General features: G+C 58.7%; 51 protein-coding genes and 1 pseudogene (2 of these 52 only partly in view). 21 read left to right on the top strand and 31 right to left on the bottom strand.

Annotated features, from left to right (window positions below):
• Together purE and HMPREF2526_RS01245 are read left to right on the top strand one after the other, a co-directional pair.
• Nucleotides 1–161 carry the final stretch of a 5-(carboxyamino)imidazole ribonucleotide mutase gene (gene purE / locus HMPREF2526_RS01250; protein WP_046647007.1) on the top strand. The gene continues 340 nt to the left of window position 1, outside the view, so 161 of the gene's 501 nt are visible here — the last part of the coding sequence; its start codon lies off the left edge, out of view; the stop codon is at nt 159–161.
• Nucleotides 162–247: 86 nt separating this feature from the next.
• Nucleotides 248–703: a YdcF family protein gene (locus HMPREF2526_RS01245; protein WP_070545378.1), complete on the top strand. Its 456-nt coding sequence runs from the start codon at nt 248–250 to the stop codon at nt 701–703.
• Here the strand turns inward: HMPREF2526_RS01245 and HMPREF2526_RS01240 are convergent.
• Together HMPREF2526_RS01240 and HMPREF2526_RS01235 are read right to left on the bottom strand one after the other, a co-directional pair.
• The gene (locus tag HMPREF2526_RS01240) at nt 700–1161 is read right to left on the bottom strand and encodes a hypothetical protein (protein ID WP_049156335.1); all 462 of its coding nucleotides are present in this window, start codon (nt 1159–1161) and stop codon (nt 700–702) included. The two genes, HMPREF2526_RS01245 and HMPREF2526_RS01240, sit on opposite strands and share 4 nt — an antisense overlap.
• Nucleotides 1162–1199: 38 nt before the next feature.
• The gene (locus HMPREF2526_RS01235; RefSeq protein WP_070545337.1) at nt 1200–2240 is read right to left on the bottom strand and encodes a ribonuclease HI; all 1041 of its coding nucleotides are present in this window, start codon (nt 2238–2240) and stop codon (nt 1200–1202) included.
• 93 nt (nt 2241–2333) lie between these two features.
• On the opposite strand from HMPREF2526_RS01235, the gene HMPREF2526_RS01230 reads away from it, so the two are divergent.
• Together HMPREF2526_RS01230 and HMPREF2526_RS01225 are read left to right on the top strand one after the other, a co-directional pair.
• Entirely contained in the window at nt 2334–2828 is a 495-nt protein-coding gene (locus HMPREF2526_RS01230; protein ID WP_046647003.1) for an RNA polymerase sigma factor, read from the top strand.
• Nucleotides 2821–3870, top strand: a complete 1050-nt coding sequence (locus HMPREF2526_RS01225; RefSeq protein ID WP_070545335.1) for a hypothetical protein — start codon at nt 2821–2823, stop codon at nt 3868–3870. Before HMPREF2526_RS01230 ends, HMPREF2526_RS01225 begins: the two co-directional genes overlap by 8 nt.
• Here HMPREF2526_RS01225 and HMPREF2526_RS01220 read toward each other — a convergent pair.
• Nucleotides 3867–4424, bottom strand: a complete 558-nt coding sequence (locus HMPREF2526_RS01220) for a TetR/AcrR family transcriptional regulator (protein WP_046647001.1) — start codon at nt 4422–4424, stop codon at nt 3867–3869. The two genes, HMPREF2526_RS01225 and HMPREF2526_RS01220, sit on opposite strands and share 4 nt — an antisense overlap.
• A 244-nt stretch (nt 4425–4668) precedes the next feature.
• Here HMPREF2526_RS01220 and HMPREF2526_RS01215 point away from each other — a divergent pair, with 244 nt between their 5' ends.
• A complete protein-coding gene (locus HMPREF2526_RS01215; RefSeq protein ID WP_070509510.1) occupies nt 4669–5844 on the top strand; it encodes an acyl-CoA dehydrogenase family protein in 1176 nt (391 codons plus the stop codon).
• 363 nt (nt 5845–6207) lie between these two features.
• Complete coding sequence (locus tag HMPREF2526_RS12825; protein ID WP_083295492.1) at nt 6208–7119, top strand: DUF559 domain-containing protein; 912 nt, start codon at nt 6208–6210, stop codon at nt 7117–7119.
• A gap of 311 nt (nt 7120–7430) precedes the next feature.
• On the opposite strand, the gene HMPREF2526_RS13745 is transcribed toward HMPREF2526_RS12825, so the two are convergent.
• Nucleotides 7431–9677, bottom strand: a complete 2247-nt coding sequence (locus tag HMPREF2526_RS13745; protein WP_070545333.1) for a 3-hydroxyacyl-CoA dehydrogenase/enoyl-CoA hydratase family protein — start codon at nt 9675–9677, stop codon at nt 7431–7433.
• Entirely contained in the window at nt 9678–10838 is a 1161-nt protein-coding gene (locus HMPREF2526_RS01200; protein WP_070545331.1) for an acetyl-CoA C-acyltransferase, read from the bottom strand. It lies immediately after the preceding gene.
• A 308-nt stretch (nt 10839–11146) separates the two neighbouring features.
• On the opposite strand from HMPREF2526_RS01200, the gene HMPREF2526_RS01195 reads away from it, so the two are divergent.
• Nucleotides 11147–12310, top strand: a complete 1164-nt coding sequence (locus tag HMPREF2526_RS01195) for an NRAMP family divalent metal transporter (RefSeq protein ID WP_180963917.1) — start codon at nt 11147–11149, stop codon at nt 12308–12310.
• On the top strand, nt 12301–13080 hold the full coding sequence (locus HMPREF2526_RS01190; RefSeq protein ID WP_371326137.1) for a putative hydro-lyase: 780 nt from the start codon (nt 12301–12303) through the stop codon (nt 13078–13080). The genes HMPREF2526_RS01195 and HMPREF2526_RS01190 overlap by 10 nt, the downstream gene beginning before the upstream one ends.
• Before the next feature lie 226 nt (nt 13081–13306).
• On the opposite strand, the gene HMPREF2526_RS01185 is transcribed toward HMPREF2526_RS01190, so the two are convergent.
• From HMPREF2526_RS01185 to HMPREF2526_RS01155, 7 genes are all read right to left on the bottom strand, one after another.
• The gene (locus HMPREF2526_RS01185) at nt 13307–13906 is read right to left on the bottom strand and encodes a GntR family transcriptional regulator (RefSeq protein WP_070545327.1); all 600 of its coding nucleotides are present in this window, start codon (nt 13904–13906) and stop codon (nt 13307–13309) included.
• Nucleotides 13907–13928: 22 nt separating this feature from the next.
• Complete coding sequence (locus tag HMPREF2526_RS01180; protein ID WP_070545325.1) at nt 13929–15725, bottom strand: acetyl/propionyl/methylcrotonyl-CoA carboxylase subunit alpha; 1797 nt, start codon at nt 15723–15725, stop codon at nt 13929–13931.
• A 24-nt stretch (nt 15726–15749) separates the two neighbouring features.
• Nucleotides 15750–17297, bottom strand: a complete 1548-nt coding sequence (locus HMPREF2526_RS01175) for a 5-oxoprolinase subunit B/C family protein (protein WP_070545323.1) — start codon at nt 17295–17297, stop codon at nt 15750–15752.
• Nucleotides 17297–18058: a 5-oxoprolinase subunit PxpA gene (locus tag HMPREF2526_RS01170; protein ID WP_070545321.1), complete on the bottom strand. Its 762-nt coding sequence runs from the start codon at nt 18056–18058 to the stop codon at nt 17297–17299. Before HMPREF2526_RS01170 ends, HMPREF2526_RS01175 begins: the two co-directional genes overlap by 1 nt.
• Nucleotides 18059–18251: 193 nt before the next feature.
• Nucleotides 18252–18896: a hypothetical protein gene (locus HMPREF2526_RS01165; RefSeq protein WP_070545320.1), complete on the bottom strand. Its 645-nt coding sequence runs from the start codon at nt 18894–18896 to the stop codon at nt 18252–18254.
• Between the two features lie 264 nt (nt 18897–19160).
• Complete coding sequence (locus HMPREF2526_RS13560) at nt 19161–19778, bottom strand: hypothetical protein (RefSeq protein WP_246819838.1); 618 nt, start codon at nt 19776–19778, stop codon at nt 19161–19163.
• Between the two features lie 246 nt (nt 19779–20024).
• Nucleotides 20025–20492 (bottom strand): hypothetical protein, encoded by a 468-nt coding sequence (locus tag HMPREF2526_RS01155; RefSeq protein ID WP_070545318.1) that lies wholly within the window; start codon nt 20490–20492, stop codon nt 20025–20027.
• Nucleotides 20493–20906: 414 nt separating this feature from the next.
• Here HMPREF2526_RS01155 and HMPREF2526_RS01150 point away from each other — a divergent pair, with 414 nt between their 5' ends.
• On the top strand, nt 20907–22487 hold the full coding sequence (locus HMPREF2526_RS01150; RefSeq protein ID WP_070545316.1) for a peptide ABC transporter substrate-binding protein: 1581 nt from the start codon (nt 20907–20909) through the stop codon (nt 22485–22487).
• A gap of 81 nt (nt 22488–22568) precedes the next feature.
• Here HMPREF2526_RS01150 and HMPREF2526_RS01145 read toward each other — a convergent pair whose 3' ends face one another.
• The 4 genes from HMPREF2526_RS01145 to HMPREF2526_RS01130 form a co-directional block, all read right to left on the bottom strand.
• Entirely contained in the window at nt 22569–23171 is a 603-nt protein-coding gene (locus tag HMPREF2526_RS01145; RefSeq protein ID WP_046649189.1) for a hypothetical protein, read from the bottom strand.
• Nucleotides 23172–23350: 179 nt separating this feature from the next.
• A complete protein-coding gene (locus tag HMPREF2526_RS01140; protein WP_070545314.1) occupies nt 23351–24247 on the bottom strand; it encodes a hypothetical protein in 897 nt (298 codons plus the stop codon).
• Nucleotides 24248–24537: 290 nt separating this feature from the next.
• Nucleotides 24538–25395: a sortase family protein gene (locus tag HMPREF2526_RS01135; RefSeq protein ID WP_070545312.1), complete on the bottom strand. Its 858-nt coding sequence runs from the start codon at nt 25393–25395 to the stop codon at nt 24538–24540.
• A 42-nt stretch (nt 25396–25437) separates the two neighbouring features.
• Complete coding sequence (locus HMPREF2526_RS01130) at nt 25438–26391, bottom strand: DUF2891 family protein (protein ID WP_070545310.1); 954 nt, start codon at nt 26389–26391, stop codon at nt 25438–25440.
• A gap of 314 nt (nt 26392–26705) precedes the next feature.
• Between HMPREF2526_RS01130 and HMPREF2526_RS01125 the strand changes: the two genes are divergently transcribed.
• The gene (locus tag HMPREF2526_RS01125; protein WP_246819837.1) at nt 26706–27479 is read left to right on the top strand and encodes a nucleotidyltransferase family protein; all 774 of its coding nucleotides are present in this window, start codon (nt 26706–26708) and stop codon (nt 27477–27479) included.
• A gap of 366 nt (nt 27480–27845) precedes the next feature.
• On the opposite strand, the gene HMPREF2526_RS01115 is transcribed toward HMPREF2526_RS01125, so the two are convergent.
• The 9 genes from HMPREF2526_RS01115 to HMPREF2526_RS01075 all read right to left on the bottom strand — a co-directional run bounded on the left by HMPREF2526_RS01115 (nt 27846) and on the right by HMPREF2526_RS01075 (nt 38822).
• The gene (locus HMPREF2526_RS01115) at nt 27846–29870 is read right to left on the bottom strand and encodes a TRAP transporter permease (protein WP_083295491.1); all 2025 of its coding nucleotides are present in this window, start codon (nt 29868–29870) and stop codon (nt 27846–27848) included.
• A 15-nt stretch (nt 29871–29885) separates the two neighbouring features.
• Nucleotides 29886–30410: a DUF1850 domain-containing protein gene (locus HMPREF2526_RS01110; protein ID WP_070545308.1), complete on the bottom strand. Its 525-nt coding sequence runs from the start codon at nt 30408–30410 to the stop codon at nt 29886–29888.
• 31 nt (nt 30411–30441) lie between these two features.
• A complete protein-coding gene (locus tag HMPREF2526_RS01105) occupies nt 30442–31416 on the bottom strand; it encodes a TAXI family TRAP transporter solute-binding subunit (protein ID WP_046649193.1) in 975 nt (324 codons plus the stop codon).
• 546 nt (nt 31417–31962) lie between these two features.
• Nucleotides 31963–32544 carry a hypothetical protein gene (locus HMPREF2526_RS01100; RefSeq protein WP_070545306.1) on the bottom strand — a complete coding sequence of 194 codons (582 nt, stop codon included), beginning with the start codon at nt 32542–32544 and terminating at the stop codon, nt 31963–31965.
• 3 nt (nt 32545–32547) lie between these two features.
• On the bottom strand, nt 32548–33120 hold the full coding sequence (locus tag HMPREF2526_RS01095; protein WP_070545304.1) for a hypothetical protein: 573 nt from the start codon (nt 33118–33120) through the stop codon (nt 32548–32550).
• A 30-nt stretch (nt 33121–33150) separates the two neighbouring features.
• Entirely contained in the window at nt 33151–34425 is a 1275-nt protein-coding gene (locus HMPREF2526_RS01090) for a hypothetical protein (RefSeq protein ID WP_070545301.1), read from the bottom strand.
• Nucleotides 34426–34643: 218 nt separating this feature from the next.
• Nucleotides 34644–35960 (bottom strand): amino acid permease, encoded by a 1317-nt coding sequence (locus tag HMPREF2526_RS01085; protein WP_046649197.1) that lies wholly within the window; start codon nt 35958–35960, stop codon nt 34644–34646.
• Between the two features lie 10 nt (nt 35961–35970).
• Nucleotides 35971–37218, bottom strand: coding sequence for an arginine deiminase (locus HMPREF2526_RS01080; protein WP_070545299.1), 1248 nt, complete (start codon nt 37216–37218; stop codon nt 35971–35973).
• A 410-nt stretch (nt 37219–37628) separates the two neighbouring features.
• Nucleotides 37629–38822: an ATP-binding protein gene (locus HMPREF2526_RS01075; protein WP_080975097.1), complete on the bottom strand. Its 1194-nt coding sequence runs from the start codon at nt 38820–38822 to the stop codon at nt 37629–37631.
• A 320-nt stretch (nt 38823–39142) separates the two neighbouring features.
• Here HMPREF2526_RS01075 and HMPREF2526_RS01070 point away from each other — a divergent pair, with 320 nt between their 5' ends.
• On the top strand, nt 39143–39604 hold the full coding sequence (locus tag HMPREF2526_RS01070; RefSeq protein WP_070545297.1) for an ASCH domain-containing protein: 462 nt from the start codon (nt 39143–39145) through the stop codon (nt 39602–39604).
• A gap of 128 nt (nt 39605–39732) precedes the next feature.
• Nucleotides 39733–41445: a bifunctional metallophosphatase/5'-nucleotidase gene (locus HMPREF2526_RS01065; protein WP_070545295.1), complete on the top strand. Its 1713-nt coding sequence runs from the start codon at nt 39733–39735 to the stop codon at nt 41443–41445.
• 119 nt (nt 41446–41564) lie between these two features.
• On the opposite strand, the gene HMPREF2526_RS01060 is transcribed toward HMPREF2526_RS01065, so the two are convergent.
• From HMPREF2526_RS01060 to HMPREF2526_RS13760, 3 genes and pseudogenes are all read right to left on the bottom strand, one after another.
• On the bottom strand, nt 41565–42071 hold the full coding sequence (locus tag HMPREF2526_RS01060; RefSeq protein WP_046649201.1) for a GNAT family N-acetyltransferase: 507 nt from the start codon (nt 42069–42071) through the stop codon (nt 41565–41567).
• Nucleotides 42072–42189: 118 nt separating this feature from the next.
• Entirely contained in the window at nt 42190–43017 is an 828-nt protein-coding gene (locus HMPREF2526_RS01055; RefSeq protein WP_230308963.1) for an Lrp/AsnC ligand binding domain-containing protein, read from the bottom strand.
• Nucleotides 43018–43071: 54 nt separating this feature from the next.
• Nucleotides 43072–43194 (bottom strand): annotated as a pseudogene (locus tag HMPREF2526_RS13760) (AsnC family protein); the annotation flags it as partial.
• 182 nt (nt 43195–43376) lie between these two features.
• Between HMPREF2526_RS13760 and HMPREF2526_RS01050 the strand changes: the two are divergent.
• Together HMPREF2526_RS01050 and HMPREF2526_RS01045 are read left to right on the top strand one after the other, a co-directional pair.
• Nucleotides 43377–44585, top strand: coding sequence for a M20 family metallopeptidase (locus HMPREF2526_RS01050; RefSeq protein ID WP_046649203.1), 1209 nt, complete (start codon nt 43377–43379; stop codon nt 44583–44585).
• A gap of 29 nt (nt 44586–44614) precedes the next feature.
• A complete protein-coding gene (locus HMPREF2526_RS01045) occupies nt 44615–46186 on the top strand; it encodes an AbgT family transporter (RefSeq protein WP_049155923.1) in 1572 nt (523 codons plus the stop codon).
• Nucleotides 46187–46452: 266 nt separating this feature from the next.
• Here the strand turns inward: HMPREF2526_RS01045 and HMPREF2526_RS01040 are convergent, their stop codons facing one another.
• Nucleotides 46453–47439 (bottom strand): thermonuclease family protein, encoded by a 987-nt coding sequence (locus tag HMPREF2526_RS01040; protein ID WP_246819836.1) that lies wholly within the window; start codon nt 47437–47439, stop codon nt 46453–46455.
• Nucleotides 47440–47960: 521 nt separating this feature from the next.
• Between HMPREF2526_RS01040 and HMPREF2526_RS01035 the strand changes: the two genes are divergently transcribed.
• Genes HMPREF2526_RS01035 through HMPREF2526_RS01025 form a run of 3 tightly spaced genes read left to right on the top strand, consistent with a single transcriptional unit; the run spans nt 47961 to nt 50630 of the window.
• Entirely contained in the window at nt 47961–48905 is a 945-nt protein-coding gene (locus HMPREF2526_RS01035; protein ID WP_070545289.1) for a dihydrodipicolinate synthase family protein, read from the top strand.
• Between the two features lie 31 nt (nt 48906–48936).
• Nucleotides 48937–49878: an ROK family protein gene (locus HMPREF2526_RS01030; protein ID WP_049155929.1), complete on the top strand. Its 942-nt coding sequence runs from the start codon at nt 48937–48939 to the stop codon at nt 49876–49878.
• 41 nt (nt 49879–49919) lie between these two features.
• On the top strand, nt 49920–50630 hold the full coding sequence (locus HMPREF2526_RS01025) for an N-acetylmannosamine-6-phosphate 2-epimerase (RefSeq protein ID WP_070545287.1): 711 nt from the start codon (nt 49920–49922) through the stop codon (nt 50628–50630).
• Between the two features lie 9 nt (nt 50631–50639).
• On the opposite strand, the gene HMPREF2526_RS01020 is transcribed toward HMPREF2526_RS01025, so the two are convergent.
• Nucleotides 50640–51356 carry a FadR/GntR family transcriptional regulator gene (locus HMPREF2526_RS01020; RefSeq protein WP_070545285.1) on the bottom strand — a complete coding sequence of 239 codons (717 nt, stop codon included), beginning with the start codon at nt 51354–51356 and terminating at the stop codon, nt 50640–50642.
• A 241-nt stretch (nt 51357–51597) separates the two neighbouring features.
• On the opposite strand from HMPREF2526_RS01020, the gene HMPREF2526_RS01015 reads away from it, so the two are divergent.
• The 3 genes from HMPREF2526_RS01015 (at nt 51598) to HMPREF2526_RS01005 (ending at nt 54078) form a co-directional block, all read left to right on the top strand.
• A complete protein-coding gene (locus HMPREF2526_RS01015; protein WP_049155937.1) occupies nt 51598–53121 on the top strand; it encodes a sodium:solute symporter family protein in 1524 nt (507 codons plus the stop codon).
• A gap of 66 nt (nt 53122–53187) precedes the next feature.
• Nucleotides 53188–53619, top strand: coding sequence for a hypothetical protein (locus tag HMPREF2526_RS01010; RefSeq protein ID WP_070545283.1), 432 nt, complete (start codon nt 53188–53190; stop codon nt 53617–53619).
• 27 nt (nt 53620–53646) lie between these two features.
• Nucleotides 53647–54078: a hypothetical protein gene (locus HMPREF2526_RS01005; protein ID WP_070545281.1), complete on the top strand. Its 432-nt coding sequence runs from the start codon at nt 53647–53649 to the stop codon at nt 54076–54078.
• Nucleotides 54079–54493: 415 nt separating this feature from the next.
• On the opposite strand, the gene HMPREF2526_RS01000 is transcribed toward HMPREF2526_RS01005, so the two are convergent.
• The gene (locus tag HMPREF2526_RS01000; protein WP_070545278.1) at nt 54494–55048 is read right to left on the bottom strand and encodes a CAP domain-containing protein; all 555 of its coding nucleotides are present in this window, start codon (nt 55046–55048) and stop codon (nt 54494–54496) included.
• A gap of 508 nt (nt 55049–55556) precedes the next feature.
• Here HMPREF2526_RS01000 and mmuM point away from each other — a divergent pair.
• On the top strand, nt 55557–56169 hold the 5' portion of the coding sequence (gene mmuM, locus HMPREF2526_RS00995; protein WP_239663616.1) for a homocysteine S-methyltransferase. Its footprint extends 326 nt past the window's final position; 613 of the gene's 939 nt are visible here — the first part of the coding sequence; it begins with the start codon at nt 55557–55559; its stop codon lies beyond the right edge, outside the window.

Here is a 56169-nt window from a genome sequence, read left to right as displayed (position 1 = left end):
TATCCATCGGTGGTGCCAAGAACGCCGGCTTGCTCGCCGTGCGCATCCTCTCCGCGGGCGACCCAGCCCTCGTGGAGAAGATGGCGGCCTACCAGGAGAACATGGCCGCCGAGGTAGAGAAGAAGGACGAGAACCTGCGTTCCCAGCTCCTCGGCGAATAAAGCGGGAAGTCGACCGGGGAGATTGATCTTAAGAGCCGACTACGCACATACTCATGCTGACCAGTATGCACGCTAAGCTAGCGGGCATGCAGTTTCCGCTTCTGGTGTTGGGCGCGCGCGTGGAGGGCAGCGAGCCCGGCTCGCTGCTGCGCAGCCGCTTGGACCGCGCGGTGGTGATGGCTCGCATGCTGCCGGAGGAGCCGATCATCGTATCCGGTTACGGGGAAGCGGAGCCGATGGCGCGCTACCTCATCGAGCGGGGCGTTAATCCGGAGCGGATTCGCCTCGAACCACTCGCTACGAGCACCAACGAGAATCTTGAGCGCGCACATGCGCTGTGCCCGGACTATAGCTACTTCCGCGTTGTGACCAATGACTTCCACGTGCTGCGCACCCGCATGTGGGCCTGGCACCTAGGGATTCGGGTCCGCACGCATGGTGTTGGCACCCCGCGAAGAGACCGCCCGTGGAACTACCTGCGCGAGGTAGTGGCGACCCCGCATTCGCTGCTGCGCATCGTGTGGCGGCGGCTTGTGGCCTAGGCACCGAAGAACATGAGCACGATGGCGATGAGCCAAATGACAAACCAGTGGCGCTTCTGCGGCGTGGTCGGGTTGGCTTTCTGCTGCAGCGTCTTGATGAAGTACCACGCGCCGGGCAAAGCGAAGCCGAGGCCGAAGGCTACGTCGCCATCGGTAATCGCGGTGAAGCCGACCAAGAATGAGAACAGGCTGAGCAGGCCCTTGAAGACGGAAAAGCGGTGAACCTTGCCGCCCGTTGAGTGCTGCTCGAGGGAATAGTCCTGCAGCGGGGCCGGGGCGTATGCGTGCTCAGACTCGGCAAAAGGCTCAGCAAAAGGATCCGCGAAAGGCGTCACAGGCGGAGTCGCAGAAGGCGCCGCATACGCCTCACGCGCGGGCTCCGCGAAGGGGTTCGCTCCACGGCCGCTGAAAGGCTTGGCCGGCTCCTCAAAAGGATTGGAGTCAAAGGGATTGCTCATGCGATTTACCCTAGGCCACCAGTGCGCCGAACCCCGAATTAGAGCTTAGCCAGCGTCTTCGCGATGCCCTCTTTCAGCGTCGCCCGCGATTGCTTCATCGGATGCGCAATTGCGCGCAGGCCCATGTACGCAATCTGGTCCGCCGCCCGGTTCAGCGGGTCACCCGCATGCCCCATCACCCGACGGATGGTTACCTCGCAGATCCCCTCCACGTCGTGCCATGCCTGCTGGAAGCGCGAGCGCGAGCCCGAGGATAGCCCCCGCCACATGCCGCGGGAGCGCACCGCCTTTGAGCCCTTCGTCCGAATCTGCTCCACCGCCTCCAAGGCGGCGACGGAGTCCGACTCGATGATCGCCTTGGTTGCGCCAACCTTGAGCAGGTACTTCAGTGCGAGCGTCAAGGATTCGAGCTCAAGCTCATCGGTGCTCGCCGTCGTCTTGCGCGTGCGCAACCGGTAGTCGCCATTGCTGGCCACGAAGCACATGGAGCCCTTGAATACCGTGTCCGAGGAGGCATCCGTGGCGATGCGCACGGTAGCGCCCTCCGGCCAGGAGGAGGCCGTCGAGAAGTTCGGCCACCAGTGCGCTTTCGGCGTTTCTACCTTTACTACCTGCTTCTTGCGCGGCGCCTCGCCCTCCTTCTTCGCGCGGCGCGAGGTGATGCCGGCCTGCTTGCGCCGGACGGAGCTGGCACTTTTCGATGCCCTATTCTCCTCCGCAAAACTCCCCGTCACGGTGTAACCGCGCTCCTCCAACGCAGCCCGCAGCGCTGCCTGCCGGCGGCCGGTGACGATCCACTTGCGCCCCCGAATATTCTTCGTGGCCTTCTCCAATTCGCGGACGGCCACCTCAACGATGTCGCCCTTCATGATCTGGCCCTTGCGCACAAAGCGCGTCTTCGTGGTGTTGACGGCGATGACCCAGCCGTCGATAGTCCCGTCCTCCGCAGAATCCCAGCGCTCGTCCCACAGTGCAATGGCCACGTGCACAGGTGCTGAGATCATGTGTTTAGTGATCTTGCGCGTGCCGTAGGTGCGCGACTGCGTGCCCGTCAGGGCGGAGAGCTCGAGAGGTTCCATCCCCTTTAGTAAACCATTTGATCAGTCCGCTGTAACGCTTGGGCGTCTGGTGCAACATACTCAGTGAGCCCAATAGGAATCTGGAGTTAATTAGTGTCTGTCCTTACCTTGCCTGGTTCGCGCAAGCGGGAGTTCTCCCGCCTGTTCCGCGAGCATTATCCGGCGGTGCTGGCCTACCTGCGCCGCCGCGTCCCACCGAGCCATGCCGAAGAGCTGGCGGCCGACGTTTTCGAGCGGGCGTGGGCCGGCTTCGACTCGTTGCGCGGCACGCCGCTGCCGTGGCTGTATGGCATCGCCCGCAACGTGATGCGCGAGTTCTACCGCACCCGCCGGGAGACGGAGAACCTCGATGATCACGAGCTGGAGTCCTACGCCGGCTATGACGCTGTCGATGCCAACCTCGACATCACGCGCGCGCTGATGCAGCTCTCGCACGCCGAGCGCGAAATTCTCACTCTCCACGCCTGGGAGGGGCTCGACCATCCCGATATCGCCGAGGTCCTCGGCATTTCCCGCAACAACGTGCGCGTTCGCCTGCACCGCGCACGCACCCACCTTTCCGAACTCACAGGAGAAACCGATGTCTAACTCTCTCGACAAACTCCGCGCCGCCAACCCCGTTCCCGACACCGCGCTTGACGACGCCTCCCTCACCCGCTCCGAAGACACCCTCGTAAAGATCACGAAGGGCTGCCCCACGTGGACCATTGCGGCGGCGTCCGTCGCGGTGCTCGCGCTCATCGGCGGTGCCTTCCCGCTGCTCAATAACTCGGAACCCGTCGCCTCGGCTGCGGAGATTCTGACCCAGGCCGGCGAAGCTGCAGCTACCCAGCCCGATGCCGTGGATAAAGGCGTGACCGCGAAGGAATACATGAAGCGCGTCGATACGCTTGGTGATGCCACGGCAATCACCGAATATGCGGTGGATGCTGGCGGTGCCGTGGAGGTGTCCTCGCAGGGCGAGGTGCCGGGCTTCGATCCGCAGCCTTCCATCAACCCGGAGGACCTCGTCGTTGCGACGGATCGTGCTGGGCTGGAAAAGCTGGCGGATTCCGCCCCGAATCGCGCGCTAGGCGCGTTGGAGCTGCTGCTCCAGCCGGGACTGAGTAGCGAGCAGCAGAAGATCGCCTATGACATGCTGGCGGACGCGGACGGCAATGAGGTCGGCACCGTTGAGGGCGAAGGCGAGGACCAGCTGGTCACCGTGATTCGCGATTCCGACCGCGTCTCCTTCTCCGTCCTGCCCGCCACCGGCCAGTTGGTGCGCGTGGTTGGACTCGTAGGCCCAGACGTGGAAACCACCATCGATGCCACCGCCATTTTGGACTGCGTATCCGTCACGGGCCTGGAGGGGCCGGACCGCATCTCGCTGGCCTGTGCGGATAACAACTACTTGGTCAACCAACTTGAATGGCAGCACTGGGGTGCCGATTCCGCGGAGGCAGACGGCGTGGCCATCGAGAACAACTGTGATCCCAACTGCGCGGAGGGCGAGTTTAGCGAGGATCGGGTGAAGGTGGTCGTCGACAAGCGCGTGGCCTGCGGCTACCACGCCGAGGTCTACTCCCGCGTGCGCGTGCAGTACCCGGATGGGCGTGAGGAAGAGCAGCAGATTGGTTGTGCGCCCTAGGTAAGTTGGCGCAGGGCGAACTGGCCGTACATGTCACCTAAAGCCTCGGCGGTGTAATCACCGTCGGGGCTGAACCATTGGGCCACGCCGATGCCCATATCGATGAGCGCCCAGCAGGCGATTTTGAGGTTCTCCGCGTGGAAGTCGCCCTCGTTGACCACGGCCATCCAGCGGGCGACATAATCGCGGCGCAGCTGCAGGACGACGGACTTGTGGGGCTCTTCGAGGTTGGTGAGCTCGTTGTTGACCACGCGGACGCGCCGGGCGTGGGTGGCGTGGTAGATGACGTGGGCTTTCATGGTGGCGACGAGCTTGTCGCGGGGATCGCTCAGCCCGGCGAGGCAGGCGGCGTTGGCGCGCAGGAGGTCCTCCATGGCGGTGATGGTGACTTCGGCGAGAAGCTCTTGTTTGGAGGAGTAGTGGTTGTACAGGCTGGAGGCGCGCATGCCGACGGCTTTGGCGATGTCCTCCATGCCGGTGGCGTGGTAGCCGCGCTGGTCAAAGAGGTCGAGTGCGGCGGCGGCGATTTGGTCGCGGCGTCTCTGGTTGGCCATGGTGGGCGTCCTCCTCAATGAGCTAATGGTGGTTAGTGTACCTGCGATGCGGGCTGCGGGGGACGGTGGGGTACTGGATTGTCTGGTGGCTGTGCGTGCGTGGTCGTGCTGCATTGCGTGTGGTCGGGCCGCGTTATGTGCGGGGCAATCGCATTATGTGTGGAGCACTTGACAGCCCGGGGAGAGTCAGGTCACAATTGGGGCTAATCGCCATTCGTATTGCCTGTTTGTTGGAGAATTTACTATGTCCCACAACCTTTTCGAGCCCACCACTGATTTCTTGGGTGTTTTTGACGACCTCTCTGCATCAGATGCTGCTGGGTGGAAGCGTGCGGCGCAGTTTCGCGAGTACTCCGCCCCGGTGATCAACCAGCACTGGCAGGCTGCGGAGTACCCGCTGGACTTGGTTCAGCGCTTGGGCGACTTGGACGTGATGACGGATGGTTTGGCGGTGGAAGGCCACGAGCAGATGTCGACGCTTGGTGCTGGCTTGGCACTCATGGAGGTCACGCGTGCGGATGCCTCGATGGGCACGGTGATTGCGGTGCAGGCTGGGCTGGCCATGCGCTCAATTTCGATGCTGGGCTCTCCGGAACAGCAGGCTGAGTACCTGCCGCAGATGGCTTCGTGTTCGCTGCTCGGCGCTTTCGGGCTGACGGAGCCAGCTCACGGTTCGGACTCGATTGCTTTGGAGACGACCGCGGTGCGCGATGGCGATGAGTGGGTGCTCAACGGTGAGAAGAAGTGGATTGGTAATGGCGCTTCCGGCGGCATCACGATCATCTATGCGCGCATGGAGGATGGCAATGTTGGCGGTTTCATCGTGCCGCAGGAGGCTCCTGGTTATTCGGCTTCCGTTATTGAGGGCAAGCTTTCTCTTCGCGCTATCCACCAGGCGCACATCACGTTGACTGATTGCCGAATCCCCGCCGCCAACCAGCTACCGGGCTGCCGCAGCTTCAAGGATGTGTCTCGCGTGCTGACTGCTACACGCATTGGTGTGTCCTGGATGGCGCTGGGGTCGGCGGTGGCCTGCTATGAGATTGCCCGCTCCTATGTGCTCGAGCGCGTGCAGTTTGGTCGCGAGCTGGCGAAGGCACAGATCATTCAGCAACGCTTGGCCAACATGGTGCTTGACTTGAGCCAGATGATGCTGACCTGCCGTGAGGTCTCATTACGCGAAACCGCAGGGACTTTGGCTCCGGAGCAAGCCTCGGCGGCGAAGCTCCACAACACGCGGGCCGCGCGCCGCATCGCCGCCGATGCCCGCGACATGCTCGGCGGGGTGGGCATCCTGCTGGAAAACGACATCGCGCGCCACTTCGCTGACATCGAGGCCATGCACACCTACGAAGGAACCGATACCGTGCAGTCCCTGATTATGGGCAAGAAGATTACGGGCTTCTCGGCCTACAAGTAGCGATTCGAAGTGGCCCCTATTTCACCGTGCCCATCTTTTCCCCACTATCGCGGCCCCTCTAGGTTCGAGTCCTGGTGGGGAGGCCTCTGTTGGAACCGCCGTGAGCGGTCGAAGATGGTTCTGCTCAGAAGGCATTAGTGAGAAGGTTTGTTTGGGGGCAAACGAACCTTCTTTTTGCTGTTAGAAGGTTTACTTGGGTGCAAACGAGCCTTTTGACTAGAGACTTCTGAGTGAAGCCTTGTGGGGGGAACCTTGTGGATTACTTTGTTGAAGGATCAGCCAATTATGTCGCTGGGGCGAAGTTATCCACAGGCGGGGAATCGACCGTAGCTTTTGAGGGCTGGAAGCCATGATGATGGAGACATGATTGACGATTCACACCTCATTTACCTACGACCCCTTCCGAACGACCATCCCGTGTGGAAACAGCTTGCTTCAGGTGAACTTATTCGCCTCACCTCGCGTTACGCAATAAACAGCGAGTACTATTCAACTCTTCCTTACTACCAACGCCATCTCTTTGACATCGTTGCCTTCGGGCGTAGCGCTCATCGTTCAGTTCTCGTGGAAAGATCTGCGGCCAAACTGTTGGGCTTGTGGATGCTGCCGTCTCGGAACGCTCAGGTTGTTCTAGCACGGCAATCCAAAACAGTCCCACCGAGGCGGCAATGGGATAGCAAAGTGATGTACCGGAAGATGTGGCTGCCAGCCTCAGATATTATTGAGCGCTTCGGGCTTCGGTGCACGTCGGTTGCACGCACCTGCATCGACGTCGCACGGCTTGCGACGTTTGAGGAAGGGCTGATGGCTGTCGACTCCGCTTTGCGCAAACGACTCCTTAGCATTGACGAATTACGGTCAATGATCACGGCAATGGGCCGTGTAAAAGGTGCTGCTCAGGCTAGGAGAGTGATTACGCATGCCACAGCCCTCGCCGAATCTCCCTATGAGTCCTATGCGCGCGGCATGTTGATTGTGGAAGGCCTGGGAAAGAAACTCGTGGTTCAGCCAGAGCTTCAGGGTGGGTATCGGCCGGACTTGCTTATCAACGGCAAAATCATCATGGAAATAGACGGCGCTGTGAAGTACGAGGGAGCGACCTACGGAAAGTCTACCGAAGCGGTGATACGGGCTGAGCGGCAAAGAGAGAAATACCTTCAGAATCTCGGATACATCGTGTTGCGTTACTCACCACGGGATCTTCTCCAGAACCGAGAACAAGTTCTCAATGAGGTGCGCGGTGCGTTAAACACAGTGCAACCTCGTTCAGCCTAGCGAGCCTCCTTGGCAGCACGAGAACGTTGCCAGAGGGTTTCAGTCAGAAGGCATTAGTGAGAAGGTTTGTTTGGGGGCAAACGAACCGTTTGTAAACACCTAGATGGTTTACTTGGGGGCAAGTAAACCATGTGACTAATGCCTTTTGAGTGGAACCATGTGCAAGGCTAAAAGTTGTAAAGAGGATGCCCAGCTCAAACTTGCAAGTGACTAGCATAAACTTGCGTGACAATTGCCGCTCCAAGTCGCAATGAACAAGGAGAAACCCCGCTCCGAAAGGGAACGGGGTTGGGAAGTGGAAGCGGCCGAGGCTAGTTGTTGAGGGGCTTGCGGGTGGCTGCCATGTGCTTGGCGCGCTCCACGTTGGCCGGCAGGAGGACCAGCGGCACGTCGAACTCCACTTCGCGCTCGCAGAACTCGGTGAAGCTCAGTGAAACCGGGTCCGAGCTGGATTCAGGAGCAGGGGCGTCAGTTGAGGAGGCAGCGGAGGTGGAGCTAGGAGCGGTGTACATCTCGGTGAGTTTGGCCACGATAACGTGGTCGTTCTCGGTGGTGCCGTCGATGGGCCAGTCACGGTCCAAGGCGGGGGAGCCGGAGTACATCTCAATCTGCTCATCGGCGGGCGGGGTGTAGGAGGCCGCCAAGTGGGCGGCCTCGAGCAGAGCATGGGCGAGGACGTGGTCGAAAGACATGAGCACGACGTCATCCGAGGACAAGAAGCCAGCCTTCTGGGCTTCGAAAGCAGAGGAGAAGTTGCGGGCCGAGGCAATGAAGTCGAAGGCCTTCTGGTGGTAGTCCTCGACACCGGCCGCCTTGAGGCGTTCCAGCGAGGAGATTGTGCCCGTCCAGCCTGGGTAGAGGCCCACGGTGCGCTCCGGGAAACCGAGGCGCGTATCGGCGTGCGCCACGATGCGGTCGCAGGCCAAAGCGGTTTCAAAGCCGCCGCCCAACGCAACACCCCGCACAGCCGCCACCACGGGGACCGGAGCGAACTTGAGTGCGCGCAGGGTCTTTGAGCCATCCGCAATCAAAGATTCGACGCGCGAAGCAGAACCCGATTCACCTGCAGCCGCAATGGAAGCCAGATCCGCCCCCGCGCAGAAGACCGGTTTGTCGTTGCCGATAACCAGCGCGACGAGATTCGACGAGGACACAGCGTCGAGGGCCGCACGAATAACTTCGAGGGCAGGGGTTGGCAAGGAATTCATCGGCGTATGCAAATCGATAATGCCGATGCGCCCAGCAGACGTGGACACCGCGTGCACCGCGCCCGCCTCCAGAGAAACGAGGGTCTCAGTTTCAAGCGAAGCCAGAGTGACTACGCCTTCGCGCGGCGCGAGTTCCTGGCGCGTACCGGTCGAGGAGAGCACCGAGCCCTCACCATAAAAGCCCCCAGCCTGTGCAGCGGCCGAGACCAATGCAGGAACATCGGAGCCGTAGGCGGAGGCGACGTGGTCGATGCCGATGGCGTCGGCAAGCGCGAAGATGCCCTTCTTCCAACCGAAGCCCAAGGTGAGGCCCTCATCGATGAGGCCCACGTGGTCCGCGATGGAGGGCGCGACCTCGCAGCAGTAGGCCAGCGTGTCGAGGAAGACCGCGCGGGCGAAGCGGCCGCCGGGGGAGTCGGTGTCCATGACCTCGCGGGGATCCTTGAGGCCCACGACGGGATCAGACAACGTTGAGCGGGGCACATACTCGTAGGACTCAGAAATGACCTCGTTGCGGCCGCGGTAGAAGCCACCCTCACCGGTGCGGCCGGTCAGCCCCCGAGAAACGAGCCCTGCGATGAAGGGATCATCACCGAGGGGGACGTCGAGAAGCGGATCGCCTGCCGGCAGGGCCGTCTCCAACGACGTCCAAATAGGCTTGACCAGCTGCAATCCGATGTAATCGAGCAGCCCGAAAATGCCGGTACGGGGAATGCCGAAGGCACGGCCGAAAGAAGCGTCGGCAAGCTCGTAGCTCACGCCGAACTCGCGAGCGCGGGCCACGCCGGCAGCCATCCAGTAGCAGCCCACGCGGTTGGCAATAAAGCCCGGGGTGTCGCGGCACTCGAGCGCAATCTTGCCCAGGGTTTGCTCGATGGTGGTGCGCAGTGCAGCCTCCGTCGGGCCAGACGCGATGAGCTCCACCAGGCGCATGACTTTCGGCGGGTTGAAGAAGTGCGTGATGGCGAACTTATCGCGGCGGGTCTCCGGCACGCCTTCGAGCAGGGAGGCCAGCGGCAGGGTTGAGGTATTCGAACTCAACAGAGCGTCCGCAGACAAATAAGGCTCAATGGCCTGATAGAGCGAATGCTTGGCGCCCAGGTCTTCGAAGATGGCCTCGATGACCCACTCGCGGTCCTCCAGCAGGGCGTAGTCATCGCTGGCGCGAACACGCTCGGCAAATTCCGGCAGGTGGAAGCCCTTGCGCTTGAGCTGGATCTCGACGCCTTTCTGGGCACCCTCCGCGTCTTGGTCCAGCAGCACGACGTCCATGCCTGCCGACGCACACAGTGCCGCAATACCAGAACCCATCGAACCCGCGCCGATGACGGCTACCTTGGTGATGCTCATTTACTTCGCTCCATTCTCAATAATCAAGGCGATTCCCTGACCGCCGCCGATGCACATGGTGACCAGGCCATAGCGCTTGCCCTCGCGGCGCAGCGCATAAGCCAGCTTGGTCAGCAGGATGATGCCCGTGGCACCAACCGGGTGGCCGTGCGCGACGGCACCGCCGTAGATATTCGTCTTGGCCGGGTCGAAACCCAGCTGATCCTGCACGGCGATGGCCTGGGCGGCGAAGGCCTCGTTGGATTCGATGAGGTCGATATCGTCTAGGCTCAGGCCGGCCTTCTCTAAAGCCTTCGGCACCGCGGCGACCGGGCCAATGCCCATGCGCGTCGGGTCCACGCCCGCGACGGACCAGGACACAATCTTCGCCAGCGGGTCCAGGCCACGCTTGGTCACTTCCTCCGCGGTGGCCAGCACGGCGGCCGCGGCACCATCGTTGATGCCGGAGGCGTTGCCGGCGGTGACGGTTCCATCTTTAAGGAAGACCGGCTTGAGCTTTGCCAGCTTCTCGACGTCCGTCTCCCGCACCCCCTCATCAAAGTCCAGCTCGCCGACCGGGACGATTTCCTCGGCATGCATACCTTCCGTGCGGGCCTTCGCGGCGCGTTCCTGGGATTCGGCGGCGAATTCGTCCTGGCGCTCGCGGGTGATGTTGTTATCCGCGGCGACGTTTTCTGCGGTCACGCCCATATGCCCAGTGCCGAAAGGGCAGGAAAGCGCGCCGGTGAGCCAGTCGTAGAGTTTGCCGTCACCCATGCGCTTGCCAAAGCGCGCGCCTTCGACGGAGTAGGGGGCGTTGCTCATCGATTCCGCCCCGACGGCTAACGCTAGAGAGCCGTCGCCAGACTGCAGGAGCTGGGCCGCGCTGATGACGGCCTGGACGCCGGAGCCGCACAGGCGGTTGACGCCCATGGCGGTGGAGGAGTCTGGCATGCCCACGTTCTTGGCAATCGCCCGGGAGAGGTAGAGGTCCTTCGGCACGACGGGCATGACATTGGAGGCCACGGCAGTGTCGAGGTCGGCGCCGGAAAGCCCCGAACGATCAATAGCTGCTTCGGCGGCCAGAGAGCCAAGTTCGGTGAGGGAGAGGCGCGCGAGGCTGCCGCCAAATTTGCCGATGGGCAGGCGTGCAGCCCCGGCGATGTAGATGTCCTGGGGCATGGGTTCCTCCGTTGATGAATACGAATGACGATTAGTTAACTTAGTATCCTAGGTCACCTTTTGGAGGTGTGCAACGGTGTGCGGTCAGGATGTGTGGGCTGCTGCAATTTTGGCAAGGGTGTAACGTGCGCCACCCCCGCGCTGTTTACAGATTGTTGAACAACCCCTATGCTTTCACCAACGTTTAATGCGACCTTCGTCACGAAAGGTGCCCAACAATGAGCTTGGAATCCACCAACCCCTCCGCTTCCCGGGAAACCGCCCACAACGCGCCGACACAAGCGCAGCCTCCCAAGGGCATCGGCGCCATGGCCGGCGCCATGTTCCTCATGGCCACCTCCGCCATCGGCCCCGGCTTTTTGACCCAAACCTCCGTCTTCACCGTCCAAATGGGCGCGGCCTTTGCCTTCGCCATTGCGCTGTCGATCATCGTCGACATCGCCATTCAGCTGAACGTGTGGCGCGTGCTTGCCATCTCCGGTATGCGTGCCAACGAGCTGGGCAACACCGTTCTGCCCGGCCTCGGATGGTTCCTCGCCATCCTGGTCTTCATCGGCGGCATGGTCTTTAATATCGGCAACATCGCCGGCTCCGGCTTGGGCCTGAACGCCATGCTCGGCATCGATGCCCGCATTGGTGGCCTCATCGCTTCCGCCATCGCCATCTTCATCTTCCTGTCCAAGCGCGCAGGCATAGCGCTCGACCGCATCGTCGCCGCGCTGGGCGCCATCATGATTCTGCTCATGCTCTACGTGGCGATTGTTTCCCAGCCGCCGGTAGGCGAGGCCCTGAAGAACACCGTCATGCCGGAGAGCGTCGATTTCTTCGTCATCACCACTCTCATCGGCGGTACGGTGGGCGGCTACATCACCTTCGCCGGTGCGCACCGTCTCATCGACTCCGGCCTCTCGGGCCCGGAGAACGTCAACGCGATTACCAAGACCTCCGTTCTCGGCATCATCGTCACCGGCATCATGCGCGTGCTGCTCTTCCTCGCGGTCCTCGGCGTTGTGTCTACTGGTGTTGCGCTCTCTGAAGACAACACCGCTGCCGATGCTTTCCGCCACGCCGCCGGCGAGTTCGGCCTCCGCGCCTTCGGCGTCGTCCTCTTCGCCGCAGGTCTGTCCTCCGTTATCGGTGCCTCCTACACCTCCATCACCTTCGTGACCACTCAGAAGGTCAGCCCGCGCACCCGCAACTTCCTGACCGTCGGGTTCATCGTGGTCTGCGCCATCCTCTACGGCATTCTCAACTCCGCGCCGCAGAAGCTCCTCATCTTCGCGGGCGCCTTCAACGGCATCATCCTGCCTATCGCCTTCGCCATGATCATGTGGGTCGCGTTCAAGCGCCACGACCTCACCCACGGTGTCAAGCAGCCGATGTGGCTCCTCATCGCTGGCGTGCTAGCGCTCGTGCTGGAAATCTTCATCGGTATCAAATCCATCTCCGGAATCGTTAACCTATGGGCATGATGCAGACCCCATCAGAGGTGCGCGCCTTTGCCCGCGCACACGACATGACCACCACTGCCGGCCGCGCTCGCGGCTTCATGCAGGCCAACCTCATCGCGCTGCCGAGCGAGTACGCTTTTGATTTCCTCCTCTTCGCTCAGCGCAATCCCAAGCCGTGCCCCATCGTCGGCGTGCTGGAGGCGGGGCAGTACACCTCTGAGCTCATCCCGGGCGGCGACATCCGCACCGACATCGCCGCCTACAACATCTACGAGGACGGCCAGCTCACGCAGACGCTTGACGACGCTTCCCCGTTTTACTCCGACGACATCGTCTCCTTCCTCATCGGTTGTTCCTTTACCTTTGAGAATGCGCTTGTGGAAAACGGCATTTCCATCGCTCACATTGACCAGGGCCGCAACGTGCCGATGTATCGCACGACGATTCCCTGCACGCCGACGGGCGTCTTTTCGGGGCCCATGGTGGTCTCCATGCGCCCGATTCCTGCGAGCCAGGTGTCCGATGCCGTCCGCATCACCTCCCGCTACCCGGGAGTCCATGGCGCTCCGGTTCACGTGGGCGACCCAGCCGCCATCGGCATCGAGGACCTATCTCAGCCTGATTTCGGCGAAGCTGTCGACGTTCCCGAGGGCACCATCCCGGTCTTTTGGGCGTGCGGCGTGACTCCGCAGGCCATCGTGATGAACTCGCGTCCCAGCCTGGCCATTACGCATGCCCCGGGCAAGATGCTCGTCACCGATATCCCGGATCGCGACTTCCTCATCCCCTGAGCCCCAGTTCGGTGGCGTTTTCCTCTAGCTCTCATGACGCCGATACATGGTTCTACTCAGATGGTTCTGGTCAGAAGGTTTGTTTGGGGGCAAACAAACCTTCTGTGAATGCGTACATGGTTCACTTGGGGGTAAACGAACCTTTTGACCCGAACCATCTCACTAGAACCATGTGGGCCGAGCAGTTTCGCGCGGGTGGAACCGGCTAACAGGAGCGCAGGCGCAGTTAAAGGACCCGGAGAATCGATTCCATCGCGCGCATCAAGTCCGCGCGGCAGGCATCGGCGGCGGCCTCACGCTCGCCTTGCGCGATGAGGTGGGCCAAGTCGATGTTGGCTTGGACGTGATTATCGTGAATCTGCGGGTAGCGTTCCAGCGTCAACAAGAAGGTCAAGCGCATCCGCGCCAGCAGGTGCGACATGGAGCGGTCCAGCGTCGGCGAGCCCAAGCCAGCGACCAACTGCCGGTGGAAGCGCTGGTTGATGAGGGGGCGGGGTGCGTCGGAAAGCACGGCGGATTCGGTCAGCCGCACCAGCTCGCCTGGGTCTTCGAAGGTGGCATAGCGCGCCGCGGCCGGCTCGATGGCAGCGCGCGCAAAGTACAGATCGCGCACGAAATCGGCATCCGGGGTGGCAATGAACACGCCCCTGTGCGGGATGCGCTCCACGATGCGCTCGGAAGCGAGCATGGCGAAAGACTCCCGCAAGGTGTTGCGGGAGCATTCAAAGCGCTCGGCCGAGCGGACCTCGCTGAGCTGCTGTCCGGGCATGTACTCGCCCTCGGAGATGGCGGCGCGAAGCGCGGAGGCGACGGAATCTGCAAGCATGCGACTTACAGTAGCCCGCCGCTTAAGAAATCGTGGCGATCACCGCGCCCGGTTCCAGCCTGGATCCTTCTTTCGCCACGCGGCTCAGCTTTCCGGCAGACGGGGCCTTGACCGCGGATTCCATCTTCATGGCCTCAATCGTGGCGATGGCCTGGCCTTCTTCGACCGTGTCGCCGTCTGCCACGTTCCACGCCACGAGGTTGGCCTCGTAAGGGCAGGTCACCTCGTTGCCGCTGGCGCTGGCACCGGAGGCCGCGCTTGCCGACGCCCCCTTCGCCTGCCCCTGCGACAACATATCGGTGGGGAAGCCCACGCTGACCAGCTTGCCGTCGATTTCCAGTGCCACGCGGGTGCGCTGCGCGTAGATGGCCTCGACGGGGACCGTTGTGCTCGTGGCCTCCGCGGAAGGGCGGTAGTTGTGGTCGAGCCAGTCGGTGTAAATGCCGGCCGCGGCATCGGCGTCGCCATGGTCCACGAGGACCTGGGAGGAGACCATATCGCGGTGGAAGGGCAGCACGGTGCGTACACCTTCGATGTCGAATTCCTTCAACGCCTGCTGCGCGCGCTTCAGCGCGATCTCCCGGGTCGGGCCCCAGACCAGGAGCTTGGCCACGAGCGAGTCATAGTAGGGCGGGACGATGGAACCGGAGCGCACGCCCGAATCCACGCGGATGCCAGGACCCGTCGGCGGCTCGAAGCGCACGATGGTGCCGGGGCACGGCGCGAAGCCGTTGAGGATGTCCTCGGCGTTAATGCGGAATTCGAAGGCGTGGCCATCGGACACAGGGTCCGATGCGTCTGAAGCTTGCGCTTCAGACGAGGAAGAGGAATCAGACGGGGAATCGGACGCGAAGGAGAGGGGTTCGCCGGAGGCGATGCGGAACTGCTCCGCAATGATGTCCACGCCCGTGACCATCTCGGTCACCGGGTGCTCCACCTGCACGCGGGTATTGACCTCGAGGAAGGAGATCGTGCCATCCTCGGAGACGATGTACTCGACGGTGCCGGCACCGGTGTAGCCGACCTTCGCGCAGATGGCGCGGGCGCCTTCGTGGATGCCGGTGCGCTGCTCGTCGCTAAGCGCGGGCGCCGGGGCCTCCTCGATGAGTTTCTGGAAGCGGCGCTGCGTGGAGCAATCGCGGGTGCCCAGCACGGCGACGTTGCCGTGCGTATCGGCCAGAATCTGTGCCTCCACGTGGCGCGGGTGGGTCAGGAACTTCTCCACGTAGCACTCCGCGCGCCCGAAAGCCTCCTTGGCTTCGCGGCCGGCGGAGTTGAAGGCAGCCTCGATGTCCTCGAGGTTTTCCACCACCTTGAGGCCGCGTCCGCCGCCGCCATAAGCCGCCTTGATGGCGATGGGCAGGCCGTGCTCCTCAGCGAAGGCTCGGGCCTCCTGCCAGTCATCGATGGGATCGGAGGTACCCGGTGCCAGCGGGGCGCCGACCTCCTCGGCCACGCGGCGCGCAGCAATCTTGTCACCGAGCAGCTCGATGGACTCCGGTGAGGGGCCAATCCACGTCAGGCCGGCCTCCGCTACGGTGCGGGCAAAGTCGGCGTTCTCCGAGAGGAAGCCATAACCGGGGTGGATGGCGTCAGCGCCGGCGCGCACGGCGATATCGAGGAGCGCCGGGATGTTCATGTAGGTATCCGCCGCGGAGTTGCCGGGAAGCGCATAAGCTTCCTCAGCCACCTGGGTGTGCAGGGCGCCGGCATCGGCTTCGGAGTAAATGGCGATGGAGCGGATGCCCAGGTCACGCGCGGTGCGGGCAATACGGACGGCGATCTCGCCGCGGTTAGCAATAAGGACTGCAGAGATCATGGGTGGGTGTTCCTTTACTAGTGGTTAAGCGAGTTCAAAGCGGACCGTCGCCCCCGGCGGGAGCTGCGCGGCAATATCAATATCTTCTTCAAGGACAGTAGCGATGACCGGGTAGCCACCGGTCACGGCGTGATCGCGGAGGAAAATCACGGGCTCGCCGCTCGGCGGGACCTGGACCGAACCGGCAACCATGCCCTCCGAGGGCAGCTCGCCCTCGCGGGCGCGGCCCAACGCTACGGATCCCTCCGGGCCGACCAGGCGAACGCCCACGCGGTTGGATTGCGCGGTCACAGTCCACTCCGTGGCCAGGAATGCTTCCAGGCTCTCGGGAGTAAACCAGTCATCGCGCGGGCCGAGCACGCAACGCAGCACGCCCTCGGTCTGGCCATTCGCGCCTTCGCGAACGCGCATCGGGTTGCTCAGCTGGGCATCGGTCATTGCGGTGGAGCGGGGGAGGACACCAATGACATCGCCCAGCCGCACTGGCGCAGGCCCCAGCCCGGAGAGCACATCGGTGGAGGCCGAGCCCAGCTCTGCATCCGCGACGATGCCGCCGCGGATAGCGATGTAGTTGCGCAGGCCCACCGTCGCGGGATCCACGGTCACCGTTGAGCCAGCGGTGACGAGCACCGGGCGCGCGAGGTGCACCGGCATATCGTCCAGCAGGACGCGGGATTGGGCGCCGGTGACGCACACGACGGCGTCGGTCAGCGCGCGCAGGCGAATGCCGCCGATATTCTCTAACACGGTGGCGCCGCGGGGGTTGCCCACCGCGACGTTGGCGGTAGCGGCCGCTGCCAGGTCGGCCGCGCCCGAAGGCGTGACACCCAAGTTGCCGCGGCCCGGGCGGCCCTGATCCTGGAAGAGGGTGAGCAGGCCGGCATCGAGGACCTCCAAGCGCGGCAGGCGTGCCGGTGTACGGCGGCCAAAAGGCGTGGTGGACACCACCTCTGGCAGTGAGCTCACCGCACGGTAGCGCACGCGGTCACCGGGCTGCACCAGCGCTGGCGGGTGGGCATCGGATTCCCACATCGGCGTCGAGGTAGTACCCAGCAGCTGCCAGCCGCCGGGGGAGACGCGCGGGTAGACAGCGGAGAAACCGCCAGCAATACCCACGGCACCCGCCGGCACCGCGGTGCGCGGGGTGGCGCGGCGCTCGATGTTAAAGTTCTGCGCCGGGTCAGCCGGGGTGCAATAGGTAAAGCCGGGGGCGAAGCCACCGAAGGCCGCGAGCCACTCGGTAGACGTGTGCCAGTCAATGAGGCCTTCGCGCGACATCCCCATCAACTCGGCGGCCTCATCGAGGTCCTCGCCGTCATAGAGAACGTCGATTTCCACAAAGCGCGGATCTTCGCCCGCCTGCGCGGTGGGGTGGAAGTCCTGGAGCTTCTCAGCGGCTGCGGCGGCGGAGTTCGGCGTGGCAAAGGTCAACAGCAGGGTGGTGGCAGCAGCAATCGCGTCGACTTGGTCCTTGAGCGGATTAGCGTCGAGGGCCGCATGCCACGCCATGACCTGGGACAAGTCCTCCAGCTCCACGAGCAGCGCGCGCGTTCCTACGGGGTGAATATGCATCAGATGGCGCTCCGAATCTCAATCCCGCGCGCCTGCAGTTCCTTGACCACACCGCGCAGCAGCTGCACCGCGCCGGGCGAATCACCGTGCGTGCACACCGACTGGGCATCCACGTTGAGTACGGAGCCGTCGATGGCGGTGATGGATCCGGTTTCGGCGACTTCGAGCACGCGCTTGACGACGTCCCCCTCATCACCCATCACCGCATTCGCTTCTCGCCGGGAGACGAGTGTGCCATCGGGGTTGTAGTTGCGGTCAGCGAAGGCCTCACGGATGACGGTGAGTCCTTTCTTCTCGGCGATGTCAACGGCGATGCCGCCGGGTAGCAGCATGACGGGCAGATCACCGAAGGCCTTGATGCCGTCGATAACGGCGTGGGCCTGGGCCTCGTGGTGGACGATGGTGTTGTACATCGCGCCGTGCGGCTTGACGTAGGCAACGCGGGTTCCGTTGGCCTGGGCCAGGGCTTGGAGGGCGCCGATTTGGTAAGTGACTTCGTCGGCAAGCTCGGCAGGATCGTAATCGATGAAGCGGCGCCCGAATGCTGCTGGGTCGTTGTATCCAACGTGTGCGCCGACGGTGACTCCCGCCTCAGCCGCCGCCTTGAGTGTGCCCGCGATGGAGTGCGGATCGCCGGCGTGGAAGCCGGTGGCGACGTTGGCGGAGGAGACGAGCTGGAGCATCGCGGCGTCATCGGCCACGGGGTTGCCGGCGGTGGTTTCGCCGAGGTCAGCGTTGAGGTCTATGTGCAGCGTGCTCATGACAGGAGGACACCTCTTCTATAGTTCTCGAATTGTTGAACAATCTATGGGTGCCTAGTGTAGTCCGCATCACGTCAGTTTGTGAAGTGTGTCCCGCAACTGCGTTGTGGGGGTAAGTGAAAGCGCCCCGTGCCACAGGTTCTGTGGCGCGGAGGCGCTGGTATTAGGTGCCTGTGCAACAGGCGTTAAAGACTTAGAGCTTCAGGGCGTTCTTGACGAACGGGAAGGCAGCTGCGATGACGGCGAGAACGCCGGCAACGATAGCAGCGATGCCGAGCGGGGTCGGCTTGTTGTCCTCGGAAGAGAGCTCATCCTTAACGGAGCTCTTCTTGTCCTTGGACGGCTCGGTGTCCTTGTCCTTGTCCTTGTTGTCCTTATCCTTGTCCTGCTCGCCCTTATCCTTGTTGTCCTTATCCTTATCCTGCTCGTTCTTGTCCTTGTCCTTGTCCTTGTCCTTGTCTTCGTCCTCGACAGGTGCAGGATCCTGGCGCTCGCCGTCGACGATATCGTAGTCGACCTTACCCGGGCCGCCCTGGGAAGCGCCCCAATCGCCGAGGTCGATCGATTCGGAGTCGCACACTGCTGCGCCGGCCCTGGCCAGATCGAAGATCTGGGCGCGGAACAGCTGGACGTTCTTATCGGTGGTGGACGTCCAGACGAATTCGCTGTCCTTCTTGAAAGTGTGCTCCTTGCCGTTGACGGTGGCAGTGAACTCAGCCTTCGGGGAACCGCAGTTGGTAGTGGTGGCAGCTTCCTCAGCAGAGGCGACGGTGGTGCCAGCGAATGCGAGAGAGCCAGTCAGGGTTGCGGCGAGCAGGCCGCGGGAGAAGTTATTCATGTTGTCTCCAATAGAGATGAAATAGAAGTGAAAAATAGTGAATCGGAAAGGTTTAAGAACCAATCAGATAACCGGTACCGGCTGAGGCAAGAGTGTAGGTCGCTCGCGAAGCGGATGTCGCAGCTTTGAATATAAATTTGACTATTTTTAATCTGACCCTTAGCTAACGGGTGTTTTCCGGACATCGAAAACACCCCCATCACTTGAATGAAGTGATGGGGGTGACTAGTCAACGCCGAAGAAATGGCGTTTTAGTGCTTCAGGTTAGAACGGAAGCTTGATGCCCAGTGCGCGTGCAGCATTCGGGATGATTGCAGCCAGTGCGCCAAGGACGCCAATGACGATTGCTGCGATGCCCAGGTCGGTCGGCTTGCCGTCCTCGGAGGATAGTGCATCCTTGATGCCATCAAAGGAGCTCTTGTCCTTGTTTTTATCCTTGTCGCCCTCGGACTCGTCATCGTCGCCTTCAGACTCGTCGTCGTTGTCAGCGTCATCGTCGCCGCCGGTGTTGTCGTCGGACTCGTCGTCATCGCCGCCCTCAGACTCGTCGTCGTTGTCAGCGTCATCGCCGCCGCCGGTGTTGCCGTCGGACTCGTCGTCGATATCGATAGGTTCGGAATTGCATACGTCTTCGCCAGCCTTGGCCAGATCGAAGATCTCGGCGCGGTTTAACTCGACCTTTTCATCGTCGGTGGCCTGCCACAGGAATTCGCTGACTTTCTTGAAGGTGTGCTCCTTGCCATCAACGGTGGCAGTGAACTCGGCCTTCGGGGAACCGCAGTTGGTGGTGGCAGCTTCCTCAGCAGAGGCGGCGGTGGCCCCAGCGAATGCGAGTGAACTGGTCAGGGTTGCGGCAAGCAGGCCGCGAGAGAAGTTAGACATAAGTACTCCGAGAATAGGTAGTAGGTGAAAGGGTGATGGAAAGTGGAATGAATCATTCCGTTAACCGGTGCCGGTTGGGTTCGGAGTGTAACCCAGATCCCACGCCTGCGGCTGATGTAAGACGAAAATCCTTCGGTTTTCGGGAGTACTCCCCATGAACACACAAAGGCACCCCCAATCCACGCGATGGTGGTGGGGGTGCCTGTGCGCTTAACGACGTCCCTTAGGACGTTCAAGCTTCAGTGATTAGAACGGAAGCTTGATGTTCAGAGCCTGAGCAGCGGCCGGAACGGCAGCAGCGATTGCGCCAAGGACGCCGAGGACGATGGCGGCGATGCCCAGATCGGTCGGCTTGCCTTCCTCGGAAGACAGCTTGGCCTTAATGTCGTCGAAGGAGCTCTTCTCCTTGTTGGTATCGCCCTTGCCCGGCTCCTTGTTGGTATCACCCTTGCCTGGCTGCTTGTCATTGCCCGGTTGCTTCTCGCCCTCGGTCTTGCCCGCGTTGTCGCCGGCCTCGCCCTCGGTCTTGCCAGCGTTGTCGCCCTCAGCCTCGCCGTTGACGGTGTCGTTGTTCTCGTTGGTGGTCAGTACGGCGTCAACGAGGTTGTCGCCGTTGAGCTCGGTGTTCTCCTCCGCGTTGGCGGCGGTGGCGCCAGCCAGTGCGAGGGAGCTCGCCAGAGCGGCAGCGGTGAGGTTGCGGGAAATGCGCTTCATATTATTTCTCCTGGGAATAGATCGGGGACGTCTTATGAAAGTGAAAAGCCGTCATCAGGCGATGTTCGTTATCGCTTACTGAATTCGACCTCCCACATGCTAACGAAGGTCGGAAAGGGATTGGTCAAGCTGTGAGAGGTTTTATGGGTATTCAACGACAGCTGCCAAGGGCTTATCAGCGCGCAATAATGTTTGCCGGCGCGGTTGTGCTGCTACGAAAACGCGAAAAAGGCTGTTTGGCGGTGGTGCGACTGGGGAGGCGGCGTGGGGTAGGAGCCGAGGATGTTGACAGGCGTTACACAGGGGATCTGCGCAAGGTTCCGGCGGCGGAGAGTGCATTTACTGAGTGGGGTGCGACATATCGTCGTATTGTTATGAGGGAATTCACACACGCGATATCCCTAAGGAGAACTCATGCAATGGACAAAAGTCGGTGCGAGCCTCGCCGCTGTCGTCGCAGCAACTGGCCTGACCGCATGCGGAGGAGATGGATCCGGTGATGCGGCGGATGTTGATTTCATCAGTACCAACTCCACCGAACCCCAAAAGCCGCTCATCCCTGCAGATACCAGCGATGTTCCGGGAGCAACGCTCATCGACCTCATCTACTCGGGACTCGTGTACTTCGATGAGAACGGTGAGGTGCACAACGACCAAGCAGAGAGCATCGAGAAGACCGATGACGTGACGTACAAGGTCACACTCAAGGAGGATGCGGTGTTCTCCGATGGCTCCCCGGTGCGTGCCCAGGACTACGTCGATACGTGGAACAACGCTGTAAAGAACAGCATGCTCTCTGCCTATTTCTTCGAGCCCATCAAGGGCTACGAGGAAGGAGCAGGGAGTATGGAAGGGCTCAAGGTTGTCGATGAGAAGACGTTCACCATTGAACTTGATGAGCCCACAGCGGATTTCGAGACTCGTTTGGGCTATTCCGTCTTTTTCCCCATGCACGAATCAGCCTTCGATGACATCGACGCCTATGGCCAAAACCCAGTGGGAAGTGGACCTTATAAGCTGCAGGAATGGAACCATAACCAGAATGCGATCCTCGTTCCCAACGAGAAGTATGAAGGTGACCGCAAGGCGCAGAACGATGGTCTGAACTTCGTTTTCTATGCCGACGCCAGTGCGGCCTATGCTGACTTGCTTTCGGGGAACCTGGATGTTTTGGACTCGGTTCCGTCCTCGGCCATGGCCAACTTTGAAACTGATCTCGGCGAGCGCGCAGTGAACGAGCCTGCTGCAATTTTCCAGTCCATTACTATCCCCGCCGGGGATGAGAACTTTAGTGGGGAGGCGGGGGCGTTGCGTCGACAAGCACTGTCCATGGCCATTGACCGCGAGGAGATTACCCAGACCATTTTCCAAGGGACGAACACTCCGGCGGTGGATTTCACATCGCCTGTGCTTAACGACGGTGCCACAGACATCCCTGGCAACGAGGTCCTGACCTATAACCCGGACAAGGCGCGCGAGCTGTGGGCCAAGGCGGAGGAGATGAAGCCATTCAAGGGGCCGTTCACCGTGGCGTATAACTCCGACGGTAGTCACAAGGAGTGGGTCGATGCTGTCGTGAACTTCATTCGAAACACCCTTGACATTGATGCGCAGCCAGCGCCGTATCCGGATTTCAAATCGCTGCGCGATGAGGTCACGAACAAGACGATCGAGGGTGCGTTCCGCACCGGCTGGCAGTCGGTATACCCGTCGCCGTCGAGCTTCTTGGAGCCGCTGTATGCCACAGGTGCTGCGACTAACGACGCCGACTATTCCAACCCCGAGTTTGATTCGCTTCTGCAGAAAGCGGCGGCGGCAGCCAACGAAGAGGAGAGCGTTGAGCGGGTCAACGATGCCGAAGCGGTACTCATGAAGGACCTTCCAGCAATCCCGCTGTGGTACACCAACTCCACTGGTGGCTACTCCGAGCGTGTCGATGATGTGATCTTTACGTGGAAGTCGAAGCCGCTGTATTACAAGGTGACTCTGAAGTAGATCGATACACGTCCTGCTACGTGAAAAGCGCTCCTCAACGATTGGTGGTGAGGAGCGCTTTTTCTTGAGCGGGCGGAGCTGTTAGAAAGGCAGCTTGATACCCAGGGACTTTGCCACGCTCGGAGCGACAGCGGCGATGGCGCCGATGGCGCCCAGGACAGCAGCGACGATGGCAGCGATGCCAAGATCGGTCGGCTCACCGTCCTTGGAGCTGAGGGCTTCATCGAAGGAGCTGGACTCATTGGTGCCGGTCGGCGCCTGCGAAGGCTCATCCGCTGGCTCCACGGGCTTCTCCGTCGGGGTGGTCGGCGTAGTCGACGTGGACGTCGTCGAGCTCGGCGGGTTCTTGGCCAGAGACTCCTTAATCTCAGCGGCTGCGGTGTCCTGCTTGCCACAGGCAGCGACGTCGTCCTTGGCAATCTCCATGACCTCGGCGCGGTCCAGGGTCAATTCTTCATTGTCAGTGGCGCGCCAGAGTCCGAATTCCTCCTGCTTGAAGGTGTGCTCGGTGTCCTCGATGGTGGTGGTGAACTCTTCGGCTGGAGCCCAGCAGAAGTTGATCTCGGTAGCCGAGGTGTTGGTGGCGTTTGCAGTGGACTCGTCGGCGGTGGCGATGGTCGAGCCAATAACACACAGAGAGCCTGCCAGGACGGTGGTGGCGAGAGCGAGTGAAGCCTTCTTCATGGGATTCTCCTAGAAATAGAGCGAAGGAAAGTGAAAGATAGAAAACCCTTGGTGTGCAGGGGCTATTCAACTATATTAACGCTACCTCAAGCGCTAAGCGCAAAACCGCGAGAACCGCGTTCCTCCATGCTCTTAAAAGTAAGGCCTGGAGGCACGCGGGGAACGCGGCGCAGGGACTCTTAGATAAAGAACTTGCGGCGGGCGGCGAAAGCACCAGCTGCAATCATGGCTGCGATGGCCAGTGCGGCAAGACCACGAGCAACGGTGTTGGAACCGGTCTCAGCGGAGATACCGCGCGACTGTACCTGGGACTTCTCGGCGGTGCTTTCGGCAATCTGACCACCCTGGGCGATGACCTCGTCCTTGTTTTCCTTGAGCATCTGCTCGGAAGCGGCCTTCTCCTCGGCACTCGGGGCGTCGTTCTGGGCTGCCTCCTGGGACTTCACGTAGGTCTTGCCGTCCTTGGCCAGGTACCAGGTCACGCCACCGATGACGAGGGCGGCCGGCAGGGCCAGCCATGCCAGCTGCTTGGCGTCGAAATCGGAATCCTCGGCGGAACCGGCCGGGGGCTGGGAGCCGCCCGTCGGATCGGTCTCTCCGGAAGGAGGAGTAACAGGCTTGTCCTTGTCCTCACCGGCCCCCGGATTCTCGTTGCCGGCCTCGGGCTTCTCGCCGCCAGCCTCCGGCTTCTCCGGGTTATTCTCAGGAGCACCGCTGCCGTTGTCGATCGGGTAATCAACCTGGGACGGGCCGGCCGGAGCCGGGTCCGGGTTGGCCGGTGCAGGGGCGTTGTCCTGAGAGTCCTCATCAACCGGGGCTGCTGGATCCTCGGCGGGGGCTTCCTTTTCTTGTTCTTGCATGCGCTCCCACACAGCCTGTGCGTGGTCTGCAGTGAGAGTTGTGGAGCCCAGTGGATTGGTGCTCTTGTAGGAGCCGTCGGCTTGGCGCTGATAGGTGTAGCCTTCGAACTCGAACTCAGCCGGAGCCGGAATCTGTGCAGAGGCAACGGCGGTGCCGCCCAGTGCGAGGGAGCCAGCCAGTGCGGCTGCGGTCAGGGTGCGGTGGATGCGCTTCATGTGTGTCTCCTAGTGGGTTTGTGAGAGGTAGTTCATCAGACCAGAACCACAATAGTCACAATTTTCACATCAGTCACAGGGGTTACAATGTGGTAATCCGCAACTTTCGGGATGGAAGTCCCGCCACGCGTGCCGAGTGTTCGATCGCTATGTGGCATCGTGCTGGGGGTTAAAGCGGCTGGTCATTGCCTAAGAGGTGTGGCTAATGCGGTCCTGCTGGTTGTGTGAATGTTCGACAATGACCTGCGTAAACAGGCATCCCCCCGCTATGGGGTAAAAACAGGCGGAGCCTAGTTCTGGGGTGCGGTCTCAGGTGCGGTTGTTACGCCCTCAAACTGCCAGCCCACCACAGCGTTGCGTACCGCGGCGGCTAGCGGGTTGGCCGGTTGAATGCAGCTGATGGTGAGCAAGCGGCCCGGTTTGGCATCGGCACCCCAGATGCTCTCGTCCTGCTCAAGGCCTTCCTTGGAGGGATCGTGCAGATCTGTTGCGGTATACACCAGCCACTGCTCGCCGGAATTCTGCGTGCGCAGATACAGCTTGTCGCCCACCGCAGCCTTGTGCTCATCGGCGCGGCCGTCGTAGAGGTTATTGAATACCGCCGGCACGCCCGCGCCCGTGTGGCCAGCAATGACCACGATGTCCGGCGAGTCCGTTCCGGGCAGCGAATAGGGTTTGTCCTCCGCGGTATAGGTGCAGGCCTTATTCATGGAGTCCGGGTTGATCTTATTGTCCTTGACCCGGCAGGAACCTTCCTCGAATTCCGCGCGCACATCAATAGTCGGAATGTACATCTCGACTGCCGGTGAAGGCTCGATGACGGCGGCGGGTTCCGTTACCACTTCTGTGGGCTGCGGTGCGGGTGTGTCCGGTTCCTGATTGAGCTTGAGCGCGGCGATAATACCGACCAGCACCACCGCCATAATGGCTACGAGGCGGAGACCTCGGCTGTCGCTGGGCTTGCGATGGCGCGCTGTGACCTGGTTGGGCCGTCGTCGAGGGCGGTGGGGCTGCTGCTTGGCGACGGCCCCCGCGCGGCCGTATGAGGAGCGGCTTCGGCGGCGGGCGCGTTCTGCGCGGAGATCGATGCGGATTCCCTCTTCCGGCAGGCGGTAGCTATCGCGCCGCGCGGAGTAACGAGAATCCATGGTGAGCTCCTGAGAAGAACGGTGATTAGAAAAATTACAGTACTACTCGACGGCGAGCTGGTAGCGCAGTGCGTACGTGATAAGCCAGTGGGTGGACATGAAGTGGCCGTCGACAAGCTGCGGGCGCGCGCTGGCCACCAAGGCTTCGGCGCGCGGCAGGGCAGAGCCGCCGAAATACTCGGCGAGCTCAACAATCATCCACGCCCTTGTGAGTGCCAGGCCGTAGAGGTGGGCCAGACGGCCATCGGTCGGGTCGAGTACTTCTGGGATATCGGTAAGGAAATCCAGTGCTTCGGTGCGGCGGGGGAGGAAACCGTCGAACCACTGTGGGAAGTCCGGGAGAACGCGCGACATGAGCAGAGCTTCTGATAATCCATTGGAGAGGAAATCGTGCCCGGACAGCTCCCACTCGAGTGGGTAGGCGCGGTCATCGCCGAAAAGGCGAACCGCAGTATTGCGCACCGAATCTGCTAGTGAATCCAAGCGAAGTTTCTCCGCTGCCTCGAGGATGAGGAAAAGGTTGAAAGCGGTATTGGAGTGCATGCCGTGGCGCACCGGCTGGTTGAGTGAACCAAGCCAGTCGTGGCAGTGCTGCGCGGTGAGCTCGACGAGCTTATCCATTGCTTCGCTGGGACGGATTGAGGCTAGCTGCAACAGCCAAGCGCGCCCGTAGGGCATCTCATACCCGGGGTGTTCGACAAGGTAGGTGTATTCGGCGGTGAGGGCTTGGGGGCTGAGGCGATCGTCGAGAAGCACAGCAAGACTGGCGGGAGACTCGGGCCCGAGCATGGTGTACAACAGCACCCCGGAGTACTGCATGTGGACGCTGGAATGCCAGTCGAAACAGCCGTAGAAACTGGGGTGCAGCTCGCGTGGGCGCACAGTGCAATCATCAGTTGAGCTGCTCGTGTGGTGCATTGCGGCGGGAAATTCGCGCTCGAGGGCGTCCACAATTGTCTCCGCCCAGGTTCTGGCCCAAGTCTCTAGCGTGGTCATGTGTCAAGTATGGCAGAGCCGAAGGTGGAGGATGCCTGCTGTTAGCCACTGAGGGGTGTGCGTCGCAACGCGGAATCGAACAAATGAGCGATTTCTAGCTCTGATGTCCGGCCGCTCTTGTAGTCTTCGGGGCAGGCATCCAAGAGGTGGGGGATGCACGGGCCGTACGCACGCGGTCTAGCAGGGGTGTCTGGAACTACAGGCAACACCTCGTCGTGGGGGTTGCGAACATTTACTAAGGGGGAACTTTGAGGTTCTTAGAACAGAAGCCGACGACGTTTAGTAAGAGACAAGTGCACCGAATAGGAAGTGCGTTGCGCAATGGGGAAGCGGTTGATGAGGAACAGTTCGGGCTGTTCTTGGACCAGCAGTCAGCCCTGTGTGATGCGATAATTCAAGAAGCGGTTAAGACCATGGCACAGCTTGATAATCGGTTGACGCTGACTTCAGACTCGATTGTGGAGCCGGATTCAGACACATACTTCCTGGGTTCTCGTGTAAAAACGCGAGACACATTGAGGGAGAAGTTGAGTCGAATGCCGAGCTTTCCTTTGGAGAATATTCAGGATGTCTCCGGAGTACGGCTGGATCTCGATGTGACCCTAAAGGAACAAACGATACTTGCGGAGCTTCTATCTCGAGATCTCATGAAGGCTGGAGCGCGGAAGGTGGAGGTTCGGGACATGCGCGAAGAACCACACTCGGGCTATCGCGCGGTGCACCTGCATGTGATGTCGGAGGCCGGACGTGCGGAATTTCAGTTAAGAACGGCGCTTCAGTCACAGTGGGCAAACCTTTATGAAATGGCAGGAGACTTGTATGGGAGAGAAATCCGATACCTCGAATTCGGCGGAAAAATTCCGGCAGAATTTGAGATTGAGACCCGTGCTCTGCATGAGCTGTCCGAAGTCGTAAACAGAGTGGAAAAGCTCGTCGATATTCTTACTGAGCCTTTCGAAGGCAGCCAGACTGCTAATACAACGCAAAGAGAAGCACGTCAGTTGCGACGTAGCATGTATAAAATGCTAGATAAATTAATCCATGAATTTGAAGAACGTCGAGTTCAACGTGACATGGAGGGAGAATAAACCGATGCCAGCCTATTTGATTAAATACCATCGACCGACAGGGGCACTGGAAGTAACTGAGTACGAATCCCTCATCGAGGGAACCCGTGCTCGCCATAGGCTAGACCAAGTAAATAAGGATCCTGACGTCGAGATTGTGGCGATTGGCGCAAAGAACTTAGAGTCCGTCCGGCATACGCACGCGCGGTACTTCTTCCGCGAGAAGACCGCGCCGCCGTACCCCTTTGTGGCTTAAACACCCGAGCTCAGGCACAACGGAGCACCGCTGGCCTCGGTCGTCGTAGATACCGATGGATCGCTTGCCGACGCCCCCATGCCATACCTCGCACGAGGAATGTGGCATGGGGCGTTGACTTGGGTACGAACTCAGATGTTTCGTAGCGATAATGCATCTTGTTTCTTGGCGGCGATGCATTGGATCGCAATAGCAAGAAGCCCCACGCCTGCACCGATGAGATCGGTGATGACGTCTGGCGCCATCATCGTGAGTGCTGATGCCACAAACAGGATTCGCACAATCGGATTCGCGCGAACCATCAGGTGACCTTCCACTGCAACGGACAGGAGGAGAACACCAATGGTTCCTGTGATTGCAACGAGAATAGCTTCGCCGACTGATACGTCTTGAAGAAGCATTGCTGGGTTGAAGACGAAAATGAAGGGAATGATATAGCCAGCAAGCGACAAACGCATGGATTGGAAACCGGTCTTGACCGGGTCAGCGCCGGAGATACCCGCTGCTGCGAATGCCGCGAGAGCAACGGGCGGAGTGATGTTCGCGAAAAGGCCGAAGTAGAACACGAACATGTGGGCCACAAGCGGTTCAACGCCGAGCTGACCAAGAGCCGGCGCAGCCATCGTTGCGGTAATGATGTAGGTCGGGATCGAGGGCAGGCCCATACCGAGGATGATGCAGGCAATCATCGTCAATACGAGAGACAGCAGGAGGTTTCCTGCGCCGACGGTAACGATGGCATTGGCCAGGGTGACACCGAAGCCCGTGAGAGTGACGACGCCGACGACAATGCCAACAGCGGCACAGGCAATGGAGACAGACACTGAGGTTTTAGCGCCAAGTGCAAAGGAATCCAGAATCTCCAAGACACTCATGCGCGTGGTCTTGCGCAGCTGAGCGACGACGAGAGTGACGATAATCGTTAGGAATGCCGAGAACAGGATGGTGCGACCAGTAAAGAACAGCATGTAGATGAGGAAGACAAGCGGAATCAAGAGGTGGCCTCGTTCCACGAGAACTTCCTTTACTGCTGGGAGGTTGTCACGAGAAATACCTTTAAGGCCTTGACGGGAAGCGCGGAGGTGTACCTGCGCAATGACACCGAGGTAGTAAAGCACAGCAGGAACGAGTGCCGCGATGGCCACCTCCCGGTACGGCATACCCAAGGTCTCGGCCATGATGAAGGCTGCCGCGCCCATAATCGGTGGAAGGATCTGGCCACCAACAGAGGCCGAGGATTCCACTGCGCCGGCAAAGACCGGCTTGTAGCCGACGCGCTTCATCATCGGAATGGTAAACGCACCGGTGGTAACAACGTTGGCGACTGCAGCGCCGTTAATGGAGCCCAGGAAACCAGAGGCCACAACGGCAACCTTTGCTGGGCCACCTTTAGTCTGCCCCGCAAGGGCAAGAGCAATATCGTTGAAGAACTGGCCCATTCCTGACTTTTGAAGCACGGCGCCGAAAAGGACAAAGAGGAAGATATAGGAAGCAGCGACGCCAATTGCCGTGCCAAAGATTCCTTCCGTTGTGAGATAGGAAAAGTTGAGGGTCTTTTCCCAGTCATAACCGCGATGCCGCAGCATGCCCGGCATTTCTCGCCCATACACGGAGTAGAGGAGGAACAGGATGGCAAGAATGGGAAGAGCCCAACCAGTAATTCGGCGAGCGGCCTCAATGACTAGGACAACCAGGATTGCTGCGAAGACGATGTCTAGGGTCGTGGGGATACCGGCTCGACGGACAATGTCCTCGTAGTTGATGAAGACATAGACCGCAGTGGAAATAGACGCAAGGATAAGAAGTATGTCGTAAAACGGAATCTTCTCGCGATTGGCCTTCATGAAGGGCGGGTACAGGGCGAAAGCCAGCACCAGGATCATCGCAACGTGTACTGAGCGGTGCACCAGAACTGGTGGGGAACCAAAGTACGCGGTGTACATGTGGTACAGCGACACGATGATCGCAAACGCTGTCACAATGATGTTGACAGGCTTGGAGGCAAATTCCCGCAGACGCGACTCGCGGTCGAACTTCTCTAGAATTTCTTGGGCCTCGGCGGCGGTGGGCTCGGCATCAATGTGGATTCGGCCCTTTTCATCAAGGTCTGTGGCTGAGGTTTGGGCAACATTCGGTTGCTCTGATTCTTTGACCATGGTCTTTCTTTCTGACTATTTATCGATATCAGCTGCGGTTCCGATGAAGGCAGTAGTGAAGGTGCGATGGGGAATCTCGTGTTGCAACAGAACCGGTTCGGGTTGATCCACCAAGAAGACACGTAAAACATGAGCAGTCGCATGAGAGTGCACCCAATTGAGCTCGTCTATCTCACGATCAATCTTGGACGTGTGGACGCTTCCGCCTTCATTGACCGTGACGCCCTCGAGATCGCTGGGCACACCGGCACCAAACCCCTTGAGATAAACGTCGGTGAGAAGAAGGTGGTGGCCCTCAATTCGGTAAACCTCCCGCCAAGGTTCTTTTTCTACGGAATGGATCCACTCAAGTTCGATGTGTTCGATGCGTGAAGCCGGGGTTTCAAAATAAATGTCGCTGCCGCGAGAATCAGCCACGATCAACCGTGGTTCCTGCGATTTATCTACTGCACGAGAGAAAGCAAAGGGACCCACCACAGTGAGCGCAAGAACGATGACACCGAGTACGGCAACAAGGGCGAATCGCGAGCGCTTGACCATAGCGGTCCCCACCTAGCTTTTTGTCAGCGGACTAAAGAGCCCCTACTTCCTCGAAGTACTTACGAGCGCCAGGGTGCAGCTCTGTGGCAAGGCCATCCTCAATGGACTCCAACGTGATCTGCTTGGCAGCATTGTGGGAGGAGTGGATGGCGTCGAGGTTCTCAAAGAGTGCCTTGGTGATTTCGTAGACCTGGTCGTCGTTCAAGTGCGGGGAGACGAGGAGTTGGTTGGTGATGGAAGCTGTCGGTACATCCTCGGCTTCGTCGTAGGTGCCGCCAGGAATAACGTCCTCGTTGAAGAAGGGGTACTTTTCCCGAAGCGCCTTCATACCTTCGCCTTCGATGGGAACGATGACCACATCTTCGGTGGTAGCAAGATCCATGACGGAGGAGTTCGGGAGACCAGAGGTAACGAAGGCCGCATCAATCTGACCATTCTTCATCTGGTCGATGGAGTCAGCGTAGGACAGGAAGTCCTCGTTGATGTCGTCATAGGACATATTGTGGGCTTCGAGAATCATTTGAGCGTTGAGCTCGACGCCAGAGTTCTGGTCACCAACGCCCACGCGCTTATTCTTCAGATCCTCCACGGACTTGATGCCGGACTTTTCGGTAGTCACGATTTGGACGAAGTTGGGGTAAAGGGCAGTGATGGCGGTGAGGTCCTTCAGCCCTTCTTTATCGGCGAATGGCCCGGTACCTTCGATTGCCTGACGGGTTGCATCGCCCATTGCGAAAGCGATTTCGGCGTCACCATCAGTCAGTAGCTGAATGTTTTCGACGGACGCGCCGGTTGCCTGCACCGAGGTATCTGCTCCGAGGGTGTCGCCAAGCACCTGCGACATTGAGGCACCAATCTGGTAGTAGGGGCCAGAAGTGCCGCCAGCAGCGATGGTCACGAAGTCAACTGAGCTATCGCCAGAAGCAGAGTCAGAGTCTGAAGAGGAACAGCCTACAAGAACAAGTGACGCGGCTAAGACGGTTGCGAGTGTGGAACGGATGCGCATTGTGGTCTTCCTTTTCGGTGCGGATTTTAAGGCCGAGAATTGCGGGTTGATGATAGTCATCACCCTCAAGAGAGAGATGTGCTGTGAAGCACAACTTCTTGCCTGAAAATTTAGCAATCGACAGGCTTGCAGGAAGCAAAACTGTGGAATGGGGGTAGCTTTTTCTTTCCGCGTAAGCGTTGAAAGGAAATGAGGGTGATGTTCGGATTGGCGAGAATGTCGTCGGCGTGAAATTGTTTTGCTAGAAAAACTCGGCTTCTCAACTGCGGCGCTGATTTCTTTCGATTTTCTGCCGAAAAATCTCTAAATTCCCTGCATATCGCGGTGTTTGTGCTCCTTCGCGAACGGCGCTAGAGCATTCCCGTTGCCATTCTGCACAGCCTCCGTTGCCGTTCTGCAAGGTTTCCATTGCCGTTCTGCAATGCTCTCGCAGCCGTTTGATCACCCCCGTGAAAGCCACGAAAACCACAAAGAGGACACCCCAGCCGTTGTGAAACGGTCTGAGGTGTCCTCGGTTGCGGGGTCTGGGAAGGTGAGTTGGTTTGGTTAGTTCCAGACGGGGGCGTCGCCAAGCTGCAGCTCAGAGTAGCGCGCCTCCGGAACGGTGGCGGAGTAGGGCTTGCCCACGGCCTCCCATTCCTGGTCGGTATTGCAACGCACGTCCTGACCGTCGGTGTCGAGCATGGTAAAGCCCCACACCAGCTTGCCCTGGGAGTTCGCCGGCAGCGTGTACGGGCCAACCTCCTGGTCGAGCTTCCAGTGCTGTTCGTGCACGTAGGTGAAACCGTAGGTCTGGGTCAGCACCTTGGCCAGCTCGCCCTCGCCTTTGATGGAACCGGAGACCTCGATGGTCTGCGTGCGGGCCTGGGTCACGGTGTGGCTGACCGGCACGGGCTCGTCGTTGCGGTTGGCCACGCTGGTGGCATCCGTCTGCTTGAACCACCGGCGGGTAGCGGTGACGTAGGTGCCGTTCTCACCGGGCGTCGAGCAGTGTGTGCCCGGCTTGAAATCATCATTCCAGCGCTGCGGCAGCTCGAAGTTCCCGCCGAAGTCAGCGGCGTGGGCCACAGGAGCGGCCGCCAATAGGCTGAGCGCGGCGAAGGCGCTCGCGATGGACTTCTTCAGCACGTCTTAGCCCCAATCGTTGTTGTCGCGGGTGGAGACCTCGACGTGGCGCTCCTTCGGCAGGGTAGCGGTGAAGGTCTCGCCGTTGGCCTGCCAGGTGTTATCGGAACCGCAGATGGTCTTCTGACCCTCGAAGTCGGAAACCACCCAGCCGGCGCGCATGACGGCGGTCTTGCCCGGGGCGATGTTGTACGGGCCGACCTGCTCGCCCACCTCGTAGGACTGGGAGTCGGTGTAGCTGGAGGAGAAGGTGAAGTTGATGAGATCCAGCAGCTTGAAGTCAACGCCGGCGGAAACGTTCCAGGTCTTGGTCTTGGTTTCCTTGATGGAGCGGGTAACCGGCAGCGGCTCGTCGTTGTAGTTGGAGATGGTCCAGGAACCGGCGGAGCCGTCGAAGTAGGTGCGCTTGATCTTTACGGTCTGGCCGGTGTCACCCGGGTTGGCGCAGTGCTCACCGATGGTGGTCGGGTTGGCCGGGCCCAGGTCACGTGCCGGGAGGGCGTTGGCGGCCGGGGCAGCGATCAGGCCGCAGGCAATGGCCACGGCAGCGGTGGTGAAAGCAATCTTGGTCTTGAACATGGTGATTTCTCCTTGGGAAGTAAAGGGGGATTAGTAGATGGTCTGGGTCGGGACTGGGAGGTTGCGGTACTCGTCCGGGGTGATGTCCTCGGTGCGGGTGGAGCCGTCCTTGCTGGTGATGGTGGCCTCCGCCCAGAAGCCGCTGGGCGCGGTGGTCTGCTTGTAGTTGGAGGTCAGGCTGTACTTTCCGTCCTTACCGCAGTGGATCTCGCGGTAGTTGATGCGGGTCATGGTGGTGCCGTACTCCACGCGCACGCGCTCACCAGGAGCCAGGTCGATGTGCTCGAGCTCAGTTCCCACCGGCATGTAGGCGCGCTTGACCGCACCCACGGACTCCAGCCAGCCCTTCGGAATATCGCCGCGGTTGCCCTGCCAATTGGTGTAGGGGGCATGCTCCGCGCCGACGACGAAATCAGTGACCGGCGCGTACTCGTAGTTGCCCTTGGACCAGTTGAGGAAGTCCGTGGAGTAGCCCGGCTTGCGGAAGGTCGGCTTTACCGCAGTGATGTCCAGCGGGTACCAGGAGCTATCGCGGCCCTCGCAGGTCTCGCCCTCCTTGGGCCAAGATGGATCGCGCTGCAGGTCCTCGGAAGGTTGCATGATTTCGTCCTTCTTCGGGTCCGCGATCTTCTCCAAGCTGGGGCCGGACACGGAGGTGTAGTTGCCTTCGATGGGCTTGGAGTTCGCGCCCGGGGAGCGGGAGGGAATCTCCATGGCCAGGTCCGAAATTGAACCATCCGCCTTGATGATGTAGGCAAAGGCATAGCGCTCAGCCGGGCCCTTGCCTCGGATGACATTCGCCCCCGGCATGTTCTCCAGGCGGTCATCGTTGCAGCCGACGAACATGGAGATGAAGTCCTTTTCCACCACTCCGTATTCCACGCGGAAGGACTCGCCCGGCTTCAAGGTGATGGGGCCGAAGGTTTCCTTGTCGTGCCAGCCGTTGGACAGCTTCAGCCCGATATCGGACTTAGCGGTGGTATCCCAGCCAGAAGGCATTGCGGCCTTGGAGTTGGCCTCGATCTTGTGGTTGGTGCCGGTCTCAATGGAGGCGGTATAGGGCACGTCCTGATCGGTGGTGTTCTTGAACTGCAGGGTGCCATCGCTTAAGTAGCGGCGGCCAGTCTCTGCGAAGTGCCACTCTGGGGTGGTGATGTTTTCGCCGGACGCACTGCAGCTTTTGTAGAGGTTGGTAATGGGATAGGCCTGTGGCATGGGCGGGATGTCGGCCGCCTGTGCCGCAGGGGTAATGAAGGCCGCGGCTGCCGCCAGCGGTGCAAGCGCACGCAGTCCCTTAATGAGCACCTGTGTACCGTCCTTATATTTTGTTAAAGAGTAAGGAAAGATTCATAAAATCTGGGTATATCTTAGGAGGTGCTGGGTACGCCGGCAATGGTCGCGGACAATCATTTTTGGGAAAGTTAGGGGCGTAAAGTAACCTTCTTCCAGCCTTTTGACCCTTCGTTCACCAACATTTGATTGCCTCAATGCAGGGGTGGGACATGTGGGGGCGGCTTTTGTTCTTAGAACAGGTCCCAGATGGTAATGCCCAAAATGACTGAACCCAGGGCAAAGACAAAGTAATTCCATGGGTCATTCCGGAATTTCTTGTACTCCTTGACCTTGTGGAACATGTACACCGGCAGCAAGAAGATGAGAATTGCATCAAACACGCCGCCCACCAGGTAGATGAGGTTGAGAATCGGTGGATTAAACACGGAGACCATAGTGCCGGTGATGAAAATGAAGACGTAGACAATGGTGAGCAATGTACGTCGGTTGAGCCGGTTTGCTGTGCGCGGAGCCAGTAGGCGAACCATGTAGGAGGTACCTTCTTCTGCGCCGAGCATTGTTCCAAAGTAGGAGGTCACGATGGCGAAGATGACGATTAACGGTGCCAACACGGCCAGCGCGTGAACTCCGGTGACATTGGCAAAGTAGGACAACACCGGAATGTTTTGCTCGGAAGCCTCCCGCATACCGTCAGCCCCCAGCGCCAAGACGCATGACCAGACAAAGAACATGGTGAAGATGACCAGCAGCGCGGCCGTGTAGAGCTCAATGCGCGAGACTCGCTTTTCGGTGTTCTTGCCGTAAGTGGATTGCATGTCCACTGACATTTGCGATAGCGCCGCCATGTGGGAGAAGGAGAAAGCCAGCACGGGGAGAATAAGAACGGCGCCGAGCAAGATATTTGGCCAGCTTCCGTCTTTGTAGTCCACGTCCAGGAAGGAATGAAAATCCCACTGGGGGATGAGGTAGATCGACGTTGCTGCAAGCGAAATGATGAGCGGATAAACCAGAATTTGTGCCAACCAGAGCATGGGTTTGCGCCCGATGGCGAAAATTCCGGTGAGGGTGCCCACGCACAGCACCGAAAGCACCCAGCGGTTGATGGAAGGTCCATGGAGCTGGTTAACAATGAAGCTATCAATGGCATTTGTTACGGAGATGGCATAGATGAACACCGTGGGGATGTTGGCCAGGGAGTACATCAATGCCACGAACAAACCTGTGTTGCGTCCAAGGTACTTGCGCACCAGTTCCAAGATGTCCAGCCCGTAGTCCTGGGCAGGGGCGCCGGCGACAATGCGGGCATAGGTTCGGTGGGAGAAATACACCAAAGGGAAAATGATCACCGTGGCGAAGGCGAGCGGCCAGAAGCCAAAGGCTCCTGCCTGTAGCGGCAGAAAGAGGATTCCGGCACCCATCGCGGTGCCAAAAAGCGCAAGAACCCAACTCAGCGCCGTGCCTTCGGACTTCGGTGGTGTGCTCGCAGGTTGTGTGGAATCCCCCAAGTCGGTGGTATGTGCAGTGGTGTCGGCTTTGGACGAAGTCATAAAATTCTTTCTAGTAATCGACGGCCTCGCGGACAATTGGGCAGGTCATACAGTGCCCGCCTCCTCGGCCGCGCCCCAGCTCTGCCGATCCGATCTCCACTACCTCAATGCCGGCGGCACGCAACTTGGCGTTGGTGTGTTTGTTGCGGTCATAGGCCACCACCACGCCGGGTTCGATAGCCACGACGTTGTTGGCATCATCCCACTGCTCACGGGCGGCAGCGTAGGTATCGCCGCCTGTTTCGATGACTTCGAAGGCGCCAATGCCCAGCGCCTTGGCGACGACCTCGAGGAAGGACTCGGTGGGCAGTTCGACGTCGAAAGGCGCCGTGCTTGTCGAAGGATGCAGGACTATCGGCCGGATGGTGTCTACCACCTTGGGGTAGGCGGTGACCTTGTCGGCGTCAAGGAACGTAAGCACGGTGTCGAGGTGCATGGAGGCGCGCTCCTTGGCCATGGCCGCAATGATGACCTTGGTGGCGGCGCCTTCCTCAAATAGGCGCATGGCCAGCTGACTTACGCCCTGCCAGGTGGTGCGCTCACCCATGCCTACCAGTACGATGCCCTTGCCAATCGGCATGATGTCACCGCCTTCCAGTGCCGCAAGCCCCGGTTCCTCATCGGTGTTGCCGTACCAGAACTTGAAGTCTGCCTGCGCAAACCGCGGGTGATAGTTATAAATAGCGCGGGTGAGCAGCGTTTCCTGGTGGCGCGCTGGCATACGCATGGGGTTAAGGGACACGCCGCCATAGATCCACGCCGAATTGTCCCGCGCGTACTGCGTATTGGGCAATGGGCGCAGCGCAAAAGCGGACGGCCCGTAGACCTCACGCATGGCGTCGATGGTGCCGTGACCCAGGCCCTTCGGGATTTCGGCGAAGGGTAGTCCGCCAATGAGGAGTTCGGCCAGGCGTGCAGTGGGCATCTCATTGAACCAGTGGCGCAGCTCGCCGCCAATGCCCGCACCCACATTCTTATCGAGGAGCTTGTAGTCGAGGATGAGATCCCGCCCACCCGGGGTGTCCAGGGTCTCTTCCAAAAGCTTGTGCATTTCCAGAACCTCGACACCGTAGCTGCGCAGCTCGGCGACGAACTCCGCATGGTGTTTCTTGGCTTCGTCGACCCAGAGGACGTCGTCGAAAAGCAGCTCAGCGCAGTTACTGGGGGTGAGCCGCTCGTGCGCGAGCCCGGGTGCGCACACCATGACTTGGTGGAGTTTGCCGACCTCGGACCAGACTCCTAACGGGGAAGCTGCCATGTTTCTGAAACCTTTCTTGACGCCTGCACGGCGCCATCCTGCAACGTGGTGAACTGGTTCACCGGAACTATTGGTCTGTGAACTACACGACAAGTTTATGGACGCCGAATATTTTTTCAAGCCTCGCGTGGGTGAAAGAAAGCCCACGTAGATGGAGGTTTTACGGCGCTCTGCATAATATTATTCACTTTTATTCATGTATTGCGGTGGGGGAGTGGGCGCACTCTTGCTGGGCTTGCCGACGCCCCACCCCTCCACTACTGCGACGACCCTAGCGGTGGCGGAGACCGCAGACCGACAGTGAGCCGGATGCATAACTTTGGGTGGGGTGGAAACTCTGCGCGAATATTAGGGATCGGGGTGCGGGGGTGGGCGTGGCGTGCAGCGCACGGGGGATCGGGGCGTTTCCGCTACTGCGAATCGAAGTCCTCAACAATGAGGCTTGCCGCATGCGCACGGAGGTAGTCGCGCATGTATGGCAAGGCGAAGTCGACTTCGCCGTGGCCCGTGGTGGTGATCATTTCGGCGTCGAGAAGCCGGCGGCGATAGTTGCCTACATAAGAATCAGTCTTATTGAAGCGTGCCTTGATATCCGCCATCTTGGCAGGGCCATCGCTTTGGGCCATGTAAACCAAAAAGCTTCGGTCGACAGTGGAGAGATCCGAGAGCGCGGGCTCATGAACAAGTTGGCCGAGCTTTCGCTGTGCTGTTGCGACTCCGCGTTGGGCAGCGTCGATAGAAATCTCGGTACCTCCGTCAGCGGTACGTTCCTTTTCCCTGAATGAGCACTGGCCGACTAGCTGAATCATGAATGGATATCCATGGCACGCCTCAACCGCGGTTTCCAAAGCGTCCTTTGACCATGAGGTGGCGGCGCTGTGAAGGGGTTCCTCCAGTGCTTCACGTACATCCGAATCGGAGACCCTGCCCAGCTCAATGCGGTTAGCGCGTCGAAGAAAGGTAACTGGATTGGTGTCGCCGCGACTGTTCAGCTTTCCGGAAAGTAGTGGTCTAATTGAGGATGGGATGCCTGCCATGACAACGGAAATGTCTTCACCTTCGCGAACCAGATGTTGAATCGTGGCGCCGAACTCTATGAGCTCTTGGCTTCGTTGGTGGTGCATTTCATCCAATGTCACGAGCACACCACCAGGCTCCTGGCGGGCTTTTCGGTCAAGCTCACGTTTATAGGCCAGTAAATCCTTTAACGCATTACGTAGCGAGTACGTTGATTCCGCAATGGCTCGCGTATCCCAGTTGAGCCCGCCTCCAATGCCGAGGATGGAGACGTTGAGGCCTTTGAGCTGCTTCCTGTCTTTAGTCAAGAGTTGAATGATGCTGCTGCGCAAGCGTTCAACGAAACCGGCCGTTGCAGTGTCGCTGAGGGTGAGCCAACCGCGCGTGAGTGCTTCGTCTTCGAAGGCGTTAAGAAGGACTGTCTTTCCGATGCCGCGAGGGCCGATGATGAGCGAGATCCTCTCATGGGCGCCGGGGCCTTCATCGAGCGCGAAACCGAAATCACGAATGGCATCACTGCGGCCAACCAGCAATGGGGGAGTGGCGCCGAGGGTAGCCGTAAAAGGGTTGGTGTGTTTCGGATTCATGGCACTCACTCTAGACCACAAAGCTTTTGAAGTCTTGTGAAGTTTATGAAGTTTTTGAATTTTTTGAAGTTTATGAAGAGCTGTGAAGTTTGAAAGAGGGGCCGCGCCGCTAAGCAATGGGAAGTGGCGGCTCGGCCCCAGAGTGATAGGGAAGAAGGGCGGATTCCCAGCCTTCCGTGTAGGGGCATCTTTAACGCTAGGAGCGGGGCCGGACATCGCTGCGAATGATTCGAACACGCGGATCGAACGTCCAGTTGGACGAAACGGCAAGCTAGCATGTGCTTGGTCAACAGCATTCCTGAGCCACGTACTGTAAACGTATGGCTCAGGATGCTTTGGAACCCATATCGGCACTGCCCCGCGGCGAGTTCGCCTTTCCGGGCCCGCTTCGCGACGCCCTCGTCACCGCCATCCTGGACGGCACCAAAACCACCACGTCATCCTTGCTGGTTGAGCACCCGCGCGACCACGATCCGCAGGAGGGTGTGGGTACCCTTGAGGCCGTCCTCGATTCACACGACAACGTGGTGTGCGTCATCCGGACCACCGAGGTTTACGTGTGCCGGCTTGTGGCCGTCAGCGACGAGCACGCCATCGCCGAGGGCGAGGGCTACGCCGATGCCAGCGACTGGCGCGCCGGGCATGAGCAGTTCTGGTGTTCACCCGAGTTCGTTGAATACATCGGAGAGCTAGATATCAACGATGACACCCAGGTGGTGTGTCAGCGTTTCACCGTTGATGGGCGGTACCCGGTTAGGGCATTGGAGGCGTGGGATTCCTGAAGGGGCATGCCCGCGGTCTAGGAGTTTTCGTAGCTCGTGCCCAGCGGTAAGCATCTGGACTATGAATGTTCATCTAGATTTTGCCTCAAGGTCGAGGAACCTCTAGCCGCGTTAGGCAGAATGCCTCTATGCGCAATCGTCACACCATTCTTGCTTTGACTGCTCTTCTTTCTCTCAACGCATCTAACGCTATCGCTGCTGAATCGGACCCAGGTCAGGCGGCAGTAGCGACCGGAGACGTTGTCTACTTCCAGGACATGAAGGAGTTTGAGCCCCGAGCCTGGGATGACGGGAGCCACCAAGGCGGCATCGCCTACCTAGCAACTGCCCTTGAGAATATCCGCCAAGAAGAAGGCGACCCTATCGTCGCCTTTGGTGGAGAACTTGCTGCCGGCAGCCTATTCGGCTCAGTCTTTCGCGGTGAGCCATTTGTCGAGGCTTTTAACGAACTCGGCGTGGACGTCGGCAACTTTGGCAACCACGACTTTGATTACGGCGTGGACCATACTCGTAGCCTTATCGAAAAGGCCGAGTTTCCGTGGATTTCCAGCAACCTGACTACCCAGAATGGCGAGCCGATCAGCGATGACGGGACCACCTTCACTGCTAAATCCGGTGAACTCACCGTCGGGTTTGTTTCTCTTACTGCCGACCTTGATCGAACCGTAGCTGCCAAGGATGTCGTGACGGGGGACTTCGCTGAATCCGCACGCGCCGGGGTTAACAAGCTCCAAGAAGAAGGCGTTGATGCGATCGTTTTGCTGAGCCAGATCTCAAAAGAAGACACCACTCGGGTAATGGAAGAGATTCCCGAGCTTGCAGCAGCGCTGCGTGAAGAAAACGAGGCGCAATCACCGGAAGAAGTAACCTACACCGCAGATGATCGGCCGATTATCGCACCGCGTGCTGATTATGGAACGTTGGTTCACCTCGACGTCACCGTTGACCGTTCCACGCAGAAGACCACGGTGAAGGTAGTGAACCATCCGGTCAATCCATCGCTTCCTGCTAACGAAGAGTGGAAGGCACGCAGCGAGAAACTCTACGGTGAATTAGACCGTCAACTGGGTGAGCAACTTGGTACTGCGACGCAGGCTTTATCAAAAGCAGAACTAGGCCCGTTGGTAGCGGATGCATACCGCGAACATTTCGATACTCAGCTCGGATGGCAGAACGGTGGCGGCCAGCGTGCTGACATGAAAGAAGGGACCTTGACCCGTCGCGATGCGCAATCGGTGCTTCCTTTCGGTAACTCACCAATCGCGATTCAAGCAACGGGCGCACAGATTAAAGATGCACTGGAAAAGGGTATTGAATCTAATCCGGATGGTGGGAATGGCTTCCCACGGACTGCCGGATTCACGTTTGATTACGACATGAATGCGCCATTCGGTGAGCGCGTCAGGGCGATAAAGCTCGATGATGGCACGTCAATGGACATGAATTCCACGTACTCACTGGCCATTAGCAATTACGTGGTGAATGGTGGCGACAAGATCGATTCATTCAGCGATGCGCGTGTTACTTCTACTGGCACGGCAATCGACGTCGATGTCTTCTCCGAGTACATCAAGCGGCATGGTGAGCTCTCACCTTTGAAGACTCCTGATGAGCCAAACGATCCAGCAGACGGTGGGAAGACAGAAGAATCATCGATTGGTTCTTCGCGTGGAGCAGCCGTTGCTATCGGGGTGATCGCTGCACTGGCAGGAGCCTTCATCGCGTTTACTCCCAAGCCCGTACTGGATGGGATTGTTCGCTATCTGAAGACCTTCTTGCCGGGCTCGTGGCAACTAAATCTTCCTTCGGATCACTTCCCCTTGCAGGGACTGCATCAATAACCAGGGTATTTCAGTTCTACGGAGTCATTCCCACGTACCAAAAGAGTGGCTGAGCTGCGAGTGATAAGTTGAGCTTCTTCGTCAATGTGGCATAGACCTTGATGAGGTAATTCTTTTTATCAGCCCAGTCGATACACCTCGTAGTCGCCCGGCACTCCTGCGCCGGGGACGTGCTGAAGTCCGAGCTTCAATGCTAGGGCAATCGACGCTTCATTAGTGGGGTCGATTATCGCAACGACTGGGAGCTGCGGGAAACGCTCGCGCGCATTGGCAACCGCAGCGGCTGCGGCCTCCTTGGCATAGCCCTGGCCTTGCGATTCGGGTGCGAAGCGGTAGTAGAGGTTGAGCACTTCCTCACCGGCTTCTTCGCTATGACGCACGCCGGTAAAGCCAATGGTCGTTCCATCGTGAGTGGACACCACGTAGTAGCCCAGCTGTTTTTCACTCCAATTCTGTTGCCACGAGCGTGCCAGTTCCGCGGCTTCCTCCCTAGTCTTCATAGCCAATTCAGGGCGGTGCTCGTAGGTGCGGGCGTCCGAATGAATGGCAAAGATGGCGTCAATATCGGCATCTGTAGGCACCGACAATGCGAGCCGTGGGGTCTGGAGGGCGAAATCCTGATTCATAGGGGTTCCTTTCATTGAAATTTACAGGACTCCCAGGTTATCCAATCACGCGGTGAAACCCCTTCAATTCCCATCAAACTCATCTGCTTAGTGTCCACTAAACGAGGGTTCCTCACGATCAGCACGCATGTAATACATGTGCATGCAGTGAAGGACTATCGGTCCAGGGGACGTGGCCGATTTTCCGCCCCTCTTCGTCAAGGAGAACTCCCGCCCTCTTGTGGTGTTGCAGGAGGATGCTGCGGCTGACTACGCGAGTCGGTAAGCCGCGGACTACGTCAGATTCCACTTCGTTGGCTTGGCTGAAGGACCTTAGCCATAAGATGACGTAGAGGTTTGCTTCCCCACCTACCAGTGTTGTACACAAGCGCGCGTCTGGAAAGGTCTTGATCTTCGTGACTACCTCGTCGAGCTTAGCCGGCGGGACCAGCAGCCATAGGGCCAGCACCCCAGGCCATTCGTCGTGGAGCGGTGCAGCCTCCACTCGCTGGATAAGGACCCGCCGTGAGAGGAACTGTTTAACAATCCGTCGGGCCTGTGGGTCACCGAGACCCAAAGATGAAGCAATACGCGAGGCGCCGGCTCGTCCATCGCATTCCAACACACGAAGCGTCTTTTCCACGCGTTCGTCGAACTCTACTTCCGGGAACTTGTATTGGTTGGGCGATTTTTCGATTCGGCCAAGGGTGCCGCTGTTCCACTGAGCACCTTCAAGCTGGACATCCGACATTAGTGAAATGATTAGTTCGGATATGCCCTCGACCTGTCCTATGGACACATTGAGTACTGGGCGCACGCGGCTCTTGTCAGGAACAAAGACTATGAGCTGAATCTGGTACGCGCCGGTCATCTCACTTACCGACATCACTTCTGGGACCTGACAAAGTTGCTTGGCGACCGCTTCGACGAACCCTGGCTGGCATTTGACCCGCACGCTGAAGCACATCAACCCACGGACCCTATTTGGGTAGGTAGCGATCCAACCGGCTCCCGACTCCACCAGAGCGTGCCAATGTCGCCTCACCGTGGGGCCACTTACCCCAATTGTCCGCGCAATTTCCGCCCAGGGCGCGCGGGGATTGCGTTGAAGGGCATCAAATACCGCGAAGTCCAATTCCGACATCATGGTCTTTCCAGGATCTATCCCAGAGTCCATACCGAACATATTCTCCTGTTTTTAGACGTCATTCAAACAAAGAGAGCTTTCAGAAAGTTTATTTAAATAACATACCTCGACAATGTGATCCATGGCATTAACTTGCGCGGATTGCATCTATGTCTCATTTCCGTTCGTCAAGGAGTTCCATGTTTGAGCAAGAGCCGTCTTCGACCAACATCAAGGACTTGGTAGATTCGCTGCAAAGCTACGCCAACCAATTTGCCGACAACCTCGCCGACGTTGCCAAGGATCTGTGGGATCACCCTGAAATCCGTTTCACCGAGTACCACGCCGCTAAGCGCCTTACCGCTGAGTTAGAGGACGCCGGGTTCGAGGTCACCCGCGGTTTCGGAGGCCTTGAAACGGCCTTTGTCGGCAAATGGTCTTCGGCCAGTGCAACCGCCGACTCGCCAACACTGGCAGTCTTTTGTGAGTACGACGCCTTGGAAGAGGTAGGCCACGCCTGCGGCCACAACATCATCGCAGCAAGCGGCTTGGGCGCAGCGAAAATCGCTAAGGCAGATTTGGAAGCCGATGGGAAGACGGGCGCTCACTTGGTGGTCATCGGCAGCCCCGGTGAAGAGGGCGGGGCAGGTAAGGTCCCGTTGATCGAGAATGGGGTGCTCGAGGGGGTTGACTACGCCGTAATGATCCACCCGAGCAACGAGGAGAAGGTCGGGGGAGGGAGCCTTGCTCGCGTCGCTCTCGATGTTGAGTTCAAGGGCAAGGCCAGCCATGCCGCGGCTGCGCCGGAAGACGGGCGTAACGCACTCGACGCAGCAACTCTCTCGCTAAATGCGATCGGCCTTCTCCGCCAGCAGATCAAGGATGATATTAGAATCCACTCGATCATCACTAACGGTGGGCAAGCACCAAATGTAATTCCTGAGCTAACTGGAATTCGGACTTTCGTGCGTGGATCGGACTCCGATTATCTTCTCGAGAGCGTTGTTCCGCGCGTTAAGAATTGCTTCGAAGCTGGCGCTCTTGCCACCGACTGCACTGTGAGCATCACCTCGACTACTCCGCCCTATCTTTCGCTGAAGTCGAACCCGACTCTGGTCACCATCGCTGAAGCAGCGTTTTCGGCTGTTGGGCGCCAGACTACTCCGAACGAACTGTTCTCTGGGTCTACAGACATGGGCAACGTTAGCCAAGTAGTCCCTGCTATCCACCCAATGATCCGCCTGACCCAGGATGCCCCGCCTCATACCCGTGAGTTCGCAGCAGCTGCCGATGGTCCTGATGCAAAGAAAACGATCATCGACGGCGCTTTGATTCTCGCCGCCACCTTGCTAGCCGGTTTCCGCGACCCCGAAGTCGTGGAAGAAGCGAAGCGAACTTTCAACGAATAACACCCCAGCAAACTAAGTAAGGAGTGGCTATGTCTAGCGCTAGCTCCCACTCATCGCCGGTCACCCAAGAAAGTGCGGAAAAGTCATCCACACGCTCGACTCGTCAGTTCGGTCGAGATGTTCTCCGTACGATCGAGAAGGTCGGCAATGCCTTGCCAGATCCCTTCCTGCTTTTTGTAATTCTGGCGTTAGCAGTCATGGTAATGTCTGCGATAGGCCATGCTTTCGGAGGTTCGGTCACCCACCCAGGAACCGGGGAAGACGTCCATATTCGTAGCCTTCTGTCGGGTGAAGGCATCGAGTACATCCTGACTTCGATGCTGGAGAACTTCACCGGTTTTGCGCCCCTGGGACTAGTCCTAGCCGTGATGCTCGGCATTGGCTTGACCGAGCAGGTCGGCTACATTCAGCACGCCGTGCAAAAGACCGTTCGTCGAGTGCCCTTCGCGGCCCTCCCTTACGCGGCGGTTTTCATTGGAGTGATCGGCAACCTCGCTTCCGACGCTGCGATGGTTGTCATCCCGCCCTTGATCGGGATCGTCTTTCACCACGCGGGAAGAAATCCCATTGCCGGTGTCGCTGCAGGCTTCGCCGGTGCGGGCATTGGTTTCACCGCAAACCTCTTTGTTGCCGGTACTGATGCACTGCTGGCGGGAATTACCACCGAAGCCGCGAGAATTGTCGACCCAGAGGCGCATGTAACAGCCGTTGCAAACTGGTACTTCAACGTTGTGTGCGTCTTCGCCCTTACGCTCGTTGGAGGACTCGTCACTACCTATGTCACCGAAAAGCGCCTCGGTAAGTACGAAGGTTCAATAAACGCCGAGGAGCTAGAGGAAGAGACAAAGGAAAGCGACAGAGCCCTGCTATTTTCTTCTGTCCTGGGGACGGCGTACATCGTACTAATTGCGGTAGTCGTATTGCTCCCCGATAGCCCACTCCGGGGCGAAAACGGGGCAATCATCGATTCCCCGTTCATGTCGGGCATCATTCCGATCATACTCGGCTTCTTTATGCTCCTCGGCACTAGCTACGGCATCCTGATGGGGAAGATTAAGGACTCCAAGGATCTGTCGTCATATATGGCAGAGGGTATTTCCGGAATGTCCGGCTACATTGTAATGGTCTTTGCCATCGCGCAATTCATCAAGTACTTCGAGTGGTCGAACATCGGTATCTGGCTAGCGGTCAACGGTAGTGATTTCTTAAAAGAAATTGGTTTTACCGGAATCTTCCTGATTATCGGATACATCGTGTTCACAGCCCTGCTCAACTTGATCATTCCGTCAGGCAGCGCCAAGTGGGCATTGGAAGCGCCGGTTTTTGTTCCACTCTTTATGCAATTGGGTTATCACCCTGGCTTCATCCAGGCGGCCTATCGTATGGGCGATTCCTCCGCGAACATGGTGACACCGGTATCCCCTTACCTACCGATCGTCCTGGGGTATATCCGTCGGTACGACAAGAGTGCGGGTGTGGGCACATATATCAGCATCATGCTGCCCTATACGATTGCGTTCTTCTGTACCTTCTTGGCCGTCTTCCTTGTATTCTTCGCGTTAGAAATACCCTATGGCCCAGGCGTGACCGCTCACCTGTAGTAAGACAGCGTGGTGTAGTAAAATACCGAACGATAGATCCCCGGTCGGGCCTCTTCCCCTTGTAGGGAACGCATAAATGACCGGGGCCTTTCGTTCTCACGGAGACGTGGACATATTCCAAAAAAATTGCCTGAGCTGCGAACAACAAGTTGAGTTTCTCCGTCAACGCGGCATGCGCATCGACGACAGTGCAACTGCAGTCGAGCTTCTCTCACGGGTTAACTACTTTCGTTTATCCGGGTATTTCCGGTATTTGCAGCTCGTGTTTACCCAATCTGCACGCGTGTGGTGCAATCAATCTTGGCGTAGGGTCGTCCCTTCTTGTCAATACTGGTCATTGCGTAGTTTCCGTTGTAGGCGCGGCAACCGGTGTAGTTGTCCACCGGATTGCTAGGTGCCGGTGCGGCTGGTGCCTGGTAGGCGGGTGCTGCTTGCTGGGCCTCCTGCTCCGCGCGACGGGCAGTCTCCGCAGCCTTGCGTGCTGCTTCTTCCTCGGCGCGCTTCTTCTCGCGTTCCTCATTGGCGGAGGAGATTTCGCGATCCAAAGATTCTTTTCGCTCAGTGGCGTCCTTCTTCAGTTCGTCGAGAAGCTTTGCTTGCTCCTTGCCAAACGCTTCCTTCTGGAACTCAGACTGTTCCGCCATGGCCTTCTCCAGCTTGGTTACGGCTAATTTCGCGATGGCTAGACGGGTGGCATGGCTACGAGCCTTGTCGAGCTGCTCGTCGTTCCACATGTCATTGAAGTGGAACTGCCGCGCCTCATACACGGCGGAGCGTGCGTCCTGGAAGGACTGGTAGGCGCTGTCGTCGCCAAAGCTGCATTCCGGACCGGCCGAGTTGATGCCCTTGCCCGCAGCACGGGCTCGGTCGGCAGCGGCAGAGACCTCCGAGAAGAAGCGGGTGTTGCTGCCCACTTTCATCGGCACTGCGAAACCTTCCTCAGCAACGGAGGCGTTGATGAGCGAACTCTCCTTGAATACACCGGCCAGCGTGCGGCCATACTTGTCCTCGCGCTCATCGTCGTACTCCAGCGTCACTACCGTGCCTACTGGCAGCAGGCCTGCCAAGTATTGCTTTGCTTCCTCGGCCAAGCACTCCTTGCCCATCTCAGGCGTATCGATGTTGAGCAGGCGAATACGCGTGGTCTCACCATCCTGCGCTACATCGATGGTGTCGCCATCGATGACGTTTTGGACCGTAATGACGTCATCGGAAGAGTCCGGCCCTAATACGGCATAGGCACCGTAGCTCACTCCACCGGCGGCTAAGAGCCCAGCGACAACCTTGAAAATCCCATATCAGGAACCCCACGAGAGAAAGAAAGTAACAAGAACATCAGGAGTATACATGCCTGTATTAGGGGGTGTTCCTATATAGTTTGTCAACCTTGCGGCGTCCGGCCCTGCTTGCAGCTGTTTTGTCCACTTCCGGTTCTCTCGGTCGCGGCACGCAAGGGCGAGTCGAACGCGCCTACAGTCACGTGTTGGCAGGCGCACATTCACAATCGTAAGGCGCGCCATCATAACCAAGCGGTCGACTTTTTGCCGAGGCTAAAAACTGATTGGCATCGTACTGCTAGCAGGCCCATGGCTCTAGGTAAGGTGCCCCCGCTCCACTGTTCCAAGGAAGAGGGGAGTGTGGAAGGCGGAGAGCTTGAACTAGGCAACGAGCTGTAAGCGGAGTTCTTTTCGCTGGAAGGAACTGCATCACAATCCTAGGAGACGTATGATGTCTTATGACTCTAATACGAAGGCGAAGAGGAAGGTTTCCAAACATGACTGCAAGCACACAGCTCCTGCGCGGTGTTGTACCACCGCTGCTGACCCCGTTTAATGAGGACTACTCCGTCGACACCGATACCCTCAAGCGCCAGGCTGAACGCCTTATTAAGGCTGGCGTTCATGGCCTGTTCGTGCTCGGCTCCTCAGGTGAGGTTGCTTTCCTCACTCGAGAGCAGCGCAAGGAAGTCATCGCAACGGTGGTGGAACAGGCTCAAGGGCGCGTTCCGGTCATCGCCGGCGTGATTGATATGACGGCACCGCGAGTGATTGAGCACATTGAAGACGCCGTCGCGCTCGGGGTGCAAGGGCTAGTTGCCACTGCGCCTTTTTATGTTCGTACTCATGATGTAGAAATTGCTGAGCACTTACGGCTTCTCCATGCAGCCGCGCCAGAGACCCCCATCTACGCGTACAACATTCCGGTCAGCGTTCACTCCGTGCTGGATATCGCTACTCTTATTTCTCTGGCCAAGGAAGGCGTTATCGCTGGTGTCAAGGATTCCGGCGGCAATGATGGATACACGCGTGCTCTGATTAGCGCCCGCGACAAGGCTGGGGTGAAAGACTTTGTAGTCTTGACCGGCTCGGAAACTACGGTCGACTTTGCTTACCTGGCAGGTGCCGATGGCGTGGTACCTGGTCTGGGCAACGTGGACCCGGTTTCCTACGTGAAGCTACACGAGCTCCTAGTTGACGGATCGTACGCAGAGGCCGCGGAATTGCAGTCTAAGATTTGTGACCTTTTCACCATCGTTGGTGTTGGTGATGGCACGCGCATGGGCGGGAGCTCGCAAGGCCTCGGCAGTTTCAAGGCAGCGCTGCACCACCTGGGCGTCTTCCCGTCGGGGCTGATGTCTCGTCCGCATGTCGCTCTGAACGATGAGGAGCTGGCTAAGATTCATGAGATCGTCGATGCCGCTCAGGTGATCGAACCTTAATTCCTCTGGACTACGACGAAACGAGTGAAGAGTGACTAGTACCCTTGCGCTTGATGTCGGTGCAACCAAGATTGGTTGGGGCTTCGTGGCTGATGAGGACCCAACACAAGCAGTAGCGCTGGGAAAGATACCTACCCAGCCGGCCGGGGCTTCGCCACAGGAGCAGATCCAGAAAGCCATTCAGCTGGCGTTGGAGGAATCGGGTATCACTCCGGCGCGAATCGGCATTGGCTCGCCAGGAGTCATTAAAGCTCCCGAAGGGCTCGTCACCTACAACGGAGACACCATTAAGAACTGGGCTGGCACCAACCTTCGTGAGGTCGCGAAAGAGGTTGTTGATCTCCCGTGTGCTGTTCATAACGATGTGCGAGTCTGGGCGTACGGAGAGTTGATGCTCGGAGCCGCGAGGGAGTTCCAGTCCGGCAGAGTCCTGTACCTTTCGTTGGGAACTGGTGTCGGTGGTGCGGTAAGCGATAACGGGAGTCTGCTCAGCGGACCTACCGGATCGGCCGGAGAGTTTTCTGAACTCTTGTGTGCTGATTTCCGGGGCTTTGCGGACCGCGCCGAGAACATCATGAGCGGCAATAGTCTGGCTGCATATTACGAAGAATTTTCTGCGAACCCTGCAAGCGAACGGGTGCAGTGGAAGCAGCGGGACCAGTTAGCGCTTCCCCTCGAAAAGGTCGTGGAAAGAATGAACCAGGGAGATGAGCTCGCGTCCCAGATTATTCGAGGGAATTCTTATGGCCTTGGCCGCGCGGTGGCTGGTCTTGTTTCAGGGCTCGATCTCGATGCCGTTGTCTTGGGCGGTGGTGTGTGTCAGATTGGGGCGGCTGTGGAGGAACCGTTCCGTCAGGCTATAGAGGATTTCGCGTTGAAGCCGAATCGCTCCGTTGCAATTCGGGTTACTGAATCCCCGGCGACAGCCCCGTTAGTGGGCGCAGCGGCTTTTGCTCGAGACAACGCTTTTTAGCACCGTTTAACCGCGATATATCCAGAGGAAGGTTCAAGCATATGTTTAGGTTTAAGAGCAGTGAACTGGCTGACCGCCGAGAAGAAGTTCACGACATGATTCGAAACTCGGTGATTGTCTCGGTGCAAGCGCCGGATGGTCACCCAATGCGCGATACCCACACCTTGACGCATGTCGCCCGTGCGTGTGTTGAGGGCGGAAGCCGCGCAATCCGGTGTGGCGGGTATGGCGGCATCGAGGATGTCGAGGCAATCGCAGCCGCAGTAGATGTACCAGTTTTCGGCCTAACAAAGGAGGGGAGTGAGGGGGTTTATATCACCCCTACTGTTGAGTCCGTGCGCCGATTGGCTGAGGCAGGGGCCGCTGTTATCTGTGCGGATGCTACGGATCGCCCTCGGCCCGATGGATCGAGCTTCTCCGATCTTGTCGCCGAGTGCCACCGACTTAATGTTCTGTCGATGGCTGACTGTTCTACCCCGGAAGAAATGCAGCGGGCGCACCAAGCGGGGGCGGATATCATCTCAACGACGCTGGCCGGCTACACAGAGTTCCGGAGCAAGACCGAAGGCCCAGATCTTGAATGCTTGGCAGAGGGGCGACGGCTCTGCGGTGAGGATGCCTTTGTAATCGGCGAAGGAAGGTTTGCCTCGCGCGATGATGTGGCTGCAGGAAAGCGCGCCGGCGCCGACGCAATCATCATTGGCACTGCCATTACAGACCCTGCGTGGATTACGCGGAGCTTTAATAGCTGACACGGACTGTCACAGCGAAGTCAGCAGGGGCTCGTAATGCCTGATTACAGACTCTTGGTACTTCTTCAGATCTTTATTCTGTAGGGCATCGACGATGTCTTGGTGCGCGCGAACCGTTCTGCTGAAGTCCTGTGGTTCTTCTATTTTGCGAAGTGGAATGACGTTCATGTGCACTTGCCAGAAGGCATCATTGAGCTCACGGATAATCGGGTTATCTATTTCGGAAAGCAGAACCTGATGAAACTCCCGATCCTCCTCGGCAAAGTTGAGACCTTGCTCCCGCTTGGCTGACATTTTTTCAACGATGGCGCTCAACTGATCTAGCTTGGAGGGATCGGGTTTGGTAGTGATTTCTTGCCCGATAGCAAGATCAATTGCCTGCCGAATCTCCACCACATTGCGAAGCGTTTCAAGGTTGTCGTCAGCGTCGAGAGTCGCGCGAAAAATGAGGCCTTGAACTAGGGCTTTGAGTGACGTGCCGGAGACAAACGTTCCGGTTCCGTGCCTGACTTCGACGATATCTAACGTCGCTAGGATTCTGATGGCTTCTCGGACGGAGGAGCGAGAGAAGCCGAGTTCCTCACAGAGCTCTGATTCGGTTGGCAAAGTGTCCCCAGGCTTGAGTGCGTTGTCCTGAATGAATTTCTTGATGCCTTCTACAGCCTGCTGTGTGGTTGAGGCAGGGCGATGTGCGGCTTCGCTGAATCCCCATGTTCCGGTGTGCACTGGTTAATCCCTCTTTTCTTTCCGATCCATCTTAAGCCTCCCACGTTGGCGGGGTTCTCAAAGGATGAGCGCTGCTGGGGGAGGAGCACTTCGCTCTGACGATCAGGGGTAGACGGCTTTATCTTAAATCCCCTCACACATCAGACGTCTGATGTATTGTATCTTTCAACATGCTTTGTTGCACAGACGAATCGGAGAGTGATTTAGCTCTCTGCACTGAAAGCCCTGAAGGGAAGGTCAAATGCAATCGTTCGGAACACTCAACTGGATAGTTCTGATCCTCTATCTCCTGGGAATGCTTCTTGTCGGCGCTTATTTTGCGCGTAGGGCCGGCAGTGATCAGGACGAATTCTTCAAAGCGGGTGGCAGGATTCCTGGCTGGGCGGCAGGATTCTCAATCTATGCCACGACGCTGTCTGCCATCACGTTTATGTCCACTCCGGAAAAGGCGTATCTGACTGACTGGGCCTACTCGGCTGGTAACCTCGCTATTTTTGCCATTGTTCCAATTTTGATTGGTTATTATGTTCCGTTCTTTAGGAAGCTGGATGTCACGACGGCCTACGAGTACCTTGAGGAGAGATTCTCCGTAGCCCTCCGAGTTCTAGGCTCGCTCCTCTTCGTTCTGTATCACGTTGGGCGCATCGCCATCGTTATCTATTTGCCTACGTTGGCAATCACGTCGGTGGCAGATATCAACCCGCTGGTCGTCGCCGCGTTTGTAGGCGCTCTTTGTATTGTGTACACCTTCCTGGGAGGCATGGAAGGCGTGATTTGGTCTGATGTGATTCAGGGAATCCTGCTGCTGGCTGGCGCTGCAGCGGTAGTGCTGACGGCCATGGCCATGACTCCCGATGGATTTAGCGGTGCGGTGGTTAACGCCGCTGAAGAAGGAAAGTTCTACTCAGCGGACAACTTCACCACGAATGCAGTCTTCTCCTCAATACCATTCATCTTTATCGGAAATGTACTGAACAGCTTGCACCAGTACACCTCTTCTCAGGACGTCGTTCAGCGCTACCAAACGACTCCTACAATTCAAGCAACGAAGAAGTCCCTCATCGTCAACGGAATACTGGCGCTGATAACAATTCCGCTGTTCTACGGGATGGGAACGGCTTTGTATAACTTCTACGAAGCGAAGGGTGGTCTGCCTGAAGGAGTCAACACTTCTGCCGTAGTGCCGTATTTCATTCTTTCGGAGCTGCCTGCAGGCATTGCCGGACTCTTGATTGCTGCCATCTTGGCGGCTGCGCAATCGACAATTTCTTCTTCGCTCAACTCGATTTCCGCCTGCGTTGTCGTAGATATCTATAACCGCTTCTCCCCGAAGGAAGCGTCGGTTGCTTTCTCTCGCCTGGTCATCATCGTTGCCGGAACCTTCGGATTGGCCGTTGCACTGTATCTCATCATTACCAACCAGTCGGACCTGTGGGACCTGTTCCTCGCGATTACCGGTCTTTTTGGAGTTCCGCTCACTGCGGTATTTGTCTTGGGTATCTTTACGAAGTCCGCAAATTCCAATGGCGTTCTCATCGGGCTCCTGTGCGGAGCGATTGCTGCGTATTTCGCTGGAAAGCTGGACCAAGGCCCATTCTTGGTCTCGATTGTCGCCTTCGTAGGAACTCTCGTTATCGGCTACCTGGCATCCTTCATCTTCAGGAAATCTGACCATCACGACATCACGGGCTTGACTATTTACGGAAAGGACCTTGAATACACGCGGCGCAGTGTCAATCAAATACCCGTTGCGCAAAGTGAGTAAGCAATACGAATAGGCTGCCGCTAGGCTTGGTTCGTGTGTACACCGAAAGCAACTGAGGGAAACACAATGACCACACCCGATATCGAGGTTGACTACGACTCCGTCGATTCGATTCTGGATGTGATCGGTCGATGCCTACGCGTGGACCGCAAACTCAATCAGCGTACACCGTGGGATGGCTTTGTGGTCGTGTCCGGTTACGAGCAGGGGCACGCGGCGCGCCAGGCATGGCGGTTTGTCGGTGATAAGACTTTGATCACCACGGTGTCCGCACTCAACCCAGCGTTCAACCGTACGCTGATCGCACGGTTGCGAGAGCTCACCGCCGATCCGGAACGCGGTGAGTGGCAGACCTGGATCGCGCGGTACGATCTCGCCTCCGATAAATTCGACCACACATTCCTGTGGCCCGGAGAGGACGAAGGCTTTAACGTTCTCGCCTATGACACTCCGATGTCCACGATCGAAACCCTGAACCCAGCCCATCACGCTGAATAAACCCATGGCGCAACTGGAGGGAACGCAATGACTCCATCTGATTTCACCGTCGACATGGACTCCGCCGATTCGGTCCTTGAAGCAATGAGCGAGTGTCTGCGTTTAGATGAGGAGCTCAATGAGGAGAAACCGTGGGACGGCTTTGTGGTCGTGACCGGCCTCAACGAGGTGCAAGGTGCATCACAAGCATGGCGCTTTGTCGGCAAGGAGACCCTGCCCACGCCGGTGGGCATACGCAATCCGGCACTCGACCCCGACCTGCTGGAATGGTTGCGACAGCTCACCGCCGATCCGGAACGTGGTAAGTGGCAGACGTGGATCGCGCGCTACGATCTCGCCTCCGATAGCTTCGACCACACATTCCTGTGGCCCGGAGAGGACGCAGGTTTTAACGTCCTCGGCTATGACACCCCGATGGCCACGATCGAAACCCTGAACCCGGCCTTTCACGCCGAATAACCGCGACCACAGGACCCATTTCAGCATTGGTATCGCCCCGGTAACGCCGACCCGCCTAGGTTGCTTGCCCGAGTAGAAGTAACGCGTGAGCGTTACTAGGGGGCTGCGTATGGAGCGCTGCACTCCGCTGCTTCTTTGGTTTCGTGCTAGCGCGTCTTTATCTGGGAGTGCCGAACCTTCCGAGAAACCCGCCGAGAAGTCTCTTTACAAAGAACTCACCGACACCGATGGGCAAGTCCTCGGCGACCCGACGACGAACAAGTTCACCCCTCCCGCTCCTTTGATGTCGGCAGCTCCCTGAATGGTTCTGGATTGGGTGGTCATGTGAGAATTATCTTGGTGCCAAAACGGTGGATGTACCCGTGAGGAGGGGGTTCCTTCTCGCGGGTACATCTATTGGGCAAAGGTGTAAGGCCTAGCGTCCAAAGTTCTGGACGGCATACAGCTTGCCGTCGGCACCGATGGCCATGCCAATGCCCACGGACTTGGCGCGCGGGTCAAGCAGGTTCTTGCGGTGGCCGGGGGAATCCATCCATAGCTGCACGATGCGGGCATCGGAGTAGTCGCTCCATGCCTGGAGGACGTTCTCGCCACCAGCTGGCAGGCCGGCGGGGTAGTGGGTCCAGTAGTTCGGGCGGTGACGGGTGTTGCCGTCGCGGCTCAAGGTGTTGGCCCAGTCCTGTGCCAGGTTGGTCAGGTTCGGGTCAACGCGCAGCGGTGCGAGGCCATTAGCCACGCGCTGGGCATTGGTTTGATTAATGATTCCCTGGACACTGGCGGAGGTCTGCGGTGCTGGGGTAACCGGGCCAGCGGCTGCCGGGACCGTGAAGTCGAACGCGGCCGGGTTGAATGTGCCGAAGGAACTGAGGGCCTGAGCAGGGGCGTTGACGGAGCCAGCGAAGAGTGCTGCGGCGGCAGCAACGGGGGCAATAATCTTTGTGGCGGTGTGTCCAAACTGGAGGCGGAACATGGCGGGCACCTCTTTCTGCTTCAGGGTTAAGTGGCGGCTTTCCTGCCGCGTACCGAGGGGTACTTTCACTTAAAATTAAAGCTCTCTTCAGTGCGGAAAGGCCAGCTGACCAGCAGTTTTAAGCTTTGCCCTTATGTTTGTCACCTTTTATGGCTCGTCTCTTAGGCTTCTTTAGATTTCCCCTACTTTTGGCCCGGCTTTGCAAAGGTTGGGCCTTTAGTTTCGCGCAGTGGGGGTGATGTTCGGGGGTGGTCGTTCAGAATTGCATTCCTATATCCAGGGCTTTTAGGGGAGAGGGGGCTAAATATAGCTGAAACCTTGGCTATTTCTTGGCAAAAGCATGGGTAGCTTCTGTGAATGCATAGCTTGTGCTAATGGGCGCTGTTGTGGCGCGGTGCGTGGAAATGGTGATGACGAGCGTGAATAGATCCCGGGAAGAACGATCGGACCGCCTAAAGATTAAGAAAACTAATACGTCTATTGGGGTGGCTTATCGTGATGGTGCGGGGTGACTGCGGAAGCCATTGCTAAGCTCATGCGCATGGTCCTTCATGCCGCGCCGCTGCTTCTCGATGGCGGCCTGGGAACCTACCTCGAAGCCCAGGGACACGATATCTCCGGCCCGTTGTGGTCGGCGCGCGTGCTGCGTGAGAACCCAGCGCTCATCGAATCTGCCCACGCTGACTTCTTCGCCGCTGGTGCCCAAGTGGCCACCACAGCCTCCTATCAAGTCACCTTCGACGTCCTCGGCGAGGAGGCGGAAACACTTCTGCGCCGCAGCGTTGCGGTGGCACGTGATGCGGCGGGCGGGGCCGTCGACAAGCACGGCGCCCTGGAGGAATACTTGGTTGCCGCATCCATCGGCCCTTATGGCGCAGGCCCAGGTGAGGGCACCGACTACGACGGGGCCTACGGCCTTAGCCGCGAGGAGCTGTACCGCTGGCATGCCCGCAGGGTAGCGGTGCTCGCGGATACGGACGCTGACTTTTTGCTTGCTGAGACCATCCCCAACGTCGACGAGGCTGCGGTACTGCTGGAACTCCTGTCGGCTCAGCCCAAGCCCTTTGCGCTGAGCATTACCGGGGCCATTGCCGCTGACCCGGTCAAGCTCATGCGTGTTA

This window comes from Corynebacterium sp. HMSC070E08 (genome assembly GCF_001808895.1).
GTDB lineage: Bacteria > Actinomycetota > Actinomycetes > Mycobacteriales > Mycobacteriaceae > Corynebacterium > Corynebacterium hiratae.
The sequence above is the reverse complement of the archived record's forward strand: the minus strand, read 5'-3'. Positions and strand labels throughout refer to the sequence as shown.

What these genes read in the sequence shown, in the direction of transcription:
- HMPREF2526_RS01245 (WP_070545378.1), top strand. Translation starts at nt 248, where the DNA reads ATGCAGTTTCCGCTTCTGGTGTTGGGCGCGCGCGTGGAGGGCAGCGAG.
- HMPREF2526_RS01240 (WP_049156335.1), bottom strand. Translation starts at nt 1,161, where the DNA reads ATGAGCAATCCCTTTGACTCCAATCCTTTTGAGGAGCCGGCCAAGCCT.
- HMPREF2526_RS01235 (WP_070545337.1), bottom strand. Translation starts at nt 2,240, where the DNA reads ATGGAACCTCTCGAGCTCTCCGCCCTGACGGGCACGCAGTCGCGCACC.
- HMPREF2526_RS01225 (WP_070545335.1), top strand. Translation starts at nt 2,821, where the DNA reads ATGTCTAACTCTCTCGACAAACTCCGCGCCGCCAACCCCGTTCCCGAC.
- HMPREF2526_RS01220 (WP_046647001.1), bottom strand. Translation starts at nt 4,424, where the DNA reads ATGGCCAACCAGAGACGCCGCGACCAAATCGCCGCCGCCGCACTCGAC.
- HMPREF2526_RS01215 (WP_070509510.1), top strand. Translation starts at nt 4,669, where the DNA reads ATGTCCCACAACCTTTTCGAGCCCACCACTGATTTCTTGGGTGTTTTT.
- HMPREF2526_RS12825 (WP_083295492.1), top strand. Translation starts at nt 6,208, where the DNA reads ATGATTGACGATTCACACCTCATTTACCTACGACCCCTTCCGAACGAC.
- HMPREF2526_RS13745 (WP_070545333.1), bottom strand. Translation starts at nt 9,677, where the DNA reads ATGAGCATCACCAAGGTAGCCGTCATCGGCGCGGGTTCGATGGGTTCT.
- HMPREF2526_RS01200 (WP_070545331.1), bottom strand. Translation starts at nt 10,838, where the DNA reads ATGCCCCAGGACATCTACATCGCCGGGGCTGCACGCCTGCCCATCGGC.
- HMPREF2526_RS01195 (WP_180963917.1), top strand. Translation starts at nt 11,147, where the DNA reads ATGGCCGGCGCCATGTTCCTCATGGCCACCTCCGCCATCGGCCCCGGC.
- HMPREF2526_RS01190 (WP_371326137.1), top strand. Translation starts at nt 12,301, where the DNA reads ATGGGCATGATGCAGACCCCATCAGAGGTGCGCGCCTTTGCCCGCGCA.
- HMPREF2526_RS01185 (WP_070545327.1), bottom strand. Translation starts at nt 13,906, where the DNA reads ATGCTTGCAGATTCCGTCGCCTCCGCGCTTCGCGCCGCCATCTCCGAG.
- HMPREF2526_RS01180 (WP_070545325.1), bottom strand. Translation starts at nt 15,725, where the DNA reads ATGATCTCTGCAGTCCTTATTGCTAACCGCGGCGAGATCGCCGTCCGT.
- HMPREF2526_RS01175 (WP_070545323.1), bottom strand. Translation starts at nt 17,297, where the DNA reads ATGCATATTCACCCCGTAGGAACGCGCGCGCTGCTCGTGGAGCTGGAG.
- HMPREF2526_RS01170 (WP_070545321.1), bottom strand. Translation starts at nt 18,058, where the DNA reads ATGAGCACGCTGCACATAGACCTCAACGCTGACCTCGGCGAAACCACC.
- HMPREF2526_RS01165 (WP_070545320.1), bottom strand. Translation starts at nt 18,896, where the DNA reads ATGAATAACTTCTCCCGCGGCCTGCTCGCCGCAACCCTGACTGGCTCT.
- HMPREF2526_RS13560 (WP_246819838.1), bottom strand. Translation starts at nt 19,778, where the DNA reads ATGTCTAACTTCTCTCGCGGCCTGCTTGCCGCAACCCTGACCAGTTCA.
- HMPREF2526_RS01155 (WP_070545318.1), bottom strand. Translation starts at nt 20,492, where the DNA reads ATGAAGCGCATTTCCCGCAACCTCACCGCTGCCGCTCTGGCGAGCTCC.
- HMPREF2526_RS01150 (WP_070545316.1), top strand. Translation starts at nt 20,907, where the DNA reads ATGCAATGGACAAAAGTCGGTGCGAGCCTCGCCGCTGTCGTCGCAGCA.
- HMPREF2526_RS01145 (WP_046649189.1), bottom strand. Translation starts at nt 23,171, where the DNA reads ATGAAGAAGGCTTCACTCGCTCTCGCCACCACCGTCCTGGCAGGCTCT.
- HMPREF2526_RS01140 (WP_070545314.1), bottom strand. Translation starts at nt 24,247, where the DNA reads ATGAAGCGCATCCACCGCACCCTGACCGCAGCCGCACTGGCTGGCTCC.
- HMPREF2526_RS01135 (WP_070545312.1), bottom strand. Translation starts at nt 25,395, where the DNA reads ATGGATTCTCGTTACTCCGCGCGGCGCGATAGCTACCGCCTGCCGGAA.
- HMPREF2526_RS01130 (WP_070545310.1), bottom strand. Translation starts at nt 26,391, where the DNA reads ATGACCACGCTAGAGACTTGGGCCAGAACCTGGGCGGAGACAATTGTG.
- HMPREF2526_RS01115 (WP_083295491.1), bottom strand. Translation starts at nt 29,870, where the DNA reads ATGGTCAAAGAATCAGAGCAACCGAATGTTGCCCAAACCTCAGCCACA.
- HMPREF2526_RS01110 (WP_070545308.1), bottom strand. Translation starts at nt 30,410, where the DNA reads ATGGTCAAGCGCTCGCGATTCGCCCTTGTTGCCGTACTCGGTGTCATC.
- HMPREF2526_RS01105 (WP_046649193.1), bottom strand. Translation starts at nt 31,416, where the DNA reads ATGCGCATCCGTTCCACACTCGCAACCGTCTTAGCCGCGTCACTTGTT.
- HMPREF2526_RS01095 (WP_070545304.1), bottom strand. Translation starts at nt 33,120, where the DNA reads ATGTTCAAGACCAAGATTGCTTTCACCACCGCTGCCGTGGCCATTGCC.
- HMPREF2526_RS01085 (WP_046649197.1), bottom strand. Translation starts at nt 35,960, where the DNA reads ATGACTTCGTCCAAAGCCGACACCACTGCACATACCACCGACTTGGGG.
- HMPREF2526_RS01080 (WP_070545299.1), bottom strand. Translation starts at nt 37,218, where the DNA reads ATGGCAGCTTCCCCGTTAGGAGTCTGGTCCGAGGTCGGCAAACTCCAC.
- HMPREF2526_RS01075 (WP_080975097.1), bottom strand. Translation starts at nt 38,822, where the DNA reads ATGAATCCGAAACACACCAACCCTTTTACGGCTACCCTCGGCGCCACT.
- HMPREF2526_RS01070 (WP_070545297.1), top strand. Translation starts at nt 39,143, where the DNA reads ATGGCTCAGGATGCTTTGGAACCCATATCGGCACTGCCCCGCGGCGAG.
- HMPREF2526_RS01065 (WP_070545295.1), top strand. Translation starts at nt 39,733, where the DNA reads ATGCGCAATCGTCACACCATTCTTGCTTTGACTGCTCTTCTTTCTCTC.
- HMPREF2526_RS01060 (WP_046649201.1), bottom strand. Translation starts at nt 42,071, where the DNA reads ATGAATCAGGATTTCGCCCTCCAGACCCCACGGCTCGCATTGTCGGTG.
- HMPREF2526_RS01055 (WP_230308963.1), bottom strand. Translation starts at nt 43,017, where the DNA reads ATGTGCTTCAGCGTGCGGGTCAAATGCCAGCCAGGGTTCGTCGAAGCG.
- HMPREF2526_RS01050 (WP_046649203.1), top strand. Translation starts at nt 43,377, where the DNA reads ATGTTTGAGCAAGAGCCGTCTTCGACCAACATCAAGGACTTGGTAGAT.
- HMPREF2526_RS01045 (WP_049155923.1), top strand. Translation starts at nt 44,615, where the DNA reads ATGTCTAGCGCTAGCTCCCACTCATCGCCGGTCACCCAAGAAAGTGCG.
- HMPREF2526_RS01035 (WP_070545289.1), top strand. Translation starts at nt 47,961, where the DNA reads ATGACTGCAAGCACACAGCTCCTGCGCGGTGTTGTACCACCGCTGCTG.
- HMPREF2526_RS01025 (WP_070545287.1), top strand. Translation starts at nt 49,920, where the DNA reads ATGTTTAGGTTTAAGAGCAGTGAACTGGCTGACCGCCGAGAAGAAGTT.
- HMPREF2526_RS01015 (WP_049155937.1), top strand. Translation starts at nt 51,598, where the DNA reads ATGCAATCGTTCGGAACACTCAACTGGATAGTTCTGATCCTCTATCTC.
- HMPREF2526_RS01010 (WP_070545283.1), top strand. Translation starts at nt 53,188, where the DNA reads ATGACCACACCCGATATCGAGGTTGACTACGACTCCGTCGATTCGATT.
- HMPREF2526_RS01005 (WP_070545281.1), top strand. Translation starts at nt 53,647, where the DNA reads ATGACTCCATCTGATTTCACCGTCGACATGGACTCCGCCGATTCGGTC.
- HMPREF2526_RS01000 (WP_070545278.1), bottom strand. Translation starts at nt 55,048, where the DNA reads ATGTTCCGCCTCCAGTTTGGACACACCGCCACAAAGATTATTGCCCCC.